The 56,269-nt window shown below is 60.9% G+C and carries 55 protein-coding genes (1 of these 55 cut by a window edge); 17 read left to right on the forward strand and 38 right to left on the reverse strand.

The window, feature by feature from the left end:
• The 9 genes from ACFWXH_RS23895 to ACFWXH_RS23935 all read right to left on the reverse strand — a co-directional run.
• The coding region (locus ACFWXH_RS23895; RefSeq protein ID WP_379123839.1) for a hypothetical protein at positions 1-2,528 on the reverse strand (2,528 nt) is incomplete at its 3' end.
• A 772-nt stretch (positions 2,529-3,300) separates the two neighbouring features.
• Positions 3,301-4,518, reverse strand: a complete 1,218-nt coding sequence (locus tag ACFWXH_RS23900) for a hypothetical protein (protein WP_379123840.1) — start codon at positions 4,516-4,518, stop codon at positions 3,301-3,303.
• Positions 4,487-5,800 carry an HlyD family type I secretion periplasmic adaptor subunit gene (locus tag ACFWXH_RS23905; RefSeq protein WP_379123841.1) on the reverse strand — a complete coding sequence of 438 codons (1,314 nt, stop codon included), beginning with the start codon at positions 5,798-5,800 and terminating at the stop codon, positions 4,487-4,489. Before ACFWXH_RS23905 ends, ACFWXH_RS23900 begins: the two co-directional genes overlap by 32 nt.
• A gap of 10 nt (positions 5,801-5,810) precedes the next feature.
• Positions 5,811-7,523: a type I secretion system permease/ATPase gene (locus ACFWXH_RS23910; protein WP_379123842.1), complete on the reverse strand. Its 1,713-nt coding sequence runs from the start codon at positions 7,521-7,523 to the stop codon at positions 5,811-5,813.
• Between the two features lie 232 nt (positions 7,524-7,755).
• A complete protein-coding gene (locus ACFWXH_RS23915) occupies positions 7,756-8,001 on the reverse strand; it encodes a hypothetical protein (protein WP_082407549.1) in 246 nt (81 codons plus the stop codon).
• A gap of 471 nt (positions 8,002-8,472) precedes the next feature.
• Positions 8,473-8,754: a hypothetical protein gene (locus ACFWXH_RS23920; RefSeq protein WP_054312789.1), complete on the reverse strand. Its 282-nt coding sequence runs from the start codon at positions 8,752-8,754 to the stop codon at positions 8,473-8,475.
• Positions 8,755-9,264: 510 nt separating this feature from the next.
• On the reverse strand, positions 9,265-10,266 hold the full coding sequence (locus ACFWXH_RS23925; RefSeq protein WP_379123843.1) for a helix-turn-helix domain-containing protein: 1,002 nt from the start codon (positions 10,264-10,266) through the stop codon (positions 9,265-9,267).
• Between the two features lie 364 nt (positions 10,267-10,630).
• A complete protein-coding gene (locus ACFWXH_RS23930) occupies positions 10,631-11,959 on the reverse strand; it encodes an MFS transporter (RefSeq protein ID WP_379123844.1) in 1,329 nt (442 codons plus the stop codon).
• A 51-nt stretch (positions 11,960-12,010) separates the two neighbouring features.
• Complete coding sequence (locus tag ACFWXH_RS23935; RefSeq protein ID WP_379123845.1) at positions 12,011-12,754, reverse strand: SDR family NAD(P)-dependent oxidoreductase; 744 nt, start codon at positions 12,752-12,754, stop codon at positions 12,011-12,013.
• A 161-nt stretch (positions 12,755-12,915) separates the two neighbouring features.
• Here ACFWXH_RS23935 and ACFWXH_RS23940 point away from each other — a divergent pair, with 161 nt between their 5' ends.
• The 3 genes from ACFWXH_RS23940 to ACFWXH_RS23950 are packed head-to-tail and all read left to right on the forward strand — an operon-like array spanning position 12,916 to position 15,463.
• A complete protein-coding gene (locus ACFWXH_RS23940; protein ID WP_379123846.1) occupies positions 12,916-13,467 on the forward strand; it encodes a flavin reductase family protein in 552 nt (183 codons plus the stop codon).
• 48 nt (positions 13,468-13,515) lie between these two features.
• Positions 13,516-14,622: an LLM class flavin-dependent oxidoreductase gene (locus ACFWXH_RS23945; protein ID WP_379123847.1), complete on the forward strand. Its 1,107-nt coding sequence runs from the start codon at positions 13,516-13,518 to the stop codon at positions 14,620-14,622.
• 1 nt (position 14,623) lies between these two features.
• Positions 14,624-15,463: an alpha/beta fold hydrolase gene (locus ACFWXH_RS23950; protein WP_379123848.1), complete on the forward strand. Its 840-nt coding sequence runs from the start codon at positions 14,624-14,626 to the stop codon at positions 15,461-15,463.
• Positions 15,464-15,536: 73 nt separating this feature from the next.
• Here ACFWXH_RS23950 and ACFWXH_RS23955 read toward each other — a convergent pair whose 3' ends face one another.
• Positions 15,537-16,022, reverse strand: a complete 486-nt coding sequence (locus ACFWXH_RS23955; RefSeq protein ID WP_054312815.1) for a MarR family winged helix-turn-helix transcriptional regulator — start codon at positions 16,020-16,022, stop codon at positions 15,537-15,539.
• A gap of 207 nt (positions 16,023-16,229) precedes the next feature.
• On the opposite strand from ACFWXH_RS23955, the gene ACFWXH_RS23960 reads away from it, so the two are divergent.
• Positions 16,230-16,604: a GFA family protein gene (locus ACFWXH_RS23960; protein WP_379123849.1), complete on the forward strand. Its 375-nt coding sequence runs from the start codon at positions 16,230-16,232 to the stop codon at positions 16,602-16,604.
• 28 nt (positions 16,605-16,632) lie between these two features.
• Here ACFWXH_RS23960 and ACFWXH_RS23965 read toward each other — a convergent pair whose 3' ends face one another.
• Complete coding sequence (locus tag ACFWXH_RS23965) at positions 16,633-18,141, reverse strand: winged helix-turn-helix domain-containing tetratricopeptide repeat protein (protein WP_379123850.1); 1,509 nt, start codon at positions 18,139-18,141, stop codon at positions 16,633-16,635.
• 72 nt (positions 18,142-18,213) lie between these two features.
• Entirely contained in the window at positions 18,214-19,125 is a 912-nt protein-coding gene (locus tag ACFWXH_RS23970; RefSeq protein ID WP_379123851.1) for an agmatinase, read from the reverse strand.
• A gap of 220 nt (positions 19,126-19,345) precedes the next feature.
• On the opposite strand from ACFWXH_RS23970, the gene ACFWXH_RS23975 reads away from it, so the two are divergent.
• Positions 19,346-19,594, forward strand: a complete 249-nt coding sequence (locus tag ACFWXH_RS23975) for a hypothetical protein (protein ID WP_054312912.1) — start codon at positions 19,346-19,348, stop codon at positions 19,592-19,594.
• An 81-nt stretch (positions 19,595-19,675) separates the two neighbouring features.
• Here ACFWXH_RS23975 and ACFWXH_RS23980 read toward each other — a convergent pair whose 3' ends face one another.
• From ACFWXH_RS23980 to ACFWXH_RS24000, 5 genes are all read right to left on the reverse strand, one after another.
• The gene (locus tag ACFWXH_RS23980) at positions 19,676-21,313 is read right to left on the reverse strand and encodes an ABC transporter substrate-binding protein (RefSeq protein WP_379124401.1); all 1,638 of its coding nucleotides are present in this window, start codon (positions 21,311-21,313) and stop codon (positions 19,676-19,678) included.
• A gap of 196 nt (positions 21,314-21,509) precedes the next feature.
• On the reverse strand, positions 21,510-22,457 hold the full coding sequence (locus ACFWXH_RS23985) for an alpha/beta hydrolase fold domain-containing protein (protein ID WP_379123852.1): 948 nt from the start codon (positions 22,455-22,457) through the stop codon (positions 21,510-21,512).
• A gap of 51 nt (positions 22,458-22,508) precedes the next feature.
• Positions 22,509-23,189 (reverse strand): isochorismatase family protein, encoded by a 681-nt coding sequence (locus ACFWXH_RS23990; RefSeq protein WP_379123853.1) that lies wholly within the window; start codon positions 23,187-23,189, stop codon positions 22,509-22,511.
• Positions 23,189-24,493: a Xaa-Pro peptidase family protein gene (locus ACFWXH_RS23995; RefSeq protein WP_054312821.1), complete on the reverse strand. Its 1,305-nt coding sequence runs from the start codon at positions 24,491-24,493 to the stop codon at positions 23,189-23,191. The genes ACFWXH_RS23990 and ACFWXH_RS23995 overlap by 1 nt, the downstream gene beginning before the upstream one ends.
• Positions 24,494-24,682: 189 nt before the next feature.
• Entirely contained in the window at positions 24,683-25,633 is a 951-nt protein-coding gene (locus ACFWXH_RS24000) for a GlxA family transcriptional regulator (RefSeq protein ID WP_379123854.1), read from the reverse strand.
• Between the two features lie 459 nt (positions 25,634-26,092).
• Here ACFWXH_RS24000 and ACFWXH_RS24005 point away from each other — a divergent pair, with 459 nt between their 5' ends.
• The 5 genes from ACFWXH_RS24005 to ACFWXH_RS24025 all read left to right on the forward strand — a co-directional run bounded on the left by ACFWXH_RS24005 (position 26,093) and on the right by ACFWXH_RS24025 (position 30,661).
• Positions 26,093-27,352, forward strand: a complete 1,260-nt coding sequence (locus ACFWXH_RS24005; protein WP_152979966.1) for an ABC transporter substrate-binding protein — start codon at positions 26,093-26,095, stop codon at positions 27,350-27,352.
• A 64-nt stretch (positions 27,353-27,416) separates the two neighbouring features.
• Positions 27,417-28,334 (forward strand): carbohydrate ABC transporter permease, encoded by a 918-nt coding sequence (locus ACFWXH_RS24010; RefSeq protein ID WP_054312823.1) that lies wholly within the window; start codon positions 27,417-27,419, stop codon positions 28,332-28,334.
• Positions 28,331-29,212 (forward strand): carbohydrate ABC transporter permease, encoded by an 882-nt coding sequence (locus tag ACFWXH_RS24015; protein ID WP_379123855.1) that lies wholly within the window; start codon positions 28,331-28,333, stop codon positions 29,210-29,212. The genes ACFWXH_RS24010 and ACFWXH_RS24015 overlap by 4 nt, the downstream gene beginning before the upstream one ends.
• A 7-nt stretch (positions 29,213-29,219) precedes the next feature.
• Positions 29,220-30,335 (forward strand): ABC transporter ATP-binding protein, encoded by a 1,116-nt coding sequence (locus ACFWXH_RS24020; protein ID WP_379123856.1) that lies wholly within the window; start codon positions 29,220-29,222, stop codon positions 30,333-30,335.
• Positions 30,336-30,343: 8 nt separating this feature from the next.
• Positions 30,344-30,661 carry a Dabb family protein gene (locus ACFWXH_RS24025; protein ID WP_379124402.1) on the forward strand — a complete coding sequence of 106 codons (318 nt, stop codon included), beginning with the start codon at positions 30,344-30,346 and terminating at the stop codon, positions 30,659-30,661.
• Between the two features lie 12 nt (positions 30,662-30,673).
• Here the strand turns inward: ACFWXH_RS24025 and ACFWXH_RS24030 are convergent, their stop codons facing one another.
• The 10 genes from ACFWXH_RS24030 to ACFWXH_RS24075 all read right to left on the reverse strand — a co-directional run bounded on the left by ACFWXH_RS24030 (position 30,674) and on the right by ACFWXH_RS24075 (position 42,604).
• Positions 30,674-31,519, reverse strand: coding sequence for an EamA family transporter (locus ACFWXH_RS24030; protein ID WP_379123857.1), 846 nt, complete (start codon positions 31,517-31,519; stop codon positions 30,674-30,676).
• Between the two features lie 192 nt (positions 31,520-31,711).
• A complete protein-coding gene (locus ACFWXH_RS24035; RefSeq protein WP_054312828.1) occupies positions 31,712-32,776 on the reverse strand; it encodes an ABC transporter ATP-binding protein in 1,065 nt (354 codons plus the stop codon).
• 21 nt (positions 32,777-32,797) lie between these two features.
• Positions 32,798-33,589 (reverse strand): ABC transporter permease, encoded by a 792-nt coding sequence (locus ACFWXH_RS24040; RefSeq protein ID WP_054312829.1) that lies wholly within the window; start codon positions 33,587-33,589, stop codon positions 32,798-32,800.
• Positions 33,586-34,497, reverse strand: coding sequence for an ABC transporter permease (locus ACFWXH_RS24045; protein WP_379123858.1), 912 nt, complete (start codon positions 34,495-34,497; stop codon positions 33,586-33,588). The genes ACFWXH_RS24040 and ACFWXH_RS24045 overlap by 4 nt, the downstream gene beginning before the upstream one ends.
• A 66-nt stretch (positions 34,498-34,563) precedes the next feature.
• Complete coding sequence (locus ACFWXH_RS24050; RefSeq protein WP_379123859.1) at positions 34,564-35,670, reverse strand: ABC transporter substrate-binding protein; 1,107 nt, start codon at positions 35,668-35,670, stop codon at positions 34,564-34,566.
• Between the two features lie 259 nt (positions 35,671-35,929).
• Positions 35,930-37,102, reverse strand: coding sequence for an iron-containing alcohol dehydrogenase (locus tag ACFWXH_RS24055; protein WP_379123860.1), 1,173 nt, complete (start codon positions 37,100-37,102; stop codon positions 35,930-35,932).
• 86 nt (positions 37,103-37,188) lie between these two features.
• Positions 37,189-38,577, reverse strand: coding sequence for an aldehyde dehydrogenase family protein (locus ACFWXH_RS24060; protein WP_379123861.1), 1,389 nt, complete (start codon positions 38,575-38,577; stop codon positions 37,189-37,191).
• 158 nt (positions 38,578-38,735) lie between these two features.
• Positions 38,736-40,106, reverse strand: a complete 1,371-nt coding sequence (locus ACFWXH_RS24065) for a glutamine synthetase family protein (protein WP_379123862.1) — start codon at positions 40,104-40,106, stop codon at positions 38,736-38,738.
• Positions 40,107-40,198: 92 nt separating this feature from the next.
• Complete coding sequence (locus ACFWXH_RS24070; RefSeq protein ID WP_379123863.1) at positions 40,199-41,761, reverse strand: amino acid permease; 1,563 nt, start codon at positions 41,759-41,761, stop codon at positions 40,199-40,201.
• A 24-nt stretch (positions 41,762-41,785) separates the two neighbouring features.
• Positions 41,786-42,604, reverse strand: a complete 819-nt coding sequence (locus ACFWXH_RS24075; RefSeq protein WP_379123864.1) for an N-formylglutamate amidohydrolase — start codon at positions 42,602-42,604, stop codon at positions 41,786-41,788.
• A gap of 29 nt (positions 42,605-42,633) precedes the next feature.
• On the opposite strand from ACFWXH_RS24075, the gene ACFWXH_RS24080 reads away from it, so the two are divergent.
• Positions 42,634-43,572: a MurR/RpiR family transcriptional regulator gene (locus tag ACFWXH_RS24080; RefSeq protein ID WP_379123865.1), complete on the forward strand. Its 939-nt coding sequence runs from the start codon at positions 42,634-42,636 to the stop codon at positions 43,570-43,572.
• Between the two features lie 9 nt (positions 43,573-43,581).
• Here the strand turns inward: ACFWXH_RS24080 and ACFWXH_RS24085 are convergent, their stop codons facing one another.
• The 9 genes from ACFWXH_RS24085 to ACFWXH_RS24125 form a co-directional block, all read right to left on the reverse strand.
• Positions 43,582-43,986, reverse strand: a complete 405-nt coding sequence (locus ACFWXH_RS24085; RefSeq protein ID WP_379123866.1) for a GtrA family protein — start codon at positions 43,984-43,986, stop codon at positions 43,582-43,584.
• Positions 43,983-44,804 (reverse strand): ChbG/HpnK family deacetylase, encoded by an 822-nt coding sequence (locus tag ACFWXH_RS24090; protein ID WP_379123867.1) that lies wholly within the window; start codon positions 44,802-44,804, stop codon positions 43,983-43,985. The genes ACFWXH_RS24085 and ACFWXH_RS24090 overlap by 4 nt, the downstream gene beginning before the upstream one ends.
• Positions 44,801-45,769: a glycosyltransferase family 2 protein gene (locus ACFWXH_RS24095; RefSeq protein ID WP_379123868.1), complete on the reverse strand. Its 969-nt coding sequence runs from the start codon at positions 45,767-45,769 to the stop codon at positions 44,801-44,803. The genes ACFWXH_RS24090 and ACFWXH_RS24095 overlap by 4 nt, the downstream gene beginning before the upstream one ends.
• Positions 45,762-46,928 carry a glycosyltransferase 87 family protein gene (locus ACFWXH_RS24100; RefSeq protein ID WP_379123869.1) on the reverse strand — a complete coding sequence of 389 codons (1,167 nt, stop codon included), beginning with the start codon at positions 46,926-46,928 and terminating at the stop codon, positions 45,762-45,764. The genes ACFWXH_RS24095 and ACFWXH_RS24100 overlap by 8 nt, the downstream gene beginning before the upstream one ends.
• A 160-nt stretch (positions 46,929-47,088) precedes the next feature.
• Entirely contained in the window at positions 47,089-48,126 is a 1,038-nt protein-coding gene (locus ACFWXH_RS24105; protein WP_379123870.1) for a zinc-binding dehydrogenase, read from the reverse strand.
• Between the two features lie 27 nt (positions 48,127-48,153).
• On the reverse strand, positions 48,154-49,122 hold the full coding sequence (locus tag ACFWXH_RS24110; protein WP_379123871.1) for an NADPH:quinone oxidoreductase family protein: 969 nt from the start codon (positions 49,120-49,122) through the stop codon (positions 48,154-48,156).
• A 38-nt stretch (positions 49,123-49,160) separates the two neighbouring features.
• Entirely contained in the window at positions 49,161-50,402 is a 1,242-nt protein-coding gene (locus ACFWXH_RS24115) for an acyl-CoA dehydrogenase family protein (protein WP_379123872.1), read from the reverse strand.
• Complete coding sequence (locus ACFWXH_RS24120; protein WP_379123873.1) at positions 50,402-50,536, reverse strand: hypothetical protein; 135 nt, start codon at positions 50,534-50,536, stop codon at positions 50,402-50,404. Before ACFWXH_RS24120 ends, ACFWXH_RS24115 begins: the two co-directional genes overlap by 1 nt.
• A complete protein-coding gene (locus tag ACFWXH_RS24125) occupies positions 50,533-51,204 on the reverse strand; it encodes a TetR family transcriptional regulator (RefSeq protein ID WP_379123874.1) in 672 nt (223 codons plus the stop codon). Before ACFWXH_RS24125 ends, ACFWXH_RS24120 begins: the two co-directional genes overlap by 4 nt.
• A gap of 108 nt (positions 51,205-51,312) precedes the next feature.
• On the opposite strand from ACFWXH_RS24125, the gene ACFWXH_RS24130 reads away from it, so the two are divergent.
• The 6 genes from ACFWXH_RS24130 (at position 51,313) to ACFWXH_RS24155 (ending at position 55,742) form a co-directional block, all read left to right on the forward strand.
• On the forward strand, positions 51,313-52,128 hold the full coding sequence (locus tag ACFWXH_RS24130) for an SDR family oxidoreductase (protein WP_379123875.1): 816 nt from the start codon (positions 51,313-51,315) through the stop codon (positions 52,126-52,128).
• A 21-nt stretch (positions 52,129-52,149) separates the two neighbouring features.
• Positions 52,150-52,635 carry a MaoC family dehydratase gene (locus ACFWXH_RS24135; protein WP_280138666.1) on the forward strand — a complete coding sequence of 162 codons (486 nt, stop codon included), beginning with the start codon at positions 52,150-52,152 and terminating at the stop codon, positions 52,633-52,635.
• Positions 52,632-53,666 carry a phosphotransferase family protein gene (locus ACFWXH_RS24140; RefSeq protein ID WP_379123876.1) on the forward strand — a complete coding sequence of 345 codons (1,035 nt, stop codon included), beginning with the start codon at positions 52,632-52,634 and terminating at the stop codon, positions 53,664-53,666. Before ACFWXH_RS24135 ends, ACFWXH_RS24140 begins: the two co-directional genes overlap by 4 nt.
• A gap of 2 nt (positions 53,667-53,668) precedes the next feature.
• Positions 53,669-54,445, forward strand: coding sequence for an SDR family NAD(P)-dependent oxidoreductase (locus ACFWXH_RS24145; protein ID WP_379123877.1), 777 nt, complete (start codon positions 53,669-53,671; stop codon positions 54,443-54,445).
• 107 nt (positions 54,446-54,552) lie between these two features.
• A complete protein-coding gene (locus ACFWXH_RS24150; RefSeq protein ID WP_379123878.1) occupies positions 54,553-55,200 on the forward strand; it encodes a TetR/AcrR family transcriptional regulator in 648 nt (215 codons plus the stop codon).
• 320 nt (positions 55,201-55,520) lie between these two features.
• A complete protein-coding gene (locus tag ACFWXH_RS24155) occupies positions 55,521-55,742 on the forward strand; it encodes a hypothetical protein (RefSeq protein ID WP_054312847.1) in 222 nt (73 codons plus the stop codon).
• A gap of 117 nt (positions 55,743-55,859) precedes the next feature.
• Here ACFWXH_RS24155 and ACFWXH_RS24160 read toward each other — a convergent pair whose 3' ends face one another.
• A complete protein-coding gene (locus ACFWXH_RS24160; RefSeq protein WP_379123879.1) occupies positions 55,860-56,069 on the reverse strand; it encodes a hypothetical protein in 210 nt (69 codons plus the stop codon).
• A gap of 80 nt (positions 56,070-56,149) precedes the next feature.
• Positions 56,150-56,269 carry the 3' portion of a sarcosine oxidase subunit gamma gene (locus tag ACFWXH_RS24165; protein WP_379123880.1) on the reverse strand. The gene runs 453 nt beyond the window's last position, so the window shows 120 of its 573 coding nt (coding positions 454-573); its start codon lies beyond the right edge, outside the window; the stop codon is at positions 56,150-56,152.

The raw sequence follows: 56,269 nt of genomic DNA on the forward strand, positions 1-56,269 counted from the left end.
GTCACACCACCGACAACGCCACCGAGTGAACCGCCGATGCCACCGGTACCGCCTGCGCCACCGGCGATGTCGCCGATCGCGCCGGTCACACCACCAACCACGCCACCAAGCGTGCCGCCAATGCCACCCGTACCGCCAAGTTCACCACCGATGTCACCGATCGCGCCGGTCACACCACCGACAACGCCACCAAGCGTGCCGCCAATGCCACCCGTACCGCCAAGTTCACCACCGATGTCACCGATTGCGCCGGTCACACCACCGACAACGCCACCGAGTGAACCGCCGATGCCACCGGTACCGCCTGCGCCACCGGCGATGTCGCCGATCGCGCCGGTCACACCACCGACAACGCCGCCGAGCGAGCCACCAATGCCGCCGGTACCGCCTGCGCCACCGGCGATGTCACCGATTGCGCCGGCCACGCCACCAACCGCACCACCGAGAGCGCCGCCAATGCCACCGGCGCCGCCGCCGACACCACCGAGACCACCAAGCGCACCGTTCAGGCCGCCGGCAACGCCGCCGACTGCGCCACCCAGGGCACCGCCAAGACCGCCGGCGCCGCCGCCGACACCACCGAGGCCGCCAAGCGCACCGTTCAGGCCGCCGGCAACGCCGCCGACTGCGCCACCCAGAGCACCGCCAAGACCGCCGGCGCCGCCGCCGACACCACCGAGACCGCCAAGCGCACCGTTCAGGCCGCCAGCCACACCGCCGACTGCGCCACCCAGGGCACCGCCAAGACCGCCGGCGCCGCCGCCGACACCACCGAGGCCGCCAAGCGCACCGTTCAGGCCGCCGGCCACGCCGCCGACTGCGCCACCGAGAGCGCCGCCAAGACCACCGGCGCCGCCGCCGACACCACCGAGGCCGCCAAGCGCACCGTTGAGGCCGCCAGCCACACCGCCGACCGCGCCACCGAGAGCACCGCCAAGACCGCCGGCGCCGCCGCCGACACCACCGAGGCCGCCAAGCGCACCGTTGAGGCCGCCGGCCACGCCGCCGACCGCGCCACCGAGAGCGCCGCCAATGCCACCGGCGCCGCCGCCGACACCACCGAGACCACCAAGCGCACCGTTGAGGCCGCCGGCCACGCCGCCGACCGCGCCACCGAGAGCGCCGCCAATGCCACCGGCGCCGCCGCCGACACCACCGAGGCCGCCAAGCGCACCGTTGAGGCCGCCGGTCACACCGCCGACCGCGCCGCCCAGGGCGCCACCAATGCCGCCGGCGCCGCCGCCGACACCGCCCAGACCACCAAGCGCGCCGTTGAGGCCACCAGAAACACCGCCGACCGCGCCACCCAGAGCGCCGCCAATGCCGCCGGCGCCGCCGCCGACACCGCCCAGACCACCAAGCGCGCCGTTGAGGCCACCAGAAACACCGCCGACCGCGCCACCGAGGGCACCCCCAATGCCGCCGGCGCCGCCGCCGACACCACCGAGACCACCAAGCGCGCCGTTGAGGCCACCAGAAACACCGCCGACCGCGCCACCGAGGGCGCCGCCAATGCCGCCGGCGCCGCCGCCGACACCACCGAGACCACCAAGCGCGCCGTTGAGGCCACCAGAAACACCGCCGACCGCACCACCGAGGGCGCCGCCAATGCCCCCGGCGCCGCCGCCGACACCACCGAGACCACCAAGCGCGCCGCCAATGCCACCAGCGCCGCCGCCGACACCACCGAGGCCGCCAAGCGCGCCGTTGAGGCCACCAGCCACGCCACCGACCGCGCCACCCAGGGAGCCGCCGATACCGCCGCTTGCAGTACCGCCGATCCCACCGATCGACCTACCGCTGGTCGACGCTCGGCCGGCAGATTTGCCTCCTAGCGAAGCGCCACCTCTGGACGACTTGCCGCCGACCGAGGCCTTGCCACCAGACTTGCCGCCGATCGAGGCGCCGCCTCCTGACGACTTGCCGCCGATTGAGGTCTTGCCGCCAGACTTGCCTCCGATCGAAGCGCCACCTTTGGACGACTTGCCGCCAGACTTGCCACCGATCGAGGCACCCCCTCCTGACGACTTGCCACCGACTGAGGCCTTGCCACCTATCGAAGCGCCTCCTGACGACCTACTTCCAACCGAGGCCCCAGTTGACGATCTGCCGCCAACAGAGGGGCTGCCGCTGGACGACTTGCCACCAACAGAAGCTGAACCGCCGATCGAGGCACCACCGACCGAGGCCGAGCCACCGATCGAAGCGCCGCCAACGGAGGGGCTGCCATCAGTCGATTTGCCGCCAATCGAGGCCGAACCTCCGATCGAGGCACCACCAACCGAGGCCGAGCCACCGATCGAAGCGCCGCCTATGGAGGGGCCGCCGCTAGACGACTTACCGCCAACCGAAGGCCCGCCCAGCGAGCCACCAAGGCCTCCAACCGAGCCACCTCCGACCGAGCCGCCAATGCCTCCGCCCGCTCGGTCGCGAGCATCAGCGCTGTCCACTTGAGCGACGACCGCCGTCAGCAACGCAGCTGTTGCCGTGGAAAGGAGGAAATGAGAACGCCTGCTGATGCTAGCCATGGTACACTCTCCTGTCAGTTGTCCTTGTGGTGCTGCGCACGATCAATGGTATCGGCGCGCGCCTCCCGAGGGGCTTTTTAGAAGCCGGCTAAATTTTTCCGATTTGATCTGCGAATGAAGGATTGTCATGCCGGGGGCGCTGCGAGGGCCGCTTTGCTCGGCACGGCGAACAGAGTGGGATCCGCCGAGATGGGAGGCTTCGCTTCGCCTGGCGGCACGGGTGCAGCGGTTGCTGCCGTCCCGGAAGCGAATTTGGGATGCTGGAATTGCCACGTCCGTTGCCTCCTCAGCAGAGTTTGGCGCGCGCGAACGCGCTCACGGTCTGCCGCACGGCAAACCAAGAAAAAAATTTCATCTAAAAGAATAGCTTCGTGTCGGCGTTAATGCCGACACGCTTCATGATATAAGGTTGGTAAAATACTTTTTAATAACTCAAGCCATAATCGGTTTTACCAGACGCAACTTCTCATTCGAAATTCCTCTATTAAACAGCTCTATCAAATCCAATAATCAAATTCTTTCACATATCCTGGGTGTCGTCATTGTCTATTACCCAGAAGTATTGACTGAAACGCTCCGCTAATTCCTTCTTTCCGGGCAGCGGATGTCCCATAGGGATGCCACCTGGAGGCCGCGGAACTCTACGGCCCGGTGAAAAACGTGACATGAACCGTAGGCTTGCAACCGGCACATTTGCTGCCGCTGTTCGCATCCCTGGCTATGTCAACATCGAGAGTCTTGTTGATACAAAACCAGATCTCGACGCGTCCCTTTAAGCGATATGGTGAGCCGAGACGCTGCTTGCGTGGTCCGTATCGGTGTGTGCGTCGTCTTCGATGAACGGCTGACCGACAAATGTCAGTATCGGGGTGATCGCATCGGCGACACCTTCCGTGATTTGAAGCGCCGAGTGCGCCACGTCAAAAAAAGTTGATGCCGCTCCAGGATCGCCATGCGCCTGGGTCCCGGTCGTCACACTGTTCTGTGTCGAGGCAGCACCTTGCGTCGAGGTAGCACTGTTGGATGCTGTCGCGACTTCACCTGCCGCAGAGCCACTGCCAAGAAGGCCACCCAGGATACCTCCGTGGCCGCCACTCAAGATACCTCCAAGGATTCCGCCGCCAGCGTTGTCAACCAAGTTATCGACTGTGTCGCCCAGACCTCCAACGAGCTCGTGGCCGGTGACGGCCAGGTCCGCAACGACATCGCCGTTGTGTTCGCCGGTCAGAGTTCCAAGGAGGCCATCTTTGCCAACAAGGCTCTGGACAGCCCCTGAGATCACAGGTGCGATAGGAAGCAATCCGCCATTTCCAAGCAGGCTGCTTGTGACACCATCGACTACCCCCAGCACTTTCCCGGCCCCGTCCAAGGCACCGTCAGAGGGAGCAACGGTCGCTATTGCCGAACTGATGACAGACGACGCACCGTGCGCGCCTTCGAATGCTCCAGCTTCTTCGGAATTCGTGTGAACGGCCGACGTTGAAATGTCGGTGTCCACCGATGCGATCACTGTTGTCGCATCATGCGTGGTATTTCCGGTGAGAGCGTCATCTGCTGCGGCCTGGGAAGATGCCGATTCCGGCGCCTGTTGTGCGACCACGGGCGAGGTCTCCGAACTCAACACGCTCGCCGCCTGGGCGCTGACCTCTCCCCCGCTTGCCACAGCCGGTCCACCATCCGCGCGATTGTCATGGTGATCGGCGGCCCTCGAGTGATCGATGCCGGACATGGCTTGATCTGCAGAAGAGTCTGACCTGCGATCATCGTCGCGCTCGAAGGTGGACTTGGAATCCGTTGCGGCGGCCGCTTCCTTCAGGTCGATCAACGCAAGGCCCAACCCCACAGCGCCGGCCGTAAGTGCAAAATTCAGCGTGTCGGCCTTACCGGTTTCAGTTTTGTTGTCCGAACGACGGCCTTTGCGACCATCCAATTTGTCTACATTTGCCATGGGTTGATCCTCATTCTTCTCGAAACGCGTGCCCGACTTCATCAAGAAGCGGCCCAAGCAGATAGGCTATCAGGGTCCGGGATCCGTTCGTGACCACCACCTCCGCCGGCATCCCTGGTTGCAGGGGAACCGTTGAATTGCGCAGGTCATCGGAATTGATCTTGGTGCGGATCGCAAAGTAGTTAAGTCCAGATCGCGAATCCGTGATCTTGTCCGCCGAGATGCTGATTATTTCGCCGCGCAGCTGCGGGCGTTCATTTCTGGGCACGCCGGTCAACCAGATGTTGGCGGCTGCTCCTGTCTTGACACCGTTGATGTCGGAGAGCGGCAGCCGGGCTTCGACAATGATCGGATTGTCGGCGGGAACAATATCCATGAGCCGTTGGCCGGCTTGAACCACCCCACCTTCCGTGAATACGGACAAATCGACGATGGAACCGCTGGCAGGCGATTTGATGACCGTTCGATCCATTACGTCCTGCGCCGCCTTGAATTTTGGCAACGCCTCGGCCAACGACGATTGCGTTGTTCGGATCTGATCGACGATCTCATTGATCCGCTGATGGTCCAGCTTGGCGATAGCCAGCTCAGCCTCGCCGGTTTCCTGCGTCGCCGTGGAAATCTCGGCTGTACGCGAGCCCATATCGGCAAGGATCCGGGCCGTTGCTCTTTCCAGTTCCAGCACGCGTGTCTTGGGCGCGTACCCCGATTTGGCCAGCTTTCGGGTGCCTTCCATCTCTTCAAGCATCAAGGCGTTCTGCTTCGACAGCCCGTCTTTTTGCGCCTGCAATCCGCCAATCTTCTCGCGAAGCTGAGCGACCTTGGAGACGAGCATCCCTTTCTCGGCCTCGTATTGATGGGCTCGCGCAACCTTCACCGCAGATTCGTTGGCGACCGTTTCTTCCATCCCCTCGGATGGGTTGGCTTTCGCCCGGAATTTTTCAAGACAGCTGGAATCGGCATTGTCGCGCTCACACAACAGACGTGCCTGACGAGCCACCAGGGTCATGACCTCGGCCTTGGCTATATCGAGCTTTGCTCGAGACTCCGTCCCGTCGAGCTCGATCAATGGCTGACCTCGCTCGACATACTGGCCCTCCGAGACCAGGAGCCTGGAGATGATACCACCATACGGGTGTGCCACCGACTGCCTCTGCGCCTGCACCTGCAGGCTTCCTTCGGCAATTGCCGCGCTCGATAGCGGTGCCACATAACCCCAGCCGACAACCAGCAGCACAAAGGCCAACAAGGAAGCCGCCCCCCAGACGGCGGGACGCCAGGGATTACGATATGCCGCGCTGTCGGGAACTGTAATGGTGGTCATGAGCTGTTCCTCAGCTTGGCAAAGCGGGAGCTGCGAAGCTCTCTGGCGGCCCAAACCTGTCGATTTTGCCGGAATTCAGTGCCAGAACGGTATCGACCACGCTGAGGATGGCTGGCTGATGGGTAACCACCACGACAGCCGTTCCCTGCGCCTTGATGAGGAACAAGGCCTTGCTGAGCGCGCGGACACCTTCTACGTCCAGATGCGCGTTTGGCTCATCCAGGACCAGCAGCCGCGGACGCCCCAACAGAGCCCTTGCCAGCCCGATGCGTTGGCGCTGTCCGCCCGACAGCCCCAGTCCGCCCGGACCCAGCATCGTGTCGTATTGCTTAGGTAAGGACAGCACCATCTCATGGATGCCTGCGAGTGTTGCCGCTTCCATGATCTGCTCGATGGAGGTGTCGTTAAAGCGCGAGATATTTTCTCGAACGCTGCCGGCGAACAACCCCACGTCCTGAGGCAGATATCCGGTGATGCGGCCAAATTCCGCTTGATCCCAGTGTGAATAGTTCAGTCCACCGAAAGAGATATCGCCTTCGGCCGGCTGAAGGGCTCCGATAAGCAACTTGGACAGCGTGCTCTTTCCCGAAGCGCTTGGACCGACAACCGCCAACGCTTCGCCCTCTCCGATCTTGAAGGAAATGTCCTCCAGCACCGGCTTCGGGCGCCCTGCGACACGGTAGGAGAGATTTTTCACATCCAGCACGATTTCATTGGTCGGGACGATCGTCTTGACGTCGCTTACAGGAACGTCGTTCAGGAGGTCTCTGATCCGTTGATAGCCGGCCCGGGCTCCAGCTGCCTGCTTCCACGCAGTCACGGCTTGTTCGACGGGTATGATTGCGCGCCCCATGATGATGCTGGCCGCAAAAATCGTCGCAGGACTGATGGCGTGGTCAATCGCAAGCCACGCACCGGTGCCCAATATCAGTGATTGAAGCAGAAGCCTGGTAAACCGGATGGCAGCCGAAATCAGTGCGTTGCGATCACTCGCGAAAGCCTGCCTGACAAGCATTCCGGCGCGACTTCCCTGCCAGTGGCGTTCCACGGCAGACTGCATCCCCATGGCATGAATGACATCCGCGTGCTGCATGATGTTTTCTGTAAAGACGAAAGATCGCCTGGCAGCGGCCTGGGCATCATCCATGGGCTTGCGGGTGACGGCCTCGTTTACGAAAGCGAGGACCAGCAGCAGCACGGCCCCGACCGTTGCTACGACACCCAGAATGGGATGGATGAGATAAAGGAGGATGAGGTAAAGCGGGATCCAGGGGACGTCGAATAGAAAATGGATCCCCGGACCGGTGACGAACGCGCGGAACTCGTCCAGTTCCCGCAACGGCAAAGCTCCAAGCGAGTATCCGCTCCTGGATGATTTTTGCACGAGCGCCGAAAACACGCGGCTCGCCAGTTTTTCGTCAAGCAGAATACCGCAGCGCGTCAACATCTGGGCACGCATGGCATCCAGGACAGCCATCACGAGCAGCGCGACAATCAGGATAAGCGTGAGCAGGAGAAGCGTGGGAATGCTTTCGCTTCTCAACACGCGATTGTAGACCTGCATCAGATAAAGGGGGGAGCTGAGGTAGAGTAAATTGATCGTGCTCGAGAAGATGCCCACAGCAATGATGTAGGGACGAAGCGATCTTATCGCCGAGCCGATCTCGGTTTCCGCACGCTTTTTGGTCGGTCGAAACAGCGCGGTTGCATCAGCCAAGGACATAACTGGAGGCCCTTCGTTACTTCTCACAACGACAAGATCAGGACGACAGGCTTAAACTCTTCATCCAAGGAGCGGCGGAACTGCCCATTGAATGGCAATCGCAAGATCCTGAGCATCGGCCGCTGCGAGGGACACAGTTCCTCGCAGCGGCTAGCGCCGCTCGGGAGACGCTTTGACACATCGAACTGGCGACGGCCAAAAAGGCAGCGCCTGTTCGGTCAAGGAGGGCCAATCAGGCGATATGCACGCCGTCGTCAGCCTGCAGGGAATCGAGCACCAGCGAAGGTGTCAGAGCGATGCCTGTCCAGGCGCTGCCGACAAGCATAGCAGCTCCCATGCCAAGATGGCCGCCACCATTCATAAAGTTAAGATAGGCGTCATCAAAGGTTACTTCACCAGAACGATCATAATGATATTCATTGATTTGGTCGACAGTCGAAGTTCCAGTAGTGCTGCCACCGAATAAAAAACTAAGCATTTGAAAATCTCCTTTGAGTTTACTTCGAGCGATACCAGCGTCGCATAGAACCCAAAGGAGTCAAGAATTTACAGCCCAATTCCGATTTTGCGCAAATGATTCCAGACAATCGTCAAAAAGCGCGACGGCTTGAGTGTCCGCAATGCCGTCGCATCGCGATAAAGGGGTCGGAGGTGCCTCGTCGCAAGAATCTGAGGGAGCTCGACGATCGAGTAATTATACTACCTGTCTAGTGGTTGAGGCGGCTCGATGTGATACCGGCTTGGCGGTCATCGCAACGGGGAATGGGACTAGACCAGGACAGATCCGAAGCGCAGATATTTCCGGCATTCCGAAGAGTGTGCCGTACTCCCGTTCTCTCATGCGGGTCGATACGATCGCCCTGCCCGCTATGCGTTTCGGCTGTGTTTTTGAATTTTCCAATTGCAGGAATTCGCATTCCGGAAGTGAATCGACCGGATTCGATTTTGACTACGCCGTAGCCCTGCGAGCAAAGACGCGCGCCCAATCGTCGAGTGTATCGTGATAGACGCCGCTGTCGGATTCCTGCACCGTGCCGTCGGGGCACAGGATCGCATAGTGCTCGGAGCATATGACACCTTCGACCACGGGCTCAGACCAACCAGCCAGACCTTCATCATCGAGGATGATCTGCCAGGCAGTGATGGGGGAGCGGCCGAAGCCTCGCACGGTATCCGGCGCAGGCCAGACCACGTAATATCCGGCTGCCGCCGTGATGATTTGGATAGCCATGTTGGTCTTTCCTCCTCCCAAGCAATCCGATCCCATGCGTCAGGCAGCAAGAAACGGGCCAGAAGGAAACGAGATCAAAAACACCTGCGAATTTCGATCTTCCAGCCAGTTAACCGGGTTGAGGATAAAACAGAGGGGCATGGAATTCTGATAATTGTACCGCTCTTTGGGCGCCGCTGGCGCCGGCTGGGCCTCTTTAGCCACCGGGTTTGCTTAGGGCTCGTCTGCGTATCACTTCAGGTTGCTCTTGTACTAAAGGCCAGATTGCGGCGGAAAGCTGGCAGGCGAGGCTTATCATTGTGGACAGGCATCCTTCCGGGCCGTCGGCTGCGTGCCAATCTGAAGTGTGCCGATCTGGCACATCGTGCTTTTCGGCGAAGGGAGACGGCAAGATGAGTGAGCAGACGTGCTGGCTTCGCCCTTTAGCAGTGCTGCCAATCAGACGACGTCGACCGCAGGCCCGGAGAAACTCTTAAGCGGAGATATTTCCCAGGAGGCTTTTGCAGCGATTCAATCAGAAGCGTGTTTGCGGAAAGCAGCAGGGGGTTGACCAACAGTTTTCGAGAACACTCTCGTAAAGTGCACGTGATCCGAAAATCCACATTCTGCGGCAATGCGAACGACGGGCATCGACGTCTTTGCCAACAGGTACCGCGCGCGGTCGATCCGGCTGTGAAGCAGATATTGGTAAGGTGTCGTTCCGGTGGCCTGCTTGAAAAGATGGGCAAAATGTCCCGTCGACAACCCACTCCCTTCGGCCAGATCGGTCAGCGTCAACTTCTGGCTCAGCCGGGTGTCGACCATTTCCCGAAAGCGTGCGATTTGGCTGCGGGTGAGCTCCCCGGAGGAGTCTTCCAAAACCTGCGGCGAACGTAAAGTCGAGTATTTGCGCAGCACATGGCACGCCGCAGCGCGTGCGAGATGCTCCACGTAAGGACGGGTTCCTTCTATCTCCAGTTCCATTGCGTCATCGATGGCGGTGACCAATCCTTCGAGCAGGGGATCCATAAAAGCCAGCCTGCCAACCACATCGACGGAGGTCGATTGATTTCTGGTGATATCGCCCGCAACCTCGGTCAAAAATGTGTTTCGAAGATAAAGATGGGTCGTGTGAATACGCCTGTCCCATTTCATATTCACCGGCTGGTTCGGCGCCAGGATGCTCAATTGTCCCGGATGGAGATACGCTCGGTATTCCTGCGATTGAACGTTGCACATTACCCGCGTTGAGCCGGATCTTGTCAGGCTGATGAAAAGATGCGGGCTCGCCCGAAAAATACCCTCGTTGGGATCTTCGATCTGCTTCGATATGTATACGTTTTCCCAATTTCGGCCGGCACTCGTTCGAAGAGTGCGACAGGAATCGAGTTGGCTGAAGCTGTGGGTTTCCTCCAGCGGGAATTCGCGAAGCGGGGCAACATCGCCTTGCGCGAGATGCTGAGCCGGCGATGCGGCATGAGGGTGTCGTTGCTGAGAATTCTGCTCGCTAGGCGGAGGGATCAACGTGTTCATACCGGGCCACCTCATTGCATCGAATGCAAATCCGGATACTTCAGGATATATCCGCCCAGCCCCTCTCCAAGATAAAACATTGCTATCTTGGCGCTAGCTTACATAATCAGCATGGTTAATTAGCAATAGGGAATAAGACTTAAGGCCAAGAGGGGTTGCCCGAGTTAATATTCATTAACTCGGGCATTTGCAATGATTCGGAAGACGCTCTCCACCCTCAAACTGGAGCGCAGACAGGAGCTCATCCGACCGGGGCAACGGTAGTGAATCTCCGATTGCCCCTGCCGCGCCAGCCTGGCATTGCTCTTTTGCAGCGTCTTCGCGGTGTCCTGGAGGTTGTTCCTTCAACTCCAAGAACAATCAACTATTCAGCCGGTGCGGTTGTCCCAAATGCTCGCTTGGCTTGCGACACCTTTACCAAAATCAATGTGAGCACGGTCACAGAACCCAGGAACACCAGATAAAGCGAGATCGGCCAGGAGGCGGCATATGCTCCCAACAGTGCTGTGGCGATGAGTGGCGATAGTCCGCCACTGAATACCGATGCGACCTCATGACCGAGCGCCAGCCCTGAATACCGTACCTCGGTGTCAAACAGACTGCTGAAGAGCTTGGGCTGAACCGCATTCATCAGGGAGAAACACACGGTGTTGGCACCGATAAAAGCAATGAAGATGCTTGTCGTGCTGTTCGCGTCGATGAGCCAGAAGAACGGAAAGGCAAACAGGATCAGAGCCACGGCTCCAGCCATGTAGAGGGGCCATACTCCAATACGATCCGAAAGCGCTCCGATCCCGACCAGAATAGGCAGTTGGATCAAGAACGAGAATATCAGCGCCAGCATGATCGTGTCGCCGGATGCGCCCACGTACTTTCCATATGCGAGGGAGAAGGCAACGAAAATGTAGCTGCCGCCGTTCTCGGCAACGCGCAGGCCCATCGCGATGAGAATTTCCTTTGGATGACGTTTGATGACTTCCATGAGCGGCATCTTGTGATGGTTGTCTGCCGCAGCCGATTTCTGAAATTCCCGACTTTCAGGAACCTTCGAGCGGATGTACACACCCACGCCGAATATCAGAATGCTGACCAGAAACGGCAGGCGCCAGCCCCAGCTCATGAAGTCTTCCTGCGGAAGCCTTTGAACAAGATAGAATGCGGCGGCGGCCAGCAGGAATCCTGCGCTCAGGCCGACCTGTCCGAAGGACGAGTAAAAGCCTTTACACTTCTCCGGTGCATTTTCGGTGACCAGCAGAACTGCGCCGCCCCATTCCCCGCCTGCCGCAATACCCTGCATGACGCGCAGGACGACAACGAGGATTGGAGCCCAGATCCCGATTTGCGCGTATGTCGGCAGCAGGCCCATCAAAAACGTCGCACCGCCCATGATGGTGAGCGTGGCAACGAGGGCACCCTTACGTCCGTACCTGTCCCCGATGTGGGCAAATACGATGCCGCCCAGTGGTCGAGCGAGAAAGCCCATCGCAAATCCTGCAAAGGCTCCAAGAGTACCAATGAGTGGATCGGTTCCGGCTGGAAAAAACAGCTGTCCTAGGACAAGCGCCGCCACGAAACCATAGAGAAAGAAATCATACCATTCCAATGCATTGCCAGCGACCGACGCAAAAATGAGCTGGCGGAGTTCCTTGTCCGTCAACTTCCTCGGCTCACTGCCCGAAACCCGTTCAGACATTTCCATTCCCCTTTGATTTTTATTATTCAGTTTGAGAGTTTGAAGCTCGCATCAGACCATGCGCGCGCCTCCATTCAGGTCGATCGTCGCCCCCGTGAGGTATGCAGCCTCGACGCTCGCCAGGTATGAGACCAGCGATGCAAACTCCTCCGGTTTGCCGAGCCTTCTGACGGGGATTGTCGAGATCTGCCTGGCCATCTGTGTGGCATCTGTCGCGATGTGATACGCCTCGGTATCAAATCCGCCAGGCGCGATGGTGTTCACGGTCATTCCCATTTCGGCAGCTTCCAGCGCAGCGGTGCGCGCAAGGCCGATAACGGCAGCCTTTGCAGCAGAATAGGCAACGCCAGCGGCGATCGCTGGTCGCTGCGCCGCGGTCGAAGATGTCAGGATGATCCGCCCATCGGCGACAGGTCTTGCCTTGCGGACGCGAAACATCTCCCGAATGCAAAGGAAGGTCCCTCGGGCATTCACAGCTTCGGATCTTTGCCAATCGGCCAATGTTGTTTCAGACAGGGATGGTTGATTTGCGCTGGTTGCCGTCGTTCCCCCTGCACAGCATACGAGCACCGCGACCGGGCCGATCTCCTCTTCGGCGCGACCGAAACAGGCCGCAACGGAGGCCTCGTCGGTTATGTCCATCTGAAAGAAAATAGTCGCATTCTCATCCATCCCCTTTCGAGTGGGCACGCGGACATCAGAGCAAACAACGATGTAACCTTCGGCGTTCAATCGCATTGCGCACGCCTTCCCAAGGCTGCCTTCTGCACCGGTGATCAGCGCAATTCGTGCCATTTCACATCACATGCATTCTCATATGTTTTTTCAAATATGAGCTAATTTTGCTCCGAGTCAACCGGGGGAACTGAGCAGGAAAACAACGTCTCCGGCAAAAAGCTGGTTGATTATTGCGATATCATATGTATTTTCATATCATAACAATGGGAACACCGGTAATGAAAAATCTGGCACTCAAAGACGAAGGTTTCTGGGACGCAGGTTTCCGGCCTGCTCCCAGTGAGCGCAACGCAGCGCTCGAGGAACATTTTCGCGTAGCCATGCGCGGCGTTGCGTCCACGGTCATGCTGATCACCGCCAGAGATCGCACAGGAAAATTTCACGGGATGGCGGCGACCACTTTCATCTCGGTCTCGATGGATCCTGCAACCTGCTTGATCAGCATAAACCGCACGGCATCCATCCACCCGACGCTTCTGGAAGAGAAGAACTTCTGCGTGAACATCATGCATCAGCAGAACCTTCCTTCGATGCCGGCCTACACCAAGCCGGAGTTCAGAGGAGATCGGTTTCAGGAAGGCGGATGGGAGATCGGTGCCAACGGCGCACCTTTCCAGACACATGCGCAAGCCAATGTCTTTTGCGAGCTGATGTCAGTCCGTTCGGTTGGGACTCACGATCTCATCATCGGGCGCGTCGTGGACGTGATCAACAGCGGCAGCATGGATCCGCTTGCTCATTATGACGCTCAATATCGCAGGGCCGTCTAACGCAATTCGTATCCGAGACACAGCTTTTCAAACCAACTGGGGACGACCATGAGTGAGCAATCCAAGGGCGTGAAATTCGGCTTCCAATTGGCCGCTGTCGATGCCACTGGCTCAACCGACGCAAAGCTTTATCAGACCATGCTCGAAGATGCCCAGCTGGGCCACGACCTTGGCTATGAAATAGCCTGGGTGGTTGAACACCATTTCTCGGACTATTTCCCGCAACCCAGTCCGATAGCCATTCTATCGCACGTTGCCGCCAAATGTCCCGGCATTGGATTGGGGGCGATGGTACTGGTAACCCCCTGGTATCAGCCGGTCCGCCTCGCGGGCGAAATTTCGATCCTCAGCCATCTTTCGAAAGGCGACCTCCATCTTGGAATGGGACGCGGCAACGCCCCTATGGAATACGAAGCCTTCGGCGTTCCAATGGATGAGGCCAAGCAGAGATTTGAGGAGACCTGGCGCATCATCGAACTGGCCATGAAAGGCGAGAGCTTCACGTTCCAGGGCAAGAACCTGAGCGTCGACCGCGAGATCACGCTTCGACCTCATCCCGTGACTTCGAAGATCAATTTTTATGGCGCGATCGGCAACCCCGCAAGCGCGACGAAAATTGCAGAACTGGGGCTTGCCCCTATCTCGAACGGCTCCCTGCCGTTCGAAGTACAGCGCACGGTCATGAAGACCTGGACAGAGATTGCCGTATCCAAAGGTCTCGATACCAACGTCGACAAGCCCATCGGCGTTACCTTGATCGTGGCGGACACCGATGAAGAGGCAATCGCGCTTGGCCGCAAATACATGCCTCGCTGGTTCGAAGTCCAGGTCGAGCACTACGCATTCGACGCAAGCCGCCATAACGATCTTCCGGATTACCGACCGTTTGCCGAGACCCATGAACGACGCATCCGAATGACCAATCCGGACAATCTGGGGCCACTCTTCGAGGTGTCCCTGATCGGATCACCTGAAACGATCAAACAAAAACTTCAGACCTACATCGATATCGGCTTCAACAGTTTCATCCTCCAGGCCGCCACGCCGGATATCCCTCAGTCTGTTCGGGCGGGTTGGCTCACTCGCTTTGCACGCGAGATCGCTCCGGCATTCTCTGATCGGTACAAAGCTTCTCAGCAGATGGCAGCGGAGTGACATGGCCTCGATTGAAACCGCTATCGTTCCAGGGATTCCGGCCCTCGCCGTAGACTATACCGGTGAAGGAGAGCTTGTGCTCTTCCTCCATGGCATCGGTGGCAATCGAGCGAATTGGAGGGACCAGCTGGATGTGCTCGCGGCCGAATACAAGGCTGTAGCCCTGGACTGTCGCGGATATGGCGACAGCGAAGATTACGAGGGCCCCGTCACATTGGACATTCTCGCGCAGGATGTGCTGCGTGTTATGGATTATTTCGGCGCCGAACGGGCGCATATATGTGGCCTGTCTCTCGGGGGACGCATCGCGCAAAGATTTTATGCGCATTATCCCCATCGTGTGGCGTCCCTCATCCTGGCGGATTCACGTCCGGATACCGTGGACACCAGAAGTCCAGAAGACCGGGAAGCCTTTTACGCATTGCGTGCCAAGCCCCTGCTTGAGGGAAAAAAGCCGGCTGACATTGCCGACAGAGTGGCGCTCTCTCTTGTCGCGCCGGATACCAGCGAGGCGGTTTTGCAAAAGCTGCGAGACAGTATTTCCGCGCTTCATGCGGAATCGTACCTCAAGACGATCAGAGCAAACCTCGATGACGACTATGCTGGCGACATTACCTTGATCGATGTTCCCACGCTTCTGATCGTCGGTGAACTCGACAAGCTGACCCCTCCGGAGCTTGCGAAGGGAATTGCTGCCGGCATAGGTGGGGCACAGCTATCGATCATTCCCAACGTCGGCCATCTTTCCAATCTCGAAGATCCATCAGGATTCAACGCGGCACTGGTATCGTTCCTTAGAAAAGTGAAAGGGGCCCAGAGCAATTCCAGGAAAAGTGTGTAACGGTTTTCCGTCCGGAATTGCGTGAAGACAAAGAGTGAGAGCGTTTCCGCGCTTCCGTGAAAACGGAAAGGCTCTAGTCGCCGCGTAGACTGGCCATCATCTTCTTGAGTAACTGACGCAGGGTCTCCTGCTCGTCGCCAGTGAGTCCATTTACCGCGAGCTCAGCGTGCTCGATCGCCATTGGCCATGCTCGATCGCGAAGGCTTTGACCTTCTCTGGACAAGGCAATTTCGTTGAAGCGGCCGTCTGTCGCGCGAGGAGCTCGTGTAACCAGATTTCGTTCAACCAGCAGGTCAATCACGCGGCTAAGGCTGGGCTGGTCGATTGCCGTCATCGCACAGAGATCCGTCAGCGAGACGTTTCCTTTTTGTCCCAGGGCTGCCAGAACGCGCCATTGCGTGACATTGAGATCGAATTTCCGCAGTGATTTCTTGAAACGCTGATTGATGGTGTTGGTAACGTTGTTCAGAATAAACGGCACGAATTCTTGAACGAAATAATCGCCTTGCGGGATCGTGTGGTCCGTCTGCTGAGATGACTTTGACGAAACTTCGCTCACTGACTTCTTCTACGCTCAATTTATAAAGATACAGCCAGCTAGAACGGACGGCGAGCCTCCGTCAAGGTTCGCCGCAACCATCATATTCACGCGTCGCTCTGCGAGTGAAGCCTGCATCCGGCAAGGCGCCATGCCAGCGGTTCCGCTTGCCAACGACGCGGACAGCTCGATACGTAAGTCACGGCAATTGGATAGGAGACTGCAACGATGACAACAGAGCGTCGTGGCGGCTGTGCATGCGGAAAGGTCCGCTATTCCGTGTCAGGCGATCCGTCGCGCGTGGGCCTTTGCCATTGCACCGACTGCAGGCGCACCAGCGGCTCAGCTTTCACCTTTTATGGAATCTGGCCACTGGCGGCGTTCACATGCGAGGGGCAGACGTCGCGTTACAAAGACCGCAGCTTCTGCCCGACTTGCGGCAGCCAGGTGTTTGCGCTCAACGATACCGAGGCCGAGATCATGGCTGGCACGCTTGACGAGGCGCCCTCCGATCTTGTCCCGCAATACGAGCTTTGGACACCACGTCGCGAGCCTTGGCTGCACGTGCTTCCTGGGGCCGATCAATTCCAGGGCAATCGCTGACCGATCCTCGACAGTCCGCCGCCGGCGTTCAGTCCGGAAGACCGGCCTTGCGATAACCCTCGACGAAATGCTCGAGCGTCGCAGCGTCTCGGAACGGCTCCGTCGCAGCCCAGTGGCCGGTTGTGAAATGCGGATTGCCGACGAGAAACAATTCAACCTCCGCCCGCGCCTCTTCGAGCTGGCCGAGCTGCGCAAGGCTTGCCGCCAGGAAACGGCGTGAGCTCGTCCGATAGGTTTCGTCTCTGCGCAGTGTCTCGACGGCCGCTTCATAGTCTCGCGACGCATACTGCGCCTGGCCGAGCGTCAGATAGTACCAACTGGTCGGGAACGGATTCAGCCGGAAGGCCTTGCGGATATGCTCGAGACCTTCCTCGACCCGCCCGGCCAGCACCGCGATATCGGATAGTGCCGCGAAGGTATCCCCTTCATTCGGGTCGAGTTCGATCGCCCTGGCGAACTCCGCGTCCGCCTCGCCGAAGTTGCGCTCATAGGCAAGCAGGTAAGCCAGAACCCAATGGCAGCCGGCATCCTTCGGGTCGATCGCCACCGCCTTGCGCGCCAGTTCCAGGGCAACGTTGCGGTTCTCTTCCGTGGGCCCGCCCCAATGCACCCACCCCATCCAGTGGTTCATGGCAAGCCAGCGATAGGCCTCGGCGTATTCCGGATCGAGCGAAACCGCGCGCGTGAGCATCAGATGCACTTCCCGCGCCATCTGCGGTGAATCATCCATCAGTTTGCGGGCCCGCATGCAGAGCTCATAGGCCTCGGTATTCTTTGGCCGGTTGCGCGGCGACGGCGCGCGCAGCCGGCCAAGCAATGCTTCGACGATCTTGGCCGTTACCTCGTCCTGAACGGCAAAGATATCCTCGAGACCTCGGTCGAAGCGCTCCGCCCAAAGATGTTCGCCGCTCACCGCGTCGACCAATTGGGCGTTGATGCGCACGCGCTCCGCCGCCCGCCGCGCGCTGCCTTCCAGCAGGTAGCGCACGCCAAGGTCCTGGGCGATCGCGCGCACGTCCGTTGCCTTTCCTTTGTAGGCAAAGGCCGAATTGCGCGCGATGACGAACAGTCCCGAGATCCTGGACAGATCCGTGATCAGATCCTCGGTCAGTCCGTCCGCGAAGGATTCCTGCTCAGGATCGCTGCTGACATTGACGAAAGGCAGAACGGCTATCGAAGGCTTGCCGGGGAGCGGCAAGGGTTTTCGCGACACGCCGCTGATCTGTTCGACGGCGCCTGAGAAGCGGTAGCCGACACGCGGAACCGTGGCGATCCATTCACCATCCTCTGCGGCCGGACCAAGCAGCTTCCTGAGCTGTGCGATCTGGACTGTAAGGTTGCCCTCCTCGACGGCTATACCCGGCCAGGCCGCGTCCATCAGTTCGGCCTTGCTCAGGATTTCGCCAGACCGTTCGACAAGTGCCGCAAGCAGTTTCAGCCCGCGGTAGCCGATGGCAACAGGGGCATCGTTCCGAGTGAGCGTTCCCGCATCCGGATCAAGCACAAATGGACCAAAGGCAAAGCGCGACCCCTGCATGGCGCATCCTTAGAGCCTTTCAGGCCCAGTGGGAACCTGTCGGGTCATCCAGCCCCGGAAGGAGACTCGACCTCAATCCTGCCGGACGATGGTGCCGATCGCATTGACGAGAAGGCGGGCAGCCGTCTGGGCCGACAGGCCATCAATGTCGGCGGGAGGGTAGAATTCGACCAGATCGAATCCTGCAATCCTTGCCCGCCTGCCGAGGCCCGCGATCAGGTCGATCCCCTGCGTGTAGGTGAGACCGCCGGGTGTGCGCGCCGCCACGCCCGGCATGATACCAGGATCGAAGGCATCGCAGTCGAGGGTGACGACGACCCGCGCACCCTCGGGGATATGCCGCAGAGCGGCATCGACACCCGCAGCATGCACCTCGCGGGCGGTCACGAAGCGGCTGCCGTAGCGCTGCGCTGCTTCGATTTCGGTCAGCCTTGCGCTGCCGACGCTGCGCAGGCCGACCTGCACGATGCCGGCGACATGCGGCATCTCGCTCGCCCGACGCATCGGGCTCGAATAGCCGTGGCGCTCGCCATGTATCTCGTCGCGCCAATCGATATGGGCATCGATCTGCAGGACCCAGATCGGCCCGTGGTCCACAAAGCCGGCAAGGAAGGGGATGACCACGGAATCGTCGCCTCCGAGCAGGACCGGCACGGCAGGCATCGACAGGACCTCGCGCGTCTTCGCCTCGATCCGTGCCCGGTTACCGGCATTGTCGTGCATGGTGGTGGCAATGTCGCCGATGTCGATGCAGTTGACCGACCCGCCATCGAACAGCGGGCCGCCGAGGTCGAAATCCCAATGCTCGACAAGCTCGGCGTCATATTGACTGGCAGTGCGGATCTTGTCGGCGGCCGAGACATAGCCGCTGCTGTCCTTGCCGGGATAAGTGCTGCCGTGACCGGCCCCGAAGATCACTGCGCAGGGTGTGCGGCCATCGCCGAGGCGATCGGGGAAGCCGAGAAAAGGTAGCGAAGCGGTCATGTCCTGATCGTCGTGATGATGGTTTCGCTGAATTCCAGGAAACTTGGGCGATGGTCTGCCGGACGGTGAGATCCCGTCCCAGGCTTCGAGATCGCAAACTTAGCCCATTTGGAAGTTTTGGGAACTATTTGGGAGAGCTTAATTACGACGCTGGCCGCATCCGGCAGAATTCAACCTCATCTGAACGAGGGCACTGCCCTCCAACCGTATGGAGGTTGCCATGCATGACACCCTTTGCATCAGCCCCGCGTCGACAGAGCGGTCAAGACCGTCCGCCAAATCCATGTCGCGCCAGCGCTACAGCTTGGCGGGCCTGTCCGGCAGCATCGCAGCCTGGCAACGGCGCACGCGCTTCCGCTGGGAACTCAAGCGACTGGCGAAAGATACTCCTTATCTGATCGATGACATCGGTCTGACGAAAGAGCAGGTCGAGGAAGAGATCGCCAAGCTGCCCTTCTGGCAACGATGATGTTGCACATCGCCATGGCTTGAAAGGAGCGCTTCAAGTGAAGCGCTCCCATCTCTCGTACGGGCGCGGGGGCAAAACGCCCTACCCCTCCAGCCACACCTTTTCGAAGTGCTGTTCGAGTGCCTGGTGCTGCTCGCAATCGTGCACGCCATTGCGGAAACTGCGGTAGACGGAACGCCAGTAGGGCTGGATGATAATGCCGGCATCGCGCAGATTCTGCTCGATCTTGCCCATCACCTCCTGCCGCTGCTTGGCCTCCGGCATCGCCAGCGCCTTGTCGAGCAGTTCGTCGAATTCCTTGTTGGAATAGGCGCTTTCATTCCAGGCTGCGCCCGACCGGTAGGCAAGCGCCAGCACCTGGACGCCGAGCGGCCGGCCGAGCCATTCCGTGCAGGAGAAAGGATACTTGCTCCAATCGTTCCAGAAGGTGGCGGCGGGCAGCACCGTTCGCTTCACCTTGAGGCCGGCGTCCCGCATCTGGGCCGCGATCGCGTCGCCGGACGATTTCTGCCACTCGACGTCGACGGAGATCAGGTCGAATTCGTGATCGCCCTTGCCCGCTTCCTTGAGCAGCGTCTTGGATTCATCGACCTTGCGCACGGCAGGGCCAATATCGGCATATTCGGGATGCATCGGGCCGACATGGTGGTTGTCGGCAGGCTTGCCGCGATCGTCCAGCGCGATCTTCAGCACCGCGCTGTTGTCGACGGCAAGCTGCGCCGCGCGCCTCACCTTGACGTCGTCATAGGGTGCATTGTTGACGTTGAAGCGCGCCACGATGGTCGAGCCGGTAGCGATCTCGGACTGGCCAAGCCCGATCGACTCGGTCTGCGACAGGATATCGGCGGAGGTCTCGTGATTGGTATCGATCTCACCGGATTCGAACGCCGACAGCATCGGGCTCGGATCGGAGCCGTAGTCGACCCACTTGATGCCGTCGAGATAGACCTCGCCCTTCCACCATTTCTCCTTGCGCTTGACCTCGGCACTGGTTTCGGCATCCCAGTTCACCAGTTCGAACGGGCCGGTGGTAATGGCCAAAGCCTTCTTGGGATCGCCATCACCCTGATAGGAGCGATGCATGATCAGCGCCGGATAGTCGGCCATGCCCGCGATCAGCGAAATGTCCGGCTTCGGCAGGTTGAGGCGGACCGTGTGGTCATCCACGCGTTCGATGCCGCCCGCAACCGCTTTCTTGGAATTGGCGTCGACCAGCGCACCCATCCGTGCTGCCAGCGAATTGCCGGCGACATCGGCCTCGCACCAGCGGTTCAGATTGTGGATGACGTCGTCGGCATTGAAGGCATCACCGTTCGACCAGGTGATGCCCTTGCGCACCTTCAGCGTCAGCGTCTTGGCATCGTCGCTCATCTCCCAGGCTTCCAGCAGCCAGGGTTCGAAACTGAAATCGCGGTTCCAGCGCACCAGATATTCATTGCAATGGCGCGCGACGTTCGACATCTCGACGCCGTCGAAAGTGCGCGGATCCTTGAAGCCCTTGACGTTCATGGCGACCCTCAGCACGCCGCCTTTCTTCGGCTCTTCGGCGCGGGCAGGTGTCGGCACGATACCGCCAAGCGCAAAAGCGCCGGCCGTGCTCACGCCAAACGCAGCCATGGCAGCGAGATATTCGCGCCGGTTCATCATGCCTTTCTTGAAGTCGCGCGCGGTCGGTTCGGCGCGTGGGTGGAGCGGCCGGTCGGTCAACATCAGCTTGATCATGGCTTTCCCCTGCCTGACGCCGGCTTGTTGGTGGCTTTGATGGTTGCCGGGCGTTCTTGGTAGGAGCAGAGGATAAGACCGGGACAGGAACAGGAATGTTCCGGTTTCCGTGAATCTTGTGCGCTGTTCCGCAGTTGCTGGATGAGACGCCCCCGCTGGCGGATGGCATGATCGTGAAACGACTGCAGCGCGATCAATACGGCCAGCGGCCCTTCCCTAATACCGTAACCGCCGCGACGATATCGGCCATCGCCTCGCCCGCACGTGGAGAACTCTTGCGAGCTCGCAGAAAGCTGTGCGTGAGGCGTTTTTCATTGAGCCATGCCGCCTTGCCACCGACGGCAAGAATGCGGTCGCGATAGGTTTCGCCATCTGACGACAGCGGATCGCATTCCGCGGTTATGATCGCGGTCGGCGGCAGTCCTGCAAAGTCGCTGTCCCACAGCGGTTCCAGCGTGGCGTCGTCCGGCCGTGGCGTATGATCGGTGCGTACTTGGCCGTAGAAGGCGAGATCGGCCGTCGACAGCAACGGCGCCTCGGCATGTTCGACATAGGATCCCATCGAGGAATCGCCGCCAAGGCTCGGATAGATCAGCACCTGACCCACCGCCGGCCTTGGCCGGTTGCGGGTCGCATGCGCCACTGCGGCCGCCAGATTGCCGCCGGCGCTCTCGCCGCACAACACGATCGGGAGCTTGGTCGTGGCCGCCAGCCAATCGAAAGCCGCCACAGCGTCGTCGAAGGCGGCGGGATGAACATGTTCCGGCGCCAGGCGGTAATCGATGGAAACCAGCGCAAAGCCGGTTTCCGCGCACAGTTCGGCGCAGATGTCGTCATGGCTGTCCAGCCCGCCGAACACGAAGCCACCGCCATGAAAATAGAGGATGGCCGCCTGCGGCAGGCGGCCATCCAGCCGGTACCAACGAAAAGGGATGGCGCGATCCGCCAACGGGATCACGCCATCCTCGGTTCCGACGCCGGCAGGCCGGCCGACATGAAAGGCGGCCGCCATCTCATCATAAAGTGCACGTTCCTGTTCGACAGGCATGTCGGCGACCGCGGGGAAATGCCGTGCATTCACCGTGTCGATATAGGCCCAGTACTCCGGATCGAGCAGCGCCGCGTATTTCCCGCGATCCATCGTCCTCAAGGTCCAGTCAGGCGTTCCGGCGGCTCCTGCCGCGTCGATCTTTCAAAGCGATTGGTAGAGTTCGGCTGCATTCTCATAGGTGAAACGCAACGGCACGGAACCCTCCACCTGCCAGGCTGGCATCATTTCACCCGCCATCAACCGGCAAGCGGTGTCGGTATCGGTCACCGCGCCGCCGTAGAGGCGGTTGGCAAGGTTGAGGATCGCCGTCTGGTGCATGGCGGCACTGCCGCTGCCGCAGGCGTCCTTGACCAGAAGTACGCGGAAGCCGGCGGTCACCGCGTCCCGCACCGTGGCGTCGATGCAGGCCTCGGTCCAGACCCCGGCAACGATCAGCCATTCGATGTCGTGCGCCTTGAGAAGTTCGATTGCCTCCGGCGAGCGGAAAGCGCTGGCATGTGCCTTGATCAACAGCGTCTCACCATCGCCCGGCGCCACTTCAACGCAGATTGCCGTCAAAGGATCGTCCTTGCCGGAGAAAGCCGACTTGCCGTTTCCGTCGAGCGGATGGAACGGGCGATCCTGCGTGTCGAGATCGACGATATAGGCCCAATGATAGAGCGGCACGCCGTTCGCCCGTGCCGCGGCCTGCAGCCGCTGCACATTGGCGAGCAGATCGGAAAAGCCCTCGACCAGATAGCGGCTGTCCTTGCGGTGCTCTTCCTGCAGGTCGATGAAGACGGCTGCGGCCGTACCGCGCCGGATCGAAACAGGCGACTTCATCAAGCATGGCCCTCGAGGAATTCGTCTTCATAAGGAAAGCGCGACAAAAGTTCCGTCCCCGTTTCGGTGATCAGCACCTCGTCCTCCAGCTTGACGCCCTCGCGTCCGCCCTTCTCGCCGATATAGCTTTCGACGGAAACCACCATGCCGGGCTGCATGATGCCGTCACGGCCATAGGTTTCGTAGTCCATGGAATGCGCGATAAAAGGCGTTTCGCCATGCATGCCCACCCCGTGCATGACCGATGTGTAGCGCTGGTCGACGAAGCGGTCGGGAATCTTCCAGGCCTTCTCGGCGATCTCGCGAAACGGCATGCCCGGCTTCACGATCGAAATGTTGTGCTGCACCTGATCGTAGGCCATGCGGTAAAGCATCTTCTGATAGTCACTCGGCTTGCCCGGCCCGCAGCGGAAGGTGCGGGAGAAATCCGAATAATAGCCATAGCACCCGATCGTATCGGTATCGAGAGCCACCAGTTCGCCCGGCCTTACCTTGCGGCCGCTCGCTTCATTGAACCAGGGATTGGTGCGCTGGCCGGAGGTCAAAAGCCGCGTCTCGATGAACTCGCCGCCCTGCCGGATCACCTCATGATACATGATGGCGAAGAGCTCGTTTTCGGCAACGCCGGGTTTGATGGCCTCCCGCACCGCCGACACGGCGGCCTCTGCGCCGGCCATCGAGGCGACGAGGCATTTCACCTCCTGCGGAGTCTTGATCGCGCGCACGGCCAGGATCTCACCCTGGCAATCCTTCACGTCGCAGCCGCGCTTCTGCAGCGCCAGCGCCTGCAGGTGGCTGCAACGGTCCAGTCCGAGCTTCATCGAGCCGCCACCATGCGTCTTCAGAAGTTCCGCGATCTCGTCGGCGAAAGGCCCGGCCGTCTCGTCGTCGCGGCCGGAGACCGAAGACCAGACCAGCTTCGAGGGCCTGGCTTCATCGACCGTGTCGAGCACCATGGAGACATGGTAGCTCTGCGGATATTCGAACAGCACGATCGGCCCTTCGGTCGGGATGAAGAAGTAGCGTGTCGAATTGCGCAGGAAGTAGCCGAACATGTTGCGCGAGCCGGTGGCATAGCGCTGATTGTAGGGATCGAACAGCACCACGGCGCCATAGCCCGCCTCGCGCATCCAGCCGCGCAATCGTTCGAGCCGTTCTTTTCTCAGCGCCACCGCGTCGATGAAGGACGGCTCGGTGTCGGAAAGCCACATACCGCCGGAGGGATCTGCGGTCGCCGGATGGCGCATGCGATCCTTGAAATCGACGTCGTCGGTGCTGTCGGGGTCGAAAACCACAATGCTCATGTCTGCCTCCGAGAGCGCCGCGCGTTCATCGGAACGCGCAAAGGACGCTCTAAACCTTTGCATCTACGCATCGTGCTTTCCGAAAACCGATTCCGATTTTCGGGCTGATGCCAAGGCTTCGAACAATGAGCCAAACCGGTTGCAGGAATTGCGCAGGAACCCGCATGGATCGTGCAACATTCCGCTATGCTAATTCCGTCTCGCTGCCTTCGGCGTATGGCCATATTGTTCGCGGAAGGCGCGGGCAAAGCTCGACATCGAGGCAAAACCACAGGCCAGCGAGACATCGCGCACGGCAAGGGTCGAATGCGCCAACAGATCGGCCGCGCGCTTCAGGCGCAGCCGGCGATAATAGCTGTTGGGCGAAGTGGAGAGTTCGGCACGAAAGCTGCGCTCCAGCCGGTCCGGCGAGACACTCAGTCGCTCCGCCAGATCTGCCATGGCGAGCCGCTCCTCGACCGCATCTTCCATGATGGCGATGGCCGACAGCACCAGTTCGTTGCGCACGCCGGTGCGCAGCCTGAGCGGCATCAGCTTGCGGTCGACGCTCGAGCGCAGCGGACTATGCACAAACCATTCGGCAACGCCGGCGGCGAGCTCCGCGCCATAATCGCCGGCAATGATCTCCAGCATCATATCCAGGCTGCCCACGCCACCCGCGGAGGTGAAACGCCGGCGGTCGATGACATAGAGATCGCGCCGCAGGTCGATCTCGGGAAAGGCCTCCGTGAAAGCAGCCTGGCTCGTCCAGTGCAAGGTGCAGGCATGGCCGTCGAGCAGGCCGGCACGTGCAAGAAAGAAGGCAGCATCGGCCACGGCGCCAAGGTGCGCGCCGCCACGCAGGCTCTTGCGGATCCAGCCGACGGCGTCAGCCGCGACGAGATGGTCGGCATTGCCACCGGAACAGACCACGATCCGGTCCGCCTTGGGATTGGCGCTTGCTCCAAAGCCCGGCTGGATGACGACGCCATTGGAGGCCTCGACGGGCCCGCGGTCGGCGCCGACGATGATCCAGCGATAGCATTCCTTCCTGGCCAGCGTGTTGGCGGCGCGCAGCGGCTCGATGATCGAACTGAACGCCATCATCGGAAACTGCGGAAACACCAGGACGGCGAAGGTGATCGGAGCGTTGCTTGCCATCGATGCAATCTTGGCGGGCTGCGGTTCTTGTCCGGCGTCGACCCTGCGACGCTTCGCGCGTGATGAGAATTATAGGGACTGCCCAAGTCAATACCTTGTCGGAGCAGCCTGCCCTCGCGAACCGGTGAAATCAATGTTTGTTGGCGAAGCAAAGGAGGCGATGTGCTGCATCAGGCGAGAATGATCAAACGCCGCTCTTGCCAGGCATTTCGGAATTGATCATACTCCATGAATAATTCCGATCGATGCTCGCGATCGACCGGATTCACAACGTTCCAGACATCCTAACGCGATCAGGGAGGGCGCATCGGGATGGCCAGCCGGCTCAAGCGCGGGCTGAGGAATTACACCGGGAAGACATTCAGGTTTCATCACGGTCCGCGCATCTCCGGTGCGCGAACTGAGTTGGGAGGTAGCCGGCGACAGCCGGTCATGTGACTGCAACAAGGGAGGAAGTTCATGTTGCGCAAACTGCTTATCGGAACGATGCTCGGCTCGGCGCTCACCGCCGGCTATGCGGCGTCGACCTATGCCGCCGGCGGCTCGGTCGAAGTGCTGCACTGGTGGACCTCTGGTGGCGAGGCCGCCGCGCTCGACGTTCTGAAGAAGAAGCTCGAAAGCCAGGGCGTCACCTGGAAGGACATGCCGGTGGCAGGCGGAGGTGGCGAAGCAGCCATGACCGCACTGCGCGCCCGTGTCACCGCCGGTGATCCACCGACCGCCGTGCAGGCTCTCGGCTTCGACATCACCGACTGGGCCAAGCAGGGCGTCGTCGGCGATCTCGGCGAAGTGGCCGACAAGGAAGGCTGGGACAAGGTCGTTCCGACCGCGCTGCAGAACTTCGCCAAGCATGACGGCAAGTGGATCGCGGCACCGGTCAACGTACACTCGACGAACTGGGTCTGGATCTCCAAGAAGGCGCTCGACGCCGCCGGCGGCAAGACACCCGAGAACTGGGACGAGCTGATCGCCGTGCTCGACAAGATGAAGGCAAACGGCATCACGCCGCTCGCCCATGGCGGCCAGGCCTGGCAGGACGCCACCATCTTCGACGCCGTGGTGCTCTCGCTTGGCACCGACTTCTACAAGGCCTCGATGATCGACAACGATCCCGCAGCCCTTGGCGGCGAGAAGATGGTCGAAGCCTTCGATCGCATGGCCAAGCTCAAGAGCTATGTCGACAAGGACTTCTCGGGCCGCGACTGGAATCTGGCTTCGGCCATGGTCATCGAAGGCAAGGCCGGCATGCAGATGATGGGCGACTGGGCCAAAGGGGAATTCCTCAAGGCCGGCCAGAAGCCCGGTTCCGACTTCGTCTGCATCCGCTTCCCGGGCACCCAGGGGGCCGTCACCTTCAACTCCGACATGTTCATGATGTTCAAGGTCGGCGACGACAAGAAGGCGGCGCAGCTCACCATGGCGTCCGACATCGAGAGCCCTGACTTCCAGTCGTCGTTCAACGTGGTGAAGGGTTCGGTGCCGGCGCGCACCGATGTGCCTGACACCGCCTTCGACGATTGCGGCAAGAAGGGCATCAAGGACCTGGCCGAAGCCAACTCGTCCGGCAAGCTGTTCGGCTCGATGGCTCACGGCTATGCCGTGCCGGCTGCCGTGAAGAACGCCATGTATGACGTGATCACCCGCCACTTCAACGGTGAGCTGGACTCCAAGGCCGCTGCTGCCGCGCTGGTCGAAGCGGTTGCTGCAGCCAAGGGCTGATCGCCTGTCCATCGTGCCCCGGCTACGGCCGGGGCACCCATTCTTTCCGAACCGAGGCTGAACCATGGCCGACGCCACAGCGACCGCGCGCAATGCCATAGCGAATCCCCGCGCCACCTTGCAGGATCTGTTGCCGAAGATCGTGCTGGCGCCGAGTTTCGCCGTGATCCTGATCTTCGTCTACGGCTTCATCGCGTTCACGGCCGTGCTGTCCTTCTCGGGCTCGAAGCTGCTGCCGGATTTCTCGACCTGGGTCGGTCTCAGTAACTATGTGCGCCTGTTCAACCATCCGAACTGGATCGTGGCGCTGAAGAACCTCGCGATCTTTTCCATCCTCTACATCGTCATCTGTTCGGTGATCGGGCTCGCGCTCGCCATCTTCCTTGACCAGAAGATCCGCGGTGAGGGCCTGCTCAGGCCCATCTACCTTTATCCGATGGCGCTGTCCTTCATCGTCACTGGCGTTGCCTGGAAATGGTTCCTCGACCCCGGCATCGGCCTTGAGCACGTCATGCAGTCGATCGGCTGGGAAAGTTTCTCGTTCCGCTGGATCAAGGACGGCAAGATGGCGATCTACACCATCGTCATCGCCGCGGTCTGGCAATCGTCCGGCTTTGTCATGGCGATGTTCCTCGCCGGGCTGCGCGGCGTCGACAACGAGATCATCAAGGCCGCCCAGATCGATGGCGCTTCCACTTTTGTCATCTATCGCCGCATCATCATCCCGCTGATGCGCCCGGTCTTCCTGTCGGCCTTCGTCGTGCTCGCACACCTTGCCATCAAGTCCTACGACCTCGTGGTGGCCATGACCGACGGCGGCCCGGGAACCGCCACCTGGACGCCGGCGCTGTTCATGCAGAAATTCACCTTCGGCCGCAATGAAATGGGCATGGGCGCGGCCTCGGCGATCATCATGATGATGATGATTTTCGCCATCATCGTGCCCTACCTCTACTCCGAACTCGGGGGAAAGAAGAAATGAGTGCCCCCTCTCAAGATGTGGCCACCCGCAACGGCGTCATCGTCCGTGCGCTGATCTATGCGCTGCTCATCCTGTTCGCGGTCTACTACCTGCTGCCGCTCTATGTGATGGTGGTGAATTCGCTCAAACCCCTCGACGAGATCCGCCAGGGCAACATGCTGGCGCTGCCGCAGCAATGGACCATCGCGCCCTGGCTGTCGGCCTGGTCGACAGCGCAGATCGGCGTCTCGCCGACTGGCCTGAAACCTTATTTCCTGAATTCGGTGCTGATGGTGGTGCCGGCGGTGGCGATCTCGACCGTGCTCGGCGCGCTGAACGGCTATGTGCTGACCAAATGGCGCTTCAAGGGCGACAACATCGTCTTCGGCATGATGCTGCTCGCCTGCTTCATCCCCTTCCAGATCGTGCTGATACCCTCGGCGCGCATCCTCGGCCTTCTGGGGCTCGCCGGCTCGGTGCCCGGCCTGATCCTGATCCACGCCATCTACGGCCTCGGCTTCACCACGCTGTTCTTCCGCAACTATTACGAAGCCTTCCCGACGGAACTTGTGCGCGCCGCGCAGATCGACGGCGCCTCCTTCTTCCAGATCTTCCGGCGCATCCTTCTGCCCTCGTCGGGGCCGATCATCGTGGTGACCGTGATCTGGCAGTTCACCAACATCTGGAACGACTTCCTGTTCGGCTCTTCCTTTTCCAGCGTCGATTCCATCCCCATCACCGTGGCGCTGAACAATCTGGTCAACTCCTCGACGGGTGTGAAGGAATACAACGTTCACTTCGCCGGCGCGATCCTGGCAGCTCTTCCCACCCTTATCGTCTACATCGTCTCCGGACGCTATTTCGTGCGTGGCCTGATGGCCGGCGCCGTGAAAGGCTAAAGCAAGAATGTCCTTTCTTGAGATCGACAACCTCGACAAATCCTTCGGAACCACCCGGATTCTGAAAGGCGTGACGCTCGGTATCGAGGAAGGCGGCTTCCTTGTGCTGGTCGGCCCTTCCGGCTGCGGCAAGTCCACGCTGCTCAACACAATCGCCGGCCTGGAACAGATCACCAGCGGCGAGATCCGCATCGCCGGCAAACGCGTCAACGAGTTGCACCCCTCGAAGCGCGATATCGCCATGGTGTTCCAGTCCTACGCGCTCTATCCCAACATGACGGTTGGCGAAAACATCGGCTTCGGCATGGAAATCCGTGGCATTCCCAAGCCCGAGCGCGACAAGGCGATCGCAGACGTGGCGCAACTCCTGCAGATCGGCCATCTGCTCGACCGCAAGCCCAGTCAGCTGTCGGGCGGCCAGCGCCAGCGCGTCGCCATGGGCCGCGCGCTGGTGCGCAAGCCGCAGGTCTTCCTTTTCGATGAGCCGCTCTCCAATCTCGACGCCAAGCTGCGCATCGACATGCGCACCGAAATCAAGCGCCTGCACCAGCGCATGAAGACGACCATCGTCTACGTCACGCACGACCAGATCGAAGCGATGACGCTGGCCACGAAGATAGCAGTTTTGAAGGACGGCATTCTGCAGCAGTTCGGCACGCCGGCCGAGATCTACAACAATCCGGTCAACATGTTCGTCGCCGACTTCATGGGCTCGCCAGCCATGAATCTCGTGCCGGCAACCATCGGCCAGAGTGGCAGTGAATCCACCGTCGAGCTCGCCCGCGCTGGCGCGGCACCCGTCTCGCTGGCGTTAAATGGCGCATCGAGCGCTCTGTCGGCCTATCGCGGCAAAGAGGTGGTGTTCGGCATCCGCCCCGAAGCCTTGACCGACCCCGATGGCGCTGACCGCAACGCCAAACATCTGGTGACCACGGACTGTCACATAGAGGTGGTCGAACCTGCCGGGTCCGACACATTCGCGGTCACCAATCTGGGCGGCAAGGGCGTAGTGGCCCGCCTGCGCGCCGATGCTCGCATCAAGCCTGGCGCCACCGCCCCGCTCACCTTCAACCTGACCAAGGCGGTGTTTTTCGATCCGGCGACCCAGGAAAGGATCGCGTGAAAGACGCCATGATCCGGCATTGTGTTTTCGTGAAATTCCGCGCCGATGTCCCGGCCGTGGAACGATCGGCCATCCATGCCGATCTTTCGGCGTTGCGCGGCATGATAGACGGCATGGGTGCCGTGCATTTCAACGGCAACGTCAGCCCCGAACCCTTCGCGCGCGGGTTCACACATGGCTTCACCATCGATTTCAGCGATGCCGCCGCCCGCGATGCCTATCTGGTGCACGAGGCGCACCAAAGAGCCGGCGCGCGTCTGGTCGCTGCGCTCGAAGGCGGCACGGATGGGCTGATGGTGTTCGACCTGGAGATCGGCGAGAGCTGACCCGCCAGGCGTTCAGCCCAGCCTCAAAGCCACGACGCCGGCGACAATGCCAAGCGCGGCAGCACTGCGCCACACCGTCATTTTTTCGCCAAGGGCGAAGACGGAGATCAGCATCGCGAACAGGATCGAGCTTTCGCGCAGGGAAGCCACCGAAGCGATCGGCGCCTTGGTCATCGCCCACATCACGATCCAGTAGGCCGTGCCGCTCAGGCCTCCAGTGATGATGCCGACTTTCCAATCGCGCGCCATGGCTGGCAGCGATTGCGGCCCACGCACCAGCAGGCACAGGATCAACGACCAGATGCCATCCGCGAGGAACAGATAGACGGCATAGCTCGAGGCGCTGGCGGCCAGGCGCGCGCCGCTGCCGTCGGATAGCGTATAGCTTGCGATGAAAACGGAGGTGGCCAATGCGTAGCCGACGGCATGGAGATTGAGCTTCTCCAGATGGCCACCGCCGCGAAACGACATCACCAGCGTACCGGCGCACAGAACCACGATGCCGACGATCGCCAGCGGCCCGGGTACTTCCGACACAACGAAGATGCCGCCGATGGCGGCAAGCAAAGGTGCCGTGCCGCGGGCCAGCGGATAGGTCTGGGCAAGATCGCCGGCCTTGTAGGCGCCGATCAGGCAAAGCTTGTAGCCCATGTGGAAAATGGTCGAGGCCAGAATCCACGGCCAGACTTCCGCCTTGGGGAACTCGACGAAGGGCACGGCCAGCAGCGCCATCGTCGCCATACCCAGCGTCAGAACCGTCACTGAGAGGAAACGGTCGAGATGCACCTTTACCATCGCATTCCAGCTTGCGTGCATGGCTGCAGCGGCCAGCACGGGGAGGAAGACGGCAAGGCTCATTTCGTATCCGGTCCCTTTCAGGCAGCACGTCCGCCTTCATTCGGACGCCCAGGCGTGTCGCCGGACCAGGACGAAAATCGTTACCCGGCTCAGCTCTCGCGCTCGGAATACGCCTTTGTGCAGCCAGCTGCAATGTACAGCCGGCGCATCAGATCTTGGACCAGAAGGGATTTGAAAGAACTCGAAACAGCCTCAGTGCAGAACCAGCACGTCACCGGATGAGAAGGAAATTTCGGCCTTGTCGCCAACATTCGGCGGCGGCGTAGAGGAGTTGTTGAAGGTGTCGAGCGAGATCTTCGAACCGCCGATGCCGACCCTGACACGGATCACCGAACCCAGGAAATGCACGTCGGCGATCTCGCCGGACAGTGTCGCGTCATGGCCTGGACGCGGCCCCAGGGTGATCGCTTCGGGCCGCAGCGCCAGCGAGAGCGTGTCGCCGGTCCTCGAGCCATTAAGCTTGCCCTTGAGACCGATTTCCTCGGCGTTGATACGCACGCGCCCCGATCCGGCATCGCTCACCACCGCTTCCAACACGTTGAGCGTGCCGACGAAATTGGCGACGAATTTGGTGGCCGGGCGGTTGTAGATCTCGAACGGCGTACCGACTTGCTCGGCCTTGCCGCCATACATCACCGCGATGCGATCGGAGATCGACAGCGCCTCTTCCTGATCGTGCGTGACGAATATGGTGGTGATGCCGAGTTCCTTCTGGATGGCGCGGATTTCGTCGCGCAGCGACACGCGCACCTTGGCGTCCAGCGCCGACAACGGCTCGTCGAGCAGAAGCAGCTTCGGCTTCGGTGCCAAAGCGCGGGCCAGAGCGACACGCTGCTGCTGGCCACCGGAAAGCTGATAGGGGTAACGATCGCCCAGTTGCGGCAGCTTGATCAGCTCCAGCATCTCGGCCACGCGTTTGTCGCTCTCTGCCTTCCCCACACCGGCGACCTTGAGACCGAAGGCGACATTCTGCGCGACGGTGAGGTTCGGGAACAGCGCATAGGCCTGGAACACCATGCCGACATTGCGCTGGTTCGGCTTCAGCCGGGTCACGTCCTTGCCACCGACGATGATCGAGCCGGCGGTCGGCTCCTCGAAACCGGCAACCATGCGCAGCACCGTCGTCTTGCCGCAGCCGGAAGGCCCGAGGAAGGAGACGAATTCGCCGCGCTCAACGTCAAGGTTGAAGTCCTCGACCACGGTGGTGGGACCGAAGGTTTTCTTCACATGCTGGATCGAAAGGAAGGGATCGGCCATGGGCTGGACTTTCTCGGGGGCTCAATTCGGGCGGTTCGCCGATTTCGGCGCAAAACGGGACAGCACCTGGATGATCGACATGCAACCCCAGGTGATGACGAAGGCGATGATGGCGAGCGCCGCCGGCTCATAGGCGCGGTTCGCGCCGATGTTCTGCAGATACGGGCCGAAGGCAGGGCGGTTGAGCAGGCTGGCGATGGTGAATTCGCCGATGACGATGGCGAAGGTCAGGAACGCACCTGACAACACTGCAATCAGCACATTGGGCAGGATGACGCGGCTGATGATGGTGGTCCAGCCTGCACCGAGGATCTGCGCAGCCTCGGTCAGGGTTCGCACATCGATGGTTCGCAAGCCCGTGTCGACGGCGCGATACATATAAGGCAGCGCAAGCGTCGCATAGCCGATGACCAGTAGCGCGCTGGTGCCTATGTCGCTCGACAGGAACGGCAGCGGCGAATTCGAGCCATACATGCGGATGTAACCGAAGACGATGACGATCGCCGGAATGACCAGGGGCAGCAACGTGACGAATTCGACTACCGGCCGAAGTTGCGGCAGGCGCAGCCTGATCCAGTAGGCGGTCGGCACCACCAGAAGCACGCCAAGGATGATGGTGAACACGGCGGCTACCACAGAGAAAGTGAAGCTCTCCTGGAAGCGCGGGTCGCCGAGCACGACCCGGTAGGCCTCGAAGGAATATTCGCCACGCTTCATGCGCATGGAAAACTCCATCGTCGCGATCAGCGGAATGAAGAAATAGGCAGCACCCAGAATGAAGGTGATCCAGGCCCAGAACTTGCCAGACTTCATTTCAGCCACCTTTCCGAACGGGTCCGGAACCAGATGTAGAAGATGTTGGCCAGCCCCGTGATGAAGATCATGCCGAACGCTATCGCATAACCAAGATTGGCGTTGTGCAACACGTCACCGCGGATCTGCGCGTAGAGCACGATCGGCACGATGTTGAGCGATGAGCCGGTCAATGCATAGGCGGTAGCGATCGCGCCGAAGGAGTTGGCGAAGAGCAGGATGACCGTGCCGAGGAAACTCGGCCAGATCACCGGGATGACGACCATGCGCCAATATTGCCACTGGGTAGCGCCCAGCGTGGCGGCGGCCTCGCCCCATTCCTTCCTGATACCGTCGATCGCCGGCGTGATGATCACGACCATCAGCGGAATCTGGAAGTAAAGATAGGTGAGAGTCAGCCCCCAGAAGGAAAGCACGTTGAAGCCGTGCTGGTAGAGATCGAACCCGACCGAACGCAGAAGCACGGTGACGAGACCGAGACGGCCCAGCGTCGCGAGAAAGGCGAAAGCCAAAGGCACACCGGCGAATTGCGAGGCGACACCGGAGAAGGTGAGCGTCGCGGAGCGGGTCCAGTTGGGCAGTCCTCCGCGCACGATGGCGATGGCAATGGCAAGGCCGATGAACGCGCCAAGAAGCGACGACGCGACCGAGACCTTGATGGAGATCCAGTAGGCGGCGCGGATCGTCGGCTGTGCGAGCTCGACAATATTCTCCAGCGTGAAGGCGCCGTCGGCATTCTGGAACGCACCGAGGATGAGATACAGCGTCGGCAGGATCAGGAACATCAACGCGAAGATGATGAATGGCGCCACGCCCAACCATTGCGTCGGCAGCCGCATCGCGCGCGCCTGCGCCGGCGGTATGGTTTTTCCGGCAGCAGCCGGTCCTGAAAGGCTGAGATCAGTCATGCCGGCCTGTCTTTGACTTAAGAAGAATCCGGGCGACACGGGGTCGCCCGGACAATCGTCAGCAATTTACTTGACGTTGGCGCCGACCGCCGAGTCCCAGCTCTTGGTGATCACTTCCTTCGAAGCGCCCTGCTCTTCCAGCGTCGGGAACACGGCCTTCTCGTAGGCAGCAGCCGGCGGCAGTTTATCGAGCAGTTCCTGCGGGATCTTGCCGTTCTTGGCGAGGTCGTTGAAGCGGATCGGGTGGCAATAACCCTTCAGCCAACCGATCTGTCCTTCGTCGGAATAGAGATGTTCCATCCAGAGTTTGGCGGCGTTCGGATGCGGCGCATAGGCGCTGATCGCCTGCACGTAGACACCGGCGACAACGCCCTTGGCCGGGATGACGATCTCGGTCGGCGGGTTGCCGTTCAGCGTGTCGCGCCCGGACAGGTTGTTATAATCCCAGTTGATCAGGATCGGCGTCTGGCCCTGGGCGAGCGTCGCCGGCTTGCCGATGACCGGAACGAAATTGCCGGCGCCATTGAGCTTCTTGAAGAACTCGAGACCGGCTTCGCCCGCGGCCTTGCCGGCAGCGGCGCCGGAAGCGAGACCCGCAGCGTGAACGGCCTGGATCGCCTGGTTGGACGCGCGCGGATCACCGGCCAGCGCGACCGAGTTCGCATATTCCGGCTTCAGCAGGTCTTCCCAGTCGGCCGGGATGTTCTTGACCAGATCCTTGTTCACCATGAAGGACAGGACGCCGTAATAATCGCCGTACCAGAAGCCTTCCGGATCCTTGGCACTGTCAGGGATCGAATCCCAGGTCGAGACCTTATAAGGCTGGATCAGACCATCTTTCTTGGCCGAAGGGCCGAAGGAGAGGCCGACGTCGATGACGTCGGGAGCTTGCGGGCCCTTGTTGTCCTTGTTGGCCTTGATCGCCTCAACCTCATCGCCCGAACCGGCGTCGGGATTGAGTTCGTTGATCTTGATCTCAGGATACTTAGCCTTGAAAGCGTCGATGACAGCGCCGTAGCCGCACCAGTCGTGAGGCAGCGCGATCGTGGTGAGCTGACCTTCGGCCTTGGCCGCGGCAACGAGCTCAGCTGAAGGCTCGGCTGACGAAATCGCCGTCGTGACCATCAGGGCCACTGCCGTAAGGGAAAGCACTTTTCCCGTGAATCTGAACATTTTTCTCTCCGTTGAACTGCGCCGTGGGACGCCAGCAACTGGCTGGTATCCCTGATATATGACAGTCCGATGAAGGCGGACCGCCCCCGCGCCCCGAAGGGCGCGAAAAGTTAACTACAACTCCCGAACACCCGCAATCGGGTGCCCGATCATTTTCCGGCTAAGCTTTTGGCGCCTCCTCCCAGCCCTTTCGTTCCCCTTGCATTTTTTGTTTTTTCGCAAGTTTTCGAAAGACAGTCGCACCTGTCTCGCGCGTCTCTTATACCGTTCCCGACAAAGAGTTTTCCAGCAGCGACAGCGCCGCTTTCTTAGTCAGCTTAACGGGGTTGCCACCGGCGGTGGGGTCGACGATGGCCATATCGGCGATCAGAGCCTTGCGCTTCTTGTCCATGTCGAGGTCCTTGATGAGGCCGCCAAGCGTGTGCGGAACCTTCAGTTCCTTGCGCAGCTTGATGATGGCCTTTGCAAAGCCATTGAAGCCGCCCTTGATGCCGCAATAGGCAGCCAGGCGCTCGATCTTGCCTTCGATGGCTTCGCGGTTGAAGGCAAGCACATAGGGCATGAAGACGGCATTGGTCATGCCATGATGGGTATCGTAGAGCGCGCCAATCGGATGCGACAGCGAGTGGATCGCGCCGAGCCCTTTCTGGAAAGCGGTGGCGCCCATGGCGGCCGCGCTCATCATATGGGCACGGGCGGTCAGGTCCTTGCCGTCGGCGTAGGCCTTGGGCAGGTTCTCGAACACCAGGCGCACGCCTTCGACCGCGATACCGTCGGCCATCGGATGATAGCCGGGCGCGCAATAGGCCTCCAGGCAATGGGCGAGCGCGTCCATGCCGGTACCCGCGGTGATGAAGGCAGGCATGCCGACCGACAACGCGGGATCGGCGATGACGATGCCCGGCAGCATCTTCGGGTGGAAGATCACCTTCTTGGTGTGGCTCTCCTCATGTGTGATGACGCCAGCACGGCCAACTTCCGAACCGGTACCGGCGGTGGTCGGCACAGCGACAATCGGCACGATGGCGTCGGCATTCGCACGCGCCCACCAGTCGCCAATGTCCTCGAAGTCCCAGACCGGCCGGGTCTGGCCGGCCTGGAAGGCAATCAACTTGCCGAGATCGAGCGCCGAGCCACCGCCAAAGGCAATGACGCCATCATGCTTGCCCTTCTTGAAGGCAGCGATGCCGGCGGTGAGATTGGATTCGATCGGGTTCGGCTTCACTTCCGAGAAGACGCCATAGGGAACCTTGGCATCGTCGAGAATCTTGAGCGTGGATGCCACCACCGGCAACTTGGCAAGGCCCGGATCGGTGACGAACAGCGGCTTCTTGATGCCGGTCGCGGCCAGCGCATCCGGCAGTTCCGAGATACGGCCGGCGCCGAAACGCACGGTGGTGGGGTAATTCCATTTCGAGACGAGCTTGGACATGGTGCGGTTCTTTCGGAAACAAAGATGAATAGGTCTGCTGAGAAGAAACGCCCTCCATCGCCTTTGACGATGAAGGGCGCCTGGGGCTAGATCGTCTCTCTGAGATGAAAGCTCTTCGGCCGGGTCAGGTTGTCGTAGCCGATCTGCGACAGCGCGGCCCCCTTGCCGGTGTCCTTGACTCCGGTCCACACCAGCGCCGGATCGAGATAGTCGCAGCGGTTCATGAACACGGTGCCGGTTTCGACACGGTCGCCGATGGCAACAGCGCGATCGGTGTCAGCCGTCCAGATCGAAGCCGTCAGCCCGTAAGGGCTGTCGTTCATAAGCGCGATCGCCTCCTCGTCGTTGCGCACCTTCATGATGCCGACGATCGGCCCGAAGCTTTCCTCGCGCATCACGCTCATCTGGTGGTCGACATTGGTCAGCACCTCGGCCGGCAGATAGGGCGATCCGGCCTTGTCGGCGGCATCCTTGGTGTTCATGTGCGCGGTGGCACCCTTGCGCAGCGCCTCGGCCTTCTGCTCGCGAATGAAGTCGGCAAAGCGCGCCTGTGCCATCGGGCCCATGGTGGTTGCCTGATCGAGCGGATTGCCGAGCACGTAGCTCCTGGTTTCTGCGATGAAGCCTTCGACGAAATCGTCATAGACCTTCTCGTGCACATAAACGCGCTCGATGCCGCAGCAGCATTGGCCCGAATTGAAGAAGGCGCCTTCGACGAGATTGGCGACCGCATGGTCGAGCTTGGCGTCGGGCAGCACATAGGCGGGGTCCTTGCCGCCGAGTTCGAGGCCGAGCGTCATGAAGGTGCCAGCCGCTGCCTTCTCGATGGCACGCCCGCCGGCAACCGAGCCGGTGAAGTTTACATGGTCGATCTTACCCGAGCCCAGCAGCTTCTCGGTTTGCGCATGGTTGAGCACGACATTCTGGAAGACATGTTTCGGCAGGCCGGCTGCCTCGAAAGCCTTGGCGAAACGCTCGCCGACCAGCAGCGTCTGCGCGGCGTGCTTGAGGATGACGGTGGAACCGGCGATCAGGGCCGGCACGATGGTGTTGACAGCGGTGAGGTAGGGATAGTTCCACGGCGCGATCACCATGACGACGCCGAGTGGATCCTTCTTCACATAGCGGCGGAAACCGTCCTTCGGATTGGAGGCCGGCACCGGCGCCAGCGCGCGCTCGGCGATCTCGACCATGTATTGCGTACGTTCCTTGACACCGCCGAATTCGCCGCCGTAACGCACCGGGCGGCCCATCTGCCAGGCCAGTTCCGGAACGATCTCGTCGGCCATGCCGACGAGCGCCTCCAGCATCTTCAGCATGTATTTGGCCCGCTCGGCCACCGGCAGCCGTGCCCAGTCGGCCTGTGCGGTACGAGCACGCTCCACAGCGGCGTTGACGGCCTGGTCGGTCGCGATCGGTCGCTCGACATAGATCGAGCCGTCGATGGGGGATGTGAGTTTGACCGTCTCGGTCATATCGGTGTCCTTCAAATCAAAATGGTTCGCTGCTTTCGCGCAAAAGCGTCAGCGACGCGGGATAGGTCGAGCAGCGTCTAAACGAAATGCTTTCCGTCAAACACCCCTTGCTCGGGCCCATGCGGATTGTCTTTCCGTCACCGGAAAGGCAGTGGTCATCAATACCGTTCGAAGCCGCGGTGCAGTTCCCAGTCGGTGATGCGGCGGTCGTACTCGAACTGTTCCCAGCGGGCGGTGTGCACATAGTGCCCGATCACATCCTCGCCGAAAGCAACCTTCAGCATCTTCGACTTGGCCATGGTCTCGGTCGCTTCGCGCAGGGTCTTCGGAATCTCCGGCAGGCGCGAAGCCTGGTAGGCATCCCCCACGAAAGGCTGCTGCAGTTCCAGCTTCTCGTCGATGCCGGCCAGGCCAGCCGCGATCAGTGCCGCGAAAGCGAGGTAGGGATTGAGGTCGGCGCCGCCGATACGGCATTCCATGCGGATGCCCTTGGTGCCCTCACCACACAGGCGGAAGCCGGCGGTGCGGTTGTCTTCCGACCACATGATCTTGGTCGGTGCGAAGGTGCCGGACTGGAAGCGCTTGTAGGAATTGATGTAAGGCGCCAGGAACCAGGTGAACTCCTTGGCATATTTGAGCTGTCCGGCCGACCAGGCCTGACCGAGTGTCGACAGCGTCCACGGACCCTTCTTGTCGTAGAACAGCGGCGTCTTGCCGTCCGCGCTCCACAGCGAATTGTGGATGTGGCTGGAGTTGCCGGCCAGGCCGTAATTGTACTTGGCCATGAAGGTGATCGCCTTGCCTTCGGAATCCGCGATCTCCTTGGCGCCGTTCTTCAGGATGACGTGGCGATCGGCCATCTCCAACGCCTCGGCGTAGCGCACATTGATCTCTTCCTGGCCTGGGCCCCATTCGCCCTTTGAGTTCTCGATCGGAATGCCGGCGGCCTGCATCTCGTTGCGCAGGCGGCGCATGATGCCTTCTTCCTTGGTGGTGATGCCGATCTGGTAGTCACCGATATAGGGAGACGCTGTGTCGATGCCTTGCCAGTGTTTCTTTCGCGCGGCGTCGTAGCTCTCGCTGAACAGATAGAATTCGAGTTCGGAGGCGAAATAGCCGATATAACCCCGTTCGGTCAGCCGCTTCACCTGCTTGCGCAGGATGGCGCGCGGCGAATGGGCAAGGTCCTCATGGCTGTGGTGGTCGAGCAGGTCGCACAACACCAGCGCCGTCTTTTCGAGCCAAGGTATCTGCCTGAGCGTCGCCAGATCCGGCTTCATGACGAAGTCGCCGTAACCCTTCGACCAGCTCGCGGCCTTGTAGCCGGGCACAGGCTCCATATCGATGTCGTCCGCCAGCAGATAGTTGCAGCCATGCGTCTCGTCATGCGCGGAATCGACGAAGTACTGCGCCAGGAAACGCTTGCCGACGAGTCGGCCCTGCATATCGACGGCGCAGGCGAGAACGGTGTCGATCTCCCCTGCCTGTACCGCCTTCTTCAACTGGTCGAACGAAAGGTTGCCTGCCATTCTTAGAGCACTCCGGCTTTCACTTTTTCAGGAACGGAATTCTTGGAGGGACGACCGTGGCCGGCGAACCGGCCACGGTCTTGATCGATCGGTCAGTGCGAGCCACCGGTTTCGCCGACCGCCTGCTCGGCGGCCTTGATGGCGGCCTGACGCGCCGCCACGATCTCGCCTATCGGCGGACCTTGGAAACGACGGGCCTCGAAAGCGAACCAGACGATCGCGGTCAGCACCAGGAAGCCGATGGTGATGTAGAGCGCCCAGTCGTTCGGCGGCTGGATGCCGATGATGAAGATCAGGATCATCGAAATGATCGAGAGCAGGCCGAACAGCATGAACACGCCCTTACCCATGTTCCACGGCCCCATCTTGTCCCACTTTGTGGTGCCCCAGGCCATCATGCCGAGCACGATCGGCACCGTGAAGGACAGGAACAGGAAGATGACGGTGCACGACACCACGATGGTGTAGGCCGAGGTACCGGCAACCGACACAAGAGAAGAACCCCAGACGAACAACACCGAGAGGATCGATGCCGTCCAGATCGCAGCCACCGGCGTGCGATATGTAGGGCTCACTTTCGACAGCGCTCCCGAGGCAGGCAGGCCGCCATCGCGCGAGAAAGCGAAGATCATGCGCGAGGCCGATGTCACAGTGGCCAGGCCGCACAGCAACTGTGCCAGGAACACGACGATATAGACGAGTTCCTTGACGCCAGAGCCGACGCGCTGGTCGAAGGCCCAGAAGAACACGTTCCAGCCCTGCTTGGCCGCTTCGTCCATGTTGGGGATCATCAGCACGAAGGCAGCGAGGAAGGCGTAACCGAACAACGCTGACCAGACGACCGACATGACCATGGCGCGCGGCACGGAACTCGCGGCCTTGATGGTTTCCTCGGAAGTATGCGCGGAGGCATCGTAACCGGTGATGGTGTAGATCGGCAGCAGGAGGCCGAGCGAGAACACCCACCAGTCGGAGACCTGCGGCCACACACCCGCACCCGCGTCACCCGAATAGTTCTTGAAGGTGAACAGGCGGCTGAAATCCCAGGTCTCCGCCGAGAACAGGCAAACCAGCGCGATCAGGATGGCACCGAAGAAGATCAGGTAGCCGGAGAAATCCGTCAGCTTGGCGGTCAGCTTGATGCCGAGGTGATTGATAAGCGCCTGTGCGCCGGTGATGATGATCAGGAATATGGTCTGCGTCGTCAGTGTGTTCTCGATGCCGAGCGTCGGACCGAAAGCACCCATGAAGAACGTCCAGGTGCCGACATTGATGGCGCCGAGCACGGTGACGAGGCCAAACAGGTTGAGCCAGGCCGTCACCCAGCCGGTGCCGCGGTTTCCGAGGATCGAGCCCCAGTGATAGAGGCCACCGGCAGTCGGATAGGCGGAGGAAATCTGCGACATCGCCACGGCGAATGTCAGCGACACGAAGCAGCCGACCAGCCAGCCGATGCCGATGCCGATGCCACCGGCGCCGGAGGTTGCCTGGGCAAGCGAATTGATGCCGCCCGACAGGATGCAGATGATGGAGAAGGAAACGGCGAAGTTGGAGAAGCGGGAGAGCCGCCGCTCGAGTTCCTGGGCATAGCCCATCGAGTGGAGGACCTTCATGTCCTCGCTCTTGTCATGTTCAGAGTAACCAGGCGCTGCCATAAGAGTGTTCCCTTATTTGTACTTTCAGATGGTGCCTTCGATCGTTCGTACCGTTTTCATCGGCGGCGGCTTCGGCAGCCGCGCGGGTTCGAGGCCGGTGAAGATGCCCGCCAGCCGTTCTCCCCATTTTTCCTGTCCGGATTGATCCCGGATCTCATCGTTGCGGATCTCGATCATCGCGCACAACAGGCCACGCGAGCGCGCATGCCGTTCCAGCGTGAAGTAGACGCGGTCTGCCGGCGAATAGGGCTGATTGGCGCCGACGGTAAAGCCACCCTCCCGCTTCAGTGCCGCGATCAGGGGCGCCGATAGCCGTATATCGTCGTCGTGGATGATGCCGATATGCCAGGGACGGTCGATGCCCTTGTAGACTGGCGTGAAGGAATGCACTGACACCAGTCGTGTCTCCAGACCGCGCGCCGTCCGCGCCTCGATCAGGCCTTCGATCGTTTCGTGAAAGGGCTTCCAGCAGCGGTCAACGCGCGCCTGGCGCGCTTCAGCCGAAAGGTTCTCGTTGCCGGGAATGGTGGTTGTTTCGCTGACGGGCGGGATCAGGTCCGGCGCGCCGAGGGGGCGATTGCAGTCCAGAACCAGACGTGAAACGCGGGTCTCGACCAAAGGCGCGTCGAGCCGTTCACTCAAGATCTGCGCCACGGGCAGCGCGCCAGGATCCCAGGCGATATGACGGGCAAGGTCGGAAGCGGGAAGACCGAGCGTGCCGAATTCGGCAGGCAGGAAGTTCGAGGCATGGTCGCAGGTGAAGACAAAGACACCCGCGCCGTCGGGGTTCGTAACCCTCACGGAATCCGCGCCTGGATGCCTGTTGCGGCTTGTCCTCTCCATCCGATCCGCCGTCCCCGGGAACGTATCGTATGTTACGTATTTTGTCTCATTGCGCTCCCGTGAATGATTTCATACACTTTGCCCGTCTTTGTCAAACGCCTTTTCCGAAAAGCTTGGGGGATACCGGGTTGGGAACTGAGACGACGACCACGTCCATCGCCGAACTGATCGCGGACCGGATCGATTCCATGCCCGCGGGCGAACGTCGCGCCGCGCAGACGCTGGTCGCCAACTATCCCGTCATCGGCCTGAAGACCGTGGCCGATTTCTCGCAACAGGCAGGTGTCTCCTCGCCGACCATTTTGCGTTTCGTCGCCCGGCTCGGCTTCCAGAACTATCCGGAATTCCAGTCCACCCTGCAGGACGAGCTCGCCGCGCAATTGCAGTCACCAGCCTCGCGCACAGTCACCGCTCCGAGCAGAAGTGATGCCGCTTCGCCGATGATCGAGGCCACGCTCGACAATCTGCGCGAGACCTTCCGCCACCTGTCGGACAAACAGTTGAACGAGATTGCCGAGAAGATGGCCGATCATCGCGGTCATATGTTCCTGATCGGCGGGCGTTTCACCGACCCGCTGGCGCGTTACATGGCTGCCCATCTTGCCATCGTCCGACCCAACGTCTTCCACCTTGTCGGCCAGGAAAGCATGTGGCGCGACCGGCTGATCGACATGGGCAAGCGCGACGTGCTGGTGATCTTCGACATCCGCCGCTACCAGGACAGCCTGATCCGCTTCGCCGAGAAGGCGCATCAGCGCGGCGTACAGATCGTGCTGTTCACCGATCAGTGGCTGTCGCCCATTGCCCGCTTCGCCCGCCATGTCATTGCCGGGCGCACCGCCGTCCCTTCACCTTGGGATTCCTCCGCAGCCTTGTTTGTCGTTGCCGAGACATTGATCGGCGCGGTGACCCGTCAGATGGAACCGGACAGCGCCAGACGCATCCGCGAGATGGAAGGCCTGCGCTGACCGACAAGCCTAGCGCAGCAACCGGCCCTCGATCGACCAGCGCGCAGCGAGGAAATTCAATGCCGCCGCTACGATGATGCCGGCAATCTTGGCAGGCCAAATGCCAATCCAGCCGGCAAGTCCGGCAATGAAGGCGCTAGACACGCCAAGCGAAATCAACGCGCCGAGCGAGACGAACCGGAACACGGAATGACTGAGCGGGATTGAACGGTCGCGCTCGAAGGACCAGAAGCGGTTTGCAACGAAGGAGAAAGCGACCGCGACCAGCCACGCACCGACATTGGCCGTCAGCGCAGGCATGGCAAGCCAGAGCAGCACCGTGAAGGCGGCGAGATCGATTGCCGTGTTCGCGAGACCGACGACTGCAAAACGGATCATCTTGCTGCCGAGCGAACGGCCGGGTTCGCTGCTCACGACACTCCACTCCGCACTACAGCATCATGCGCCGCCAGGATCGCGCCGAATTCGTTGGACATGAGGAAGGCATATTCGACCTCGCGCACTTTCTGCATCGGGTCGCGCGACACGAGCTCCGCATCGACATGGCCGGGATGGCACATGAAAACGCCGTCTTCGGGTAGAGTGACAACAGCCGCTCGCAAGGTCGGCGCGAAATCCTCCGGCCGCTTCCAGTCGTAGATGCCGGCCAGCGGCTTCAACATCGGAAATCCCGCCGCCTGCATGGTCCGGTCGAAGCCACGCGCAAGCGCCGCGATGACGGCCGTTTTCACAGCGATGGCGCCGACTTCAAGCGGCACCACGGGTGCGCCGCGCAACGCCGGCTTTTCGGAAGCGGCGAAGCGCACCTTCAGCCAGTCGCGAACGACAGGCAGGAAATGCACATGCTGGTGCCCATCGATGAAGTCCGGCGTGCAGCCAAGCGTATCGACAAAGCGGCGAAGCTGCGCGTCGAGCTCGGCGTGAACATCGCCCGCCTTGATCCGCCTCCGCTTGAATGGCGCAGCAAGGTCTCTGAGCGGCGGCAAGCGTCCGGAAGATACCAGGCTGGAATCCGCCGACAGTGCAGGCTGATCCGTCAAGGTGAGGTGCAGGCCAACCGCTACGCGGCCGATCAGTGGCTTGATGCGCACCGCAGCCTGCTGCCATTCCGGCGAACCGGTCATGCAACCGGTGCCCGTCAGGCGCTCGCGCTCGAGCAGTTCGAGAATGGCATCGCACACACCGGGCGCCAGCCCGTAGTCGTCGGCGATCAGGCGGATCTGCCGCGTCACGGCTCTTGGCCATCCGACTCGTGGCTAATCACATCGCGTACGATATAGACCGGCCGGTCCTTGCTCTCGCTCAGCGCCACCCAGACATATTCGCCAATGAGTCCGAGCAACGCGAGATTGAAGCCACCGAGCACGACGATGGCAATCAGCAGGCTGGGAAACCCAGGTACGGCGATCCCGTAGAAGGCGACTTCGAAGAATATCTTGAGGCCGTAGACGATGCCCGCAAGGGCTGTTGCCAACCCTGACAGGCTGAGGATGCGCAGCGGCACAACGGAGAAGGAAGCGATGCCTTCGAGCGAAAAGGCGAGCAGGTTGCGCCGGCTCCATTTGCTGGTGCCGCTGGCGCGGTCCGCTGGTGTGTAGATCAGCGCCTTGTGCCGGAATCCCGCCCAGGCATAGAGGCCTTTGTTGAAGCGCCGTTTGTCGCGCAGTTGAGTCAATGCCCTGGCGACCGGGCCGCGCATGACGCGAAAGTCGCCGGCATTTTCCGGAATATCGAAGCGCTGGCTCGAATTGATCAAACTGTAGAAAAGTTTGGCCAGCTGGCTGCGCTTCCAGCTCGCGCCCTGGCGATTGGTCCGGGCATAGACCACGTCGACGTCCGGGTCCTCGACCAATTCGGCGATGAGCTTGAGACTGACATCCAGTGAATGCTGCAGATCGGCGTCCATGATCAGCACCAGGTCGCCCTGCGTCCTGTCGAGACCGGCCAGAACCGCCACCTCCTTGCCGAAGTTGCGGCTGAGCCGGACAATCTCCCACTCACCTGTCAGTGCTTTGGCGAAACGCTCGGCACCATTATCGGTGCCGCCATCATCGACCAGGATCTTGCGTGTCCTGAAACCGAAACGGCGCGAGACCTCTGCTTCCAGATCGGCCAAAAGCCGCGCGAACTCTTCCGCCGAAGCAGCCTCGTTCCAGAACGGCGCAACGATATCGAGCGTCAGTTTGGCTTCAGACATGAGCTTGAGCTCCGGCGCGCCTGAATTTTCCCTGCGCGACCGACCAGAACCACCACAGGATCGGCAGCGTGATGGCCGTCATGGCAACGGGGCGGAACCAGAGACGCAAGGCATCCTGGAGATGCGAGTTGATGCCGCTGAGGCCAGCGGCAAACAAAGCTATGGCCAGGATGCTTCGCAGGGCACCACCATCTTCATTGTCCCAGATCGCAGCCAGGGCCACACCGGCCGGCATCGCAAGCAAGGCGAAGGTGTTGTATTCGACGCGCGGGTTGAGCAGGCTCATATAGAACGCAGCAGTCAGGAAGATCGCGAGACCGGCGAGCCGACGGTCGAGGTTGCGGTCGTACCACAGCACCATGAGAAGCGTTGGCAAGGCAACCACGATCCTTATCAGGGTCGCGGCCTGGGTGGAGATGGGCACGCCGAGTGCGGCGAAGGGAGCCGTGAAGTCGGCCATCTCGAAGGCGATCGATTTGTCGACCGACATCGAGGTCATCAACGTGGCGAAGTCGCGGTAAAGCTGGTTGACATAGCCGGCCGGTGCAAAGGCATAGGGAAGTGCCAGCACCGAGAGCAGCGACAACACAAGTATCGGGATAAGCCGCAGTCGAAGCGCCCCGACCAGCAGAAAGACGATGATGGCGGTCGGCTTGGCGATAACGGCGACCGTCGCCCATAGGAAGGTCTCTGCACGCCGCCCCTCCAGCGCGGACAACACCAGCAGCCAGCAGGCGCCGGCGAGCAGGATGGTTGCCTGGCCGTTGCGCAGTGCCCCGGCCGTGATCGGCACGGCCAGAAAAAGCGCATAGGAGAACATCCAGAGACGGTTCGCCGGGTCGATCGTACGAACCTGCCGCCAGACGGCATAGGTCAGCACGGCAAAGTTCAGGATACGCCACAAGCTGTCGCCGACCACCGGGCCGAGCTTCATGAACGGCACATAGAGCGCAGCGAAGGCGGGCGAATAGAGATAGCCCATGGCGATGTCGAGATCGTAGAGCGGCTTACCGGCAAGGAACATATCGCTGGCAATACGGTAGCTGCGCATCACCGACCGATGGTCCGGCGCCATGCCGGCCATGACCAGGATGGCGACAAAGCCGCCGATCCACAGGACAAGACCACCCCAGTCCCAAGACTGCCTGACTTTTGCCATTACCCAACATTGCCCAACGTTGGCAGCTTCGCGAAATCCGGAGCCGCCTTTTTATTCGGCGCGGCATATCATGCCCTGGGTTGTGCGGTACAGCCCACGCGCCGCGGAGGTGATCGTCAAGACAGCTGTCTATGCGGCCAACATTGCCGCAGAATTGCGATCAGGGCCGGATGAAGACTTTGCCGTTGGGTTTGGCGAGTTCCGCCGGAATGCGCTCCATCGCATGGTCCAGCGGCACCACCGCGGTCACGTCGGTGGACCAGCTCCCGCTGGAGAAGCGCCTTTGCACTTCGAGGGCAGCCGGACCCCTGCGGTCCTTGTGCTTGCGCATCCAGTCGGTCAGCCAGAAACCTTCCACCTGCTTCTGCTGGAAGATGAGTTGGCCAGGCTCCCGGATCAGCGTGTCCGACGGGTCAAGCCGGCCATAGATGATCCAGCGCGAGCGTTTCGGCATGGCGTCGAACACCAGCGAAGCGAGCGGACCGGTGACCGCGTCAAGGAAGATGCGCGGCTGCTCCACTCTCATCACTTCGCGCAGCGTCCTGGCGAAATCCGGCGCCTTTTCGTTGAGCACATGTGCCGCGCCCAGTTCCTTCAGCGGCGCGATCTGGTCATCTCGGCGGACCGTGACGATCGGATGATAGCCGTCCTCCTCTGCAAGCCCGATGATCAGCTTGCAGAGCTGGCTGGCGCCGGCTGTCATGACAAAAGCCTTGTGCCCTTCGTCCTTGACGATGCTGTACATGGCGATCGCGGTCAGCGGATTGACGATCATCGCCGCCGCGTCCTCGTCGCGGACGCTGTCGATCAAAGGAATGCAGGCGAGTGCTTCGGCCAGCGCATAGTCGGCCCAGGCGCCCCAGTTGGTGAGACCGGTGGCGAAGGCAATGCGCCTGCCGACAAGGCTCTGCGCATAGCTGTCCTCACCGGCCGCAACCACCGTGCCCACGCCTTCGAAGCCGGCAGGCTGGCCCTGCACGCGAGGCTGGCCATACAGCCCTTTCACGAACATCACGTCGGAAGGATTGATCGAAGCCAGGCTCACTTTGATGAGAACCTGCGTTGCACCCGGCACCGGTACCCCGATGACGCCGGACCGCACATAGGGCTCCATCGCTTCCAGCACACTGCCGCTCGGCTCGCGCGCATAGCCGTCACCGACCAGAAGAAGCGCCTGCATTTCGGAGGGAATGGTCATCGCAGCATTCCTTGCCTGGGACATGGGTTACGGTTTGAGGATCAGCTTGCCGGAGGCGCCGCGGCCCAACACGCGTTTCAGGATATTGGCCGCATCGGACAAAGGGTAGATACCTTCGATCACCGGCTTGACCTTGCCGGCGAGATACCAGCCGATCAGCTCGCGCATGTTGTCGGCATAGGCTTGAGGCTCCTTCACGGTGAAATCGCCCCAATAGACACCCACGACCGAGAACCCCTTCACGAGGGTCAGATTGACGGCCAATTTGGGGATGGTGCCGGAGGCAAACCCGATGACCAGCAGGCGGCCGTTCCAGCCCATGGCGCGCGCCAGCGCCTCGAATGCATCGCCACCGACCGGGTCGAAGCCGACATCGACACCCTTGCCGCCGGTGATTTCCTTGAGTGCTTCCTTCAGATTGTCGTAGCCGATCGCGATATCGGCGCCGGCCTCCAGGGCAAGGCGCTGCTTCTCGGGCGAAGACGCCACGCCGATGACCTTGGCGCCAATCGCCTTGCCGATCTGCACGGCGGCGATGCCGGTGGCACCAGCCGCACCCAGCACACAAAGTGTCTCATCGGGCTTGAGTTGGCCACGCTGCTTCAGGGCATGATGAGATGTACCGTAGCCGCAGACGAGCGCACAGGCATCCGCCGCGCTCATCGCGTCAGGCAGCTTCATGGTCACGGCCTCGGTAACCGCCACCTTTTCGGCGTACCCATTGATGACGGTGAGAGCGGCCACCCTGTCGCCGACTTTCAACCCCGCCACCTTGGGACCGATGGCGGCGATCCGCCCCGCCACCTCCATGCCCGGCACGAAAGGCGTCGGCGGCTTCATCTGGTAGAGGCCCTGGACCAGCAGTCCGTCGGGATAATTGACCCCGATGGCCTCCGCTTCGATGACGACCGCGTCGCCCTTCGCCTCAGGTTCCGGCCAATCGCCGTAGACGAGTTGGTCGAGCGGCGCGAAGGCGCGGGCAATGATGGCTTTCATGCTCTTCTCCCGACCTCGCTTATACGCCGAACGAGCGCCTAAAGCTTTTCCTGCGTATACTTCCTGAGTTCCTCACGCGCGACCTGGCGGCGATGCACGGCGTCAGGCCCGTCGGCCAGCCGCAGCGTACGAAGATGCGTCCAGGCACGCGCCAGGGGCGTGTCCTGACTGATGCCTTGCGCGCCATGCATCTGCACGGCCTCGTCGACTACCTTCAGCGCGACGCGCGGCGCCACCACCTTGATCTGGCTGATCCAGGGCGCAGCGGCGCGCGCATCGCCCTGATCGATCATCCAGGCTGCCTTGAGGCAGAGCAGCCTGGCCATTTCGATCTCCATGCGACACTCGGCGATGATGTCGAAATTGGCACCGAGCCTGGCCAGCGGTTGGCCGAATGCCTCGCGCCGCATCGACCGCTTGGACAGAAGCTCCAGCGCCATTTCGGCCTGGCCGATGGCGCGCATGCAGTGATGGATGCGGCCTGGCCCCAGCCGTCCCTGTGCGATCTCGAAGCCCCTGCCCTCGCCAAGGATCATGTTGGCGGCCGGTACCCGCACATTGTCGAAGCGCAGATGCATGTGACCATGCGGAGCGTCGTCGTCGCCATAGACCTGCATGGCGCGTACCTTCGTGACATCCTCGCTGTCAGCGGGCACCAGGATCATCGAATGCTGCTTGTGCTTGGGTTCGCTGTCGCCACCGGTCTTCACCATGACGATATAGATGGCGCAGCGTGGATCACCGGCACCGGAGGCCCACCATTTCTCGCCGTTCAGCACGTAGTCGCCGCCGTCGCGTTCGCAGCGCATGGAAATGTTGGTGGCATCGGAAGACGCCACATCCGGCTCCGTCATCAGATAGGCCGAACGGATCTTGCCCGCCAGCAATGGTTCCAGCCACGCTTTCTTGTGCTCAGGCGAGCCGTAGCGTTCCAGCACTTCCATGTTGCCGGTGTCGGGCGCCGAGCAATTGAAGGTTTCGGCGCCGAGATGAGCCTTGCCCATCTCTTCAGCGAGATAGGCGTATTCAACGGTGCTGAGCCCATAACCACGATCGGAGCCGGTCAGCCAGAAATTCCACAGTCCGCGCTTTCGCGCCTCGGCTTTCAGTCCTTCGAGAATCTCGGTCTGGCGTTTCGTATGGGTCCAGCGGTCGCCTGCCCTGCCGACTTCCGCCAGGAATTCCTCGTCCAGCGGTATCACCTCGTCGCGCACCATCGCGGCAACCTGGGCGTGGATCGGTTTCAGCCGCTCCGTCATGCCGAGATTCATGTCGGCCATCACAGGCTCCCTTCCTCGAAGCGTTTCCGTTTTTCTCGTAAACGCGGAAACGCTCTGACATTTTGATCTGGCGCATGACGGGCGGCGGATGCCGCCCTTGCTTTCCGAAAATCGGCGCCGATTTTCGGGGTCATGTGCGAACTCCCAATCCGCGTGCGGTGAAATCGACGACCTGCGTCACGATCATTTCGATGTCGCGCTCGCTTTCGCCGGAACGCGGCGTGTACCAGAACAGCGGCGAATTCAGCGAGACGAACATCAGCTGTTCGGTGACGCGAGAATCGTCGAAACGCATATCGCCTGCCTCGCGAGCGGCAATGATCACCTGCCGGAAGATCGCGCCATAGTCGTTGCGGTATTTCATCAGTCGCGCGAACTCCTCGCGCTGTTCCGGTGTGGTGGCGCCCCGCAGATAGAGTTCGACGCCTTCCCACACGACACGCTGGTAGGGTCGGGTCACGATCATCTGGCGGGTGTGAACCATCGCCATCCGCCGCCACCGTGCAACCGCCGATCCGGCAATGTCGCGCAGCGGCTCGATCGCTGCATAATTCGCCTCCATGCCGGTCCGAAAGACATCGGCGAAGAGGTCTCCCTTCGACGGGTAGTGATGATAGATGCGACCCTTGGTCGATCCGAGGCTGCGCGCGACATCGTCGATGGAACTCGCCGCATAACCCTTGGCCATGAAACAGGCGGCAGCCGCATCGAGGATCGCGGCGCGGGAACCGTCGGCGACGGTGACGCCGCCAACGGTTCTGGCCTCCTCTTCCCGCACCGCCAAATGGGATCCCGCTGCCATCGCCCCTCGATTTTTGCCGGCTTTACAACGATCGAAGTTCAACATACTACTCGGTATGTTGTCAATCCGAAGACCGCCGATCGGAGCCGGAAGATAACGGGAGGACCGATGAGCTATCTCGACGAACTGTTCTCGGTGGCCGGCAAAACGGCGCTGGTGACGGGAGCCGCGACCGGCATCGGTCGCATGGCCGCAACCGCACTGGTGCTCGGCGGCGCCACCGTCATGATCGCCTCGCGCAAAGGCGAGGATTGCGCCAAGGTCGCGGACGAGCTTAACGATCTCGGCGCATCTGGCCGTGCGGAAGGTTTCGCCGGAGATGTCTCTTCCGAAGTCGGCATCGCCGCGCTGGTCGAAGCGGTGAAGGCCCGCACCGACCGGCTACACATCCTCATCAACAATGCCGGCGTTTCCTGGGGAGCACCGCTCGAGAATTTTCCCTACCATGCCTGGGCCAAGGTTTTCGGCGTCAATGTCACGGCCGTCTTCCATTTGACGCGCGAGTTGCTGCCGCTGTTGGAAAAGGTGGCTACCGATACCGACCCGGCACGCGTCATCAATCTCGGTTCGGTGATGGGGACACAACCGCTGGCCGATGACGCCTATTCCTACACCGCCTCCAAGGCAGCCGTTCACCATCTCACCCGGACGCTCGCCATCGAACTGGCGGCCAGGCGTATCACCGTCAACGCCTTTGCCCCAGGGCCTTTCCAGAGCCGCATGACGGCTTTCGCGACGGGTACCGATGAACAGGCCAGGCATATCGGCAGCCATGTTCCCATCGGCCGCATCGGGCAACCGGATGACATTGGCGGCGCCACGCTCTATTTGTGCAGCCGGGCTGGCAGCTATGTCACCGGCGCGATCCTGCCGATCGATGGCGGACAATCGGTGCAGCACGGCCTGACCCTGTTCAAGGAATGAAGGCCGAGCCGCCACCAGGAGATGTCCGTGCAACCCATCAGCCTCGAAATATTGCTCGCCAGTGTCGGCAAGGAAGTGGGCCTCTCACCCTGGCGCGTGGTCACGCAGACCATGATCGACCAGTTCGCCGACGCGACCGACGATCATCAGTTCATTCACTGCGATCCGGAACGCGCCGCTGCGGAGGCGCCGTTCGGCGGCACCATCGCACACGGTTTTCTCACGCTGTCGTTGCTTTCGGCCATGACTTTCGAAACCCTTCCCCCGCTCGCGAAGGGCAAGATGGGCGTCAATCATGGCTTTGACGAAGTGCGGTTCCTGGCACCGGTCAAAACCGGCGCCCGCATCCGCACCCGTTTCGTGCTGGCCGATGTAAAAGCGCGGCCGTCCGGCTGGGTGCAGACTTCGCACGACGTGACCATCGAGATCGAAGGCTCGCTGAAACCGGCACTCACCGCCCGCTGGCTGACATTGACCTTCGTGGAACCCGAAACGCAGGACACATGACCGACCCGAACACGCTCGATCCTGCGCTGCTGTCTCCCTATCTCGAGCGGGAAATTCCCGGCTTTTCGGATTTGCAGTCGATCGAGAAGTTCAAGTCGGGCCAGTCCAATCCGACTTATCTGCTGACGGCAAAAAGCGGCCGATATGTGCTGCGCGCCAAGCCGCCCGGGCAATTGCTGAAATCAGCCCACCAGGTCGACCGCGAATTCCGCGTCATGCGGGCGCTGGCCGCGACCGATGTGCCGGTGCCGCGCATGCTGCATCTGTCCGGCGAGGACTCGCCGATGGGGCGTATGTTTTATGTAATGGCCTTTGTGGAAGGTCGGATCTTCTGGGATCCGGCCCTGCCGGAGGCTTCAGACAGGCAAGCACGAGCGGCGATCTACGATGCGATGAACGCGACTTTGGCGGCTCTTCACAGCGTCGACATCGACGCGGTCGATCTCGCCGACTACGGCAAGCCCGGCAGCTATTTCGAGCGTCAGCTCGGGCGCTGGACCGGCCAGTATCGCGCCTCCGAAACCGAGCACAGGGCCGAGATGGAGGCGTTGATCACCTGGCTGGAGGCGAACAAGCCGGCAGACGACGGACAACTCGCCCTGGTGCATGGCGACTACCGGCTGGACAACATGATGTTCGCGCTGGATCGTCCCGATGTGACCGCCGTGCTCGACTGGGAACTGTCGACGCTCGGCCATCCCTTCGCCGACATCGCTTATCAGTGCATGCAGTGGCGCCTGCCGCATCAATCCGGGTTCAAAGGGCTCGGCGGCATCGACCGCGCGGAGGTCGGACTGCCATCGGAAGATGACTATGTCGCGGCCTATTGCCGTCGCCGCGGCCTGACCGGCATCGACAACTGGACCTTCCTGCTTGCCTTCTCCTTCTTCCGGCTCGCGGCGATCTGCCAGGGCGTCTACAAGCGTGCCCTGGACGGCAACGCTTCCAATCCCGCCAAGGCGAAGGTCTATGCCGATGCGGTGAAGCTGCTCACTCACCTTGCCGCGCAACTGATCGAAAAAGGAAAATGACCATGGGCCGTTTCGATGGGGCGACGGTGCTTATCACGGGCGCTGCCGGCGGTCTCGGTCAAGGAGCGTGCAGGCGTTTTGCCGCCGAAGGTGCACGGTTGGTCCTCTCCGATATCGATACCGACGCGCTGGACCGCTTTGCCACGACGCTCGACACCGAAACGGCAACTCTGGCCGGCAATATAGCCGACGAAGCGCTTTCGGAAGCCCTGGTGAAACTTGCCGTCGAACGGTTCGGTCGGCTCGACGTTGCCGTCAACAATGCCGGTATCGCCCAGAGTTTCGTGCGCCTGCCGCAGGTTTCCTCGGACGAAGCCCGCCGTATCTTCGAAATCGACTTGTTCGGTGTCTTCTATGCGATGAAGCACCAGATCCCGCAGATGGAACGGCAATTCAAGGCAAATGGCAGAGGTGGCGTCATCGTCAACATCGCTTCCGTGGCGGGGCTGGTCGGCGCGCCAAAGCTGTCGGTCTATGCTGCGGCAAAGCACGGCGTGGTCGGCCTCACCAAATCGGCCGCGGCCGAATATGCCACCAAGGGCGTGCGGGTGAATGCCATTTGTCCGGCGCATACACGCACAAAAATGGTCGACGACTTCGTGAAACTATCGGGCGCACCGGAAGCGCTGGCACTTTCGGAACTGGCGCGGGGTGTGCCGATGAAGCGGGTCGGTGAAGTGCCGGAGATCGTCGAAGCGATGCTTTTCGCCGCGGACCCCAAGAACACGTTCATGACGGGCCACTCGCTTGCCGTCGACGGTGGCATTGGAGCCATCTGAGTAAGGTCCTGGAAGGCAATTTCCCTAACGATATCTTGCGGATGACTGTGCCGAGTATATACTGCCCGCGAGTGGGGAATGGGAGCAAAATAAGAAAGGCAACACGATTGCCCCAGAGTGCGCAAACACGCCGCGAACAACAAAAGGCGGCATTGCGATCCGAACTCGTGGCCGCAGCTCACAAGCTGGTACAGGAGGAAGGTTACGAGGGATTGACCATCCGCAAGCTGGCCAAGATGGTCGGCTATGCGCCGATGTCGGTCTATTCTTACTTCGCCGACAAGCAGGATATCCTGTTTGCTCTGGCTGAAGATGCCTTCCAGATACTGGCCAAGCGCATCGAACAGAATGCCCCCGACGACCCGATCGATGCGCTGCGTGCGGTCATGACCGAATATGCCGCCTTCGGCCTTGGCAATCCCAACGAATACCGCACCGTCTTCATGACGGAGAAGACGAAGCTGCCCGAAGGCCGTTCATTCGAAAAGCTTGACGAAGAAAACCCGGCGATGAAGTTGCTCATCGACCGCGTAGAAGTCTGCGTCGCTGCCGGCAAGTTGAAGGGCGATCCCCACGCCATCGCCACCATGCTGTGGGCAACTGGCCACGGCACGATCTCGCTGTTGATCACGTTCCCCTTCTATCATTTCGGCGACCAGCAGGCTTTCGTGAAACGGATGTGCGAATTCGGCCTGGCGGCGCTGCAAGGCCAAGACATTCCCCCTCTCGGCGACCAGCCTCCCAAGAAATGCTGAGGCCGTAGCGCCACAATCGATGCTCTGGCGGCGCCGGAACCGCGACCGGAAATCTCTGCGAGTTGGCTTCATACCGTAGCGACCGGTGCTTTCCCGCACTTGCCACAAACCGCACCATTCTCTGAACGTCTTCAGCCCCGTCCTTTCAATGACTTGGCTTCGACACGCGCACCGGTCTGGAGATCGTACCAGGCACATACTCAGAGAAATTTTTTGTACACGTACGATTTTCTCTTGAACTTCCTTCAGGACGGGCATACATGTGCGGAGCAGCGTACATGTACGGAAATAGAATTCAGATCTTGAACCGGAGAAAGTCGATGAAAACGACAGCTCTTGCCCTCGCCGCCCTGGTTGCCCTTTCGGGCACGGCCTTCGCAGGCGAAACCGTGAAGACCCACGCCCCTGCCACCCATGCCCAGACCACCGTCAAGGGCAAGCTCGATTATGCCTCGACCGGCTCGATCAAGCAGGACAAGAACACCAATGGCCCGCGCCTCGGCGTTGACGTGAGCCCATGGACCATGCCGACCATCCGGTAAGGCTCTCCCCCTCCCTTACGGACTGAACGGCAAAAAAAGGCGACTGGATTTCCAGTCGCCTTTTTTCTTTTGAAACGCGGACGCGAATTTCGCCGAAACGGCCGCCGGAAAGCGGCCTTAGAGCTTCGGTTTGCCGGGTTTCGCGGGCGCTCCCGAGATGGAAGTGTTCGTTACCGCGACCGGATCGCTGGCCGGAAACGTATCCTCCAGCCCCTCTTCCAGTTCCTCTTCAGCATCGTGCCCGCTGTGCCGTTCATGTTCGAATGAGCGAACAGCAGCTGTTTTCTTCGATTTAGATGATCCTGCGGACTTGGACGGACTGGCCATGGATCACTCCCTCTATCCTTCGGACAGAACGGCGCGGCCCGTCTTTGGTTCCTCGCGCATCCGAAGGGACACGCGGCACTTTATGCCGCCGCGTCGCGTGCTGCCTCTGAAAGGAAAGTAAAGACATAGTCGGAGAAGGAGCGCCAGCATTCGACGCGGAAGGCGTCTTCGGCTGTCCGATGAAGCACGATCTCGACCTT

It is taken from the genome of Mesorhizobium sp. NPDC059054, from assembly GCF_042739215.1.
In the GTDB taxonomy this organism is placed as follows: domain Bacteria; phylum Pseudomonadota; class Alphaproteobacteria; order Rhizobiales; family Rhizobiaceae; genus Mesorhizobium.

Excerpts from the sequence above, each read along its gene's own strand:
- ACFWXH_RS23930 (WP_379123844.1), bottom strand. The coding sequence starts at position 11,959 with ATGTCTGAACGGGTTTCGGGCAGTGAGCCGAGGAAGTTGACGGACAAG.
- ACFWXH_RS24105 (WP_379123870.1), bottom strand. The coding sequence starts at position 48,126 with ATGACCATTCCCTCCGAAATGCAGGCGCTTCTTCTGGTCGGTGACGGC.
- ACFWXH_RS24155 (WP_054312847.1), top strand. The coding sequence starts at position 55,521 with ATGAAAACGACAGCTCTTGCCCTCGCCGCCCTGGTTGCCCTTTCGGGC.
- ACFWXH_RS23945 (WP_379123847.1), top strand. The coding sequence starts at position 13,516 with ATGAGTGAGCAATCCAAGGGCGTGAAATTCGGCTTCCAATTGGCCGCT.
- ACFWXH_RS24015 (WP_379123855.1), top strand. The coding sequence starts at position 28,331 with ATGAGTGCCCCCTCTCAAGATGTGGCCACCCGCAACGGCGTCATCGTC.
- ACFWXH_RS24055 (WP_379123860.1), bottom strand. The coding sequence starts at position 37,102 with ATGTCCAAGCTCGTCTCGAAATGGAATTACCCCACCACCGTGCGTTTC.
- ACFWXH_RS24000 (WP_379123854.1), bottom strand. The coding sequence starts at position 25,633 with ATGGCAAGCAACGCTCCGATCACCTTCGCCGTCCTGGTGTTTCCGCAG.
- ACFWXH_RS24130 (WP_379123875.1), top strand. The coding sequence starts at position 51,313 with ATGAGCTATCTCGACGAACTGTTCTCGGTGGCCGGCAAAACGGCGCTG.
- ACFWXH_RS23920 (WP_054312789.1), bottom strand. The coding sequence starts at position 8,754 with ATGGCTATCCAAATCATCACGGCGGCAGCCGGATATTACGTGGTCTGG.
- ACFWXH_RS23935 (WP_379123845.1), bottom strand. The coding sequence starts at position 12,754 with ATGGCACGAATTGCGCTGATCACCGGTGCAGAAGGCAGCCTTGGGAAG.
- ACFWXH_RS24115 (WP_379123872.1), bottom strand. The coding sequence starts at position 50,402 with ATGGCCGACATGAATCTCGGCATGACGGAGCGGCTGAAACCGATCCAC.
- ACFWXH_RS24070 (WP_379123863.1), bottom strand. The coding sequence starts at position 41,761 with ATGGCAGCGCCTGGTTACTCTGAACATGACAAGAGCGAGGACATGAAG.
- ACFWXH_RS23915 (WP_082407549.1), bottom strand. The coding sequence starts at position 8,001 with ATGCTTAGTTTTTTATTCGGTGGCAGCACTACTGGAACTTCGACTGTC.
- ACFWXH_RS24135 (WP_280138666.1), top strand. The coding sequence starts at position 52,150 with ATGTCCGTGCAACCCATCAGCCTCGAAATATTGCTCGCCAGTGTCGGC.
- ACFWXH_RS23910 (WP_379123842.1), bottom strand. The coding sequence starts at position 7,523 with ATGTCCTTGGCTGATGCAACCGCGCTGTTTCGACCGACCAAAAAGCGT.
- ACFWXH_RS24140 (WP_379123876.1), top strand. The coding sequence starts at position 52,632 with ATGACCGACCCGAACACGCTCGATCCTGCGCTGCTGTCTCCCTATCTC.
- ACFWXH_RS24030 (WP_379123857.1), bottom strand. The coding sequence starts at position 31,519 with ATGAGCCTTGCCGTCTTCCTCCCCGTGCTGGCCGCTGCAGCCATGCAC.
- ACFWXH_RS24110 (WP_379123871.1), bottom strand. The coding sequence starts at position 49,122 with ATGAAAGCCATCATTGCCCGCGCCTTCGCGCCGCTCGACCAACTCGTC.
- ACFWXH_RS23995 (WP_054312821.1), bottom strand. The coding sequence starts at position 24,493 with ATGAGCATTGTGGTTTTCGACCCCGACAGCACCGACGACGTCGATTTC.
- ACFWXH_RS24100 (WP_379123869.1), bottom strand. The coding sequence starts at position 46,928 with ATGGCAAAAGTCAGGCAGTCTTGGGACTGGGGTGGTCTTGTCCTGTGG.
- ACFWXH_RS23970 (WP_379123851.1), bottom strand. The coding sequence starts at position 19,125 with ATGACCGCTTCGCTACCTTTTCTCGGCTTCCCCGATCGCCTCGGCGAT.
- ACFWXH_RS23940 (WP_379123846.1), top strand. The coding sequence starts at position 12,916 with ATGAAAAATCTGGCACTCAAAGACGAAGGTTTCTGGGACGCAGGTTTC.
- ACFWXH_RS23925 (WP_379123843.1), bottom strand. The coding sequence starts at position 10,266 with ATGAACACGTTGATCCCTCCGCCTAGCGAGCAGAATTCTCAGCAACGA.
- ACFWXH_RS24020 (WP_379123856.1), top strand. The coding sequence starts at position 29,220 with ATGTCCTTTCTTGAGATCGACAACCTCGACAAATCCTTCGGAACCACC.
- ACFWXH_RS23975 (WP_054312912.1), top strand. The coding sequence starts at position 19,346 with ATGCATGACACCCTTTGCATCAGCCCCGCGTCGACAGAGCGGTCAAGA.
- ACFWXH_RS24005 (WP_152979966.1), top strand. The coding sequence starts at position 26,093 with ATGTTGCGCAAACTGCTTATCGGAACGATGCTCGGCTCGGCGCTCACC.
- ACFWXH_RS24145 (WP_379123877.1), top strand. The coding sequence starts at position 53,669 with ATGGGCCGTTTCGATGGGGCGACGGTGCTTATCACGGGCGCTGCCGGC.
- ACFWXH_RS24065 (WP_379123862.1), bottom strand. The coding sequence starts at position 40,106 with ATGGCAGGCAACCTTTCGTTCGACCAGTTGAAGAAGGCGGTACAGGCA.
- ACFWXH_RS24120 (WP_379123873.1), bottom strand. The coding sequence starts at position 50,536 with ATGACCCCGAAAATCGGCGCCGATTTTCGGAAAGCAAGGGCGGCATCC.
- ACFWXH_RS24095 (WP_379123868.1), bottom strand. The coding sequence starts at position 45,769 with ATGTCTGAAGCCAAACTGACGCTCGATATCGTTGCGCCGTTCTGGAAC.
- ACFWXH_RS24080 (WP_379123865.1), top strand. The coding sequence starts at position 42,634 with ATGTTACGTATTTTGTCTCATTGCGCTCCCGTGAATGATTTCATACAC.
- ACFWXH_RS24160 (WP_379123879.1), bottom strand. The coding sequence starts at position 56,069 with ATGGCCAGTCCGTCCAAGTCCGCAGGATCATCTAAATCGAAGAAAACA.
- ACFWXH_RS24060 (WP_379123861.1), bottom strand. The coding sequence starts at position 38,577 with ATGACCGAGACGGTCAAACTCACATCCCCCATCGACGGCTCGATCTAT.
- ACFWXH_RS24035 (WP_054312828.1), bottom strand. The coding sequence starts at position 32,776 with ATGGCCGATCCCTTCCTTTCGATCCAGCATGTGAAGAAAACCTTCGGT.
- ACFWXH_RS24050 (WP_379123859.1), bottom strand. The coding sequence starts at position 35,670 with ATGTTCAGATTCACGGGAAAAGTGCTTTCCCTTACGGCAGTGGCCCTG.
- ACFWXH_RS24040 (WP_054312829.1), bottom strand. The coding sequence starts at position 33,589 with ATGAAGTCTGGCAAGTTCTGGGCCTGGATCACCTTCATTCTGGGTGCT.
- ACFWXH_RS24125 (WP_379123874.1), bottom strand. The coding sequence starts at position 51,204 with ATGGCAGCGGGATCCCATTTGGCGGTGCGGGAAGAGGAGGCCAGAACC.
- ACFWXH_RS23965 (WP_379123850.1), bottom strand. The coding sequence starts at position 18,141 with ATGCAGGGGTCGCGCTTTGCCTTTGGTCCATTTGTGCTTGATCCGGAT.
- ACFWXH_RS23950 (WP_379123848.1), top strand. The coding sequence starts at position 14,624 with ATGGCCTCGATTGAAACCGCTATCGTTCCAGGGATTCCGGCCCTCGCC.
- ACFWXH_RS24075 (WP_379123864.1), bottom strand. The coding sequence starts at position 42,604 with ATGGAGAGGACAAGCCGCAACAGGCATCCAGGCGCGGATTCCGTGAGG.
- ACFWXH_RS23900 (WP_379123840.1), bottom strand. The coding sequence starts at position 4,518 with ATGAAGTCGGGCACGCGTTTCGAGAAGAATGAGGATCAACCCATGGCA.
- ACFWXH_RS24025 (WP_379124402.1), top strand. The coding sequence starts at position 30,344 with ATGATCCGGCATTGTGTTTTCGTGAAATTCCGCGCCGATGTCCCGGCC.
- ACFWXH_RS23985 (WP_379123852.1), bottom strand. The coding sequence starts at position 22,457 with ATGGATCGCGGGAAATACGCGGCGCTGCTCGATCCGGAGTACTGGGCC.
- ACFWXH_RS24045 (WP_379123858.1), bottom strand. The coding sequence starts at position 34,497 with ATGACTGATCTCAGCCTTTCAGGACCGGCTGCTGCCGGAAAAACCATA.
- ACFWXH_RS23990 (WP_379123853.1), bottom strand. The coding sequence starts at position 23,189 with ATGAAGTCGCCTGTTTCGATCCGGCGCGGTACGGCCGCAGCCGTCTTC.
- ACFWXH_RS23905 (WP_379123841.1), bottom strand. The coding sequence starts at position 5,800 with ATGACCACCATTACAGTTCCCGACAGCGCGGCATATCGTAATCCCTGG.
- ACFWXH_RS23960 (WP_379123849.1), top strand. The coding sequence starts at position 16,230 with ATGACAACAGAGCGTCGTGGCGGCTGTGCATGCGGAAAGGTCCGCTAT.
- ACFWXH_RS24010 (WP_054312823.1), top strand. The coding sequence starts at position 27,417 with ATGGCCGACGCCACAGCGACCGCGCGCAATGCCATAGCGAATCCCCGC.